At 60.0% G+C, this 57,671-nt stretch carries 41 protein-coding genes and 1 pseudogene (1 of these 42 running past the window's edge); 27 read left to right on the top strand and 15 right to left on the bottom strand.

What is annotated here, in order from left to right; genetic code table 11:
• Positions 1 to 1,356, bottom strand: the 5' portion of a protein-coding gene (locus Q0K07_RS01920) for an FAD-dependent oxidoreductase (RefSeq protein ID WP_294555668.1). It extends 636 nt beyond the left edge of the window; only the first 1,356 of its 1,992 coding nucleotides appear in the window; its start codon is at positions 1,354 to 1,356; its stop codon lies beyond the left edge, outside the window.
• Positions 1,357 to 1,534: 178 nt separating this feature from the next.
• On the opposite strand from Q0K07_RS01920, the gene Q0K07_RS01915 reads away from it, so the two are divergent.
• Positions 1,535 to 3,142 carry a sigma-54-dependent Fis family transcriptional regulator gene (locus Q0K07_RS01915; protein WP_294555665.1) on the top strand — a complete coding sequence of 536 codons (1,608 nt, stop codon included), beginning with the start codon at positions 1,535 to 1,537 and terminating at the stop codon, positions 3,140 to 3,142.
• An 80-nt stretch (positions 3,143 to 3,222) separates the two neighbouring features.
• On the opposite strand, the gene folD is transcribed toward Q0K07_RS01915, so the two are convergent.
• The 3 genes from folD to efp all read right to left on the bottom strand — a co-directional run bounded on the left by folD (position 3,223) and on the right by efp (position 7,622).
• Entirely contained in the window at positions 3,223 to 4,080 is an 858-nt protein-coding gene (gene folD, locus Q0K07_RS01910) for a bifunctional methylenetetrahydrofolate dehydrogenase/methenyltetrahydrofolate cyclohydrolase FolD (RefSeq protein WP_294555663.1), read from the bottom strand.
• Between the two features lie 35 nt (positions 4,081 to 4,115).
• Positions 4,116 to 6,932, bottom strand: a complete 2,817-nt coding sequence (locus Q0K07_RS01905; RefSeq protein ID WP_294555661.1) for a DNA translocase FtsK — start codon at positions 6,930 to 6,932, stop codon at positions 4,116 to 4,118.
• A gap of 132 nt (positions 6,933 to 7,064) precedes the next feature.
• Complete coding sequence (efp, locus tag Q0K07_RS01900; protein WP_294555659.1) at positions 7,065 to 7,622, bottom strand: elongation factor P; 558 nt, start codon at positions 7,620 to 7,622, stop codon at positions 7,065 to 7,067.
• A gap of 220 nt (positions 7,623 to 7,842) precedes the next feature.
• On the opposite strand from efp, the gene yihA reads away from it, so the two are divergent.
• From yihA to Q0K07_RS01880, 4 genes are all read left to right on the top strand, one after another.
• Entirely contained in the window at positions 7,843 to 8,508 is a 666-nt protein-coding gene (gene yihA, locus Q0K07_RS01895) for a ribosome biogenesis GTP-binding protein YihA/YsxC (protein WP_294555657.1), read from the top strand.
• 6 nt (positions 8,509 to 8,514) lie between these two features.
• Positions 8,515 to 10,821, top strand: coding sequence for an ATP-dependent helicase (locus tag Q0K07_RS01890; protein WP_294555655.1), 2,307 nt, complete (start codon positions 8,515 to 8,517; stop codon positions 10,819 to 10,821).
• Entirely contained in the window at positions 10,818 to 11,834 is a 1,017-nt protein-coding gene (gene thiL, locus Q0K07_RS01885) for a thiamine-phosphate kinase (protein ID WP_294555653.1), read from the top strand. Before Q0K07_RS01890 ends, thiL begins: the two co-directional genes overlap by 4 nt.
• Positions 11,835 to 11,958: 124 nt before the next feature.
• Complete coding sequence (locus Q0K07_RS01880; RefSeq protein ID WP_294555650.1) at positions 11,959 to 12,399, top strand: methylglyoxal synthase; 441 nt, start codon at positions 11,959 to 11,961, stop codon at positions 12,397 to 12,399.
• A gap of 104 nt (positions 12,400 to 12,503) precedes the next feature.
• Here the strand turns inward: Q0K07_RS01880 and Q0K07_RS01875 are convergent, their stop codons facing one another.
• Positions 12,504 to 13,952 carry an aryl-sulfate sulfotransferase gene (locus Q0K07_RS01875; RefSeq protein ID WP_294555647.1) on the bottom strand — a complete coding sequence of 483 codons (1,449 nt, stop codon included), beginning with the start codon at positions 13,950 to 13,952 and terminating at the stop codon, positions 12,504 to 12,506.
• Between the two features lie 577 nt (positions 13,953 to 14,529).
• Here Q0K07_RS01875 and Q0K07_RS01870 point away from each other — a divergent pair.
• Together Q0K07_RS01870 and Q0K07_RS01865 are read left to right on the top strand one after the other, a co-directional pair.
• A complete protein-coding gene (locus Q0K07_RS01870) occupies positions 14,530 to 15,933 on the top strand; it encodes an SLC13 family permease (protein ID WP_294555644.1) in 1,404 nt (467 codons plus the stop codon).
• A gap of 111 nt (positions 15,934 to 16,044) precedes the next feature.
• Positions 16,045 to 16,755 (top strand): Crp/Fnr family transcriptional regulator, encoded by a 711-nt coding sequence (locus Q0K07_RS01865; protein WP_294555641.1) that lies wholly within the window; start codon positions 16,045 to 16,047, stop codon positions 16,753 to 16,755.
• A 91-nt stretch (positions 16,756 to 16,846) separates the two neighbouring features.
• Here Q0K07_RS01865 and rdgB read toward each other — a convergent pair whose 3' ends face one another.
• Positions 16,847 to 17,479 carry an RdgB/HAM1 family non-canonical purine NTP pyrophosphatase gene (rdgB, locus tag Q0K07_RS01860; RefSeq protein WP_294555639.1) on the bottom strand — a complete coding sequence of 211 codons (633 nt, stop codon included), beginning with the start codon at positions 17,477 to 17,479 and terminating at the stop codon, positions 16,847 to 16,849.
• 91 nt (positions 17,480 to 17,570) lie between these two features.
• On the opposite strand from rdgB, the gene rimO reads away from it, so the two are divergent.
• The 8 genes from rimO (at position 17,571) to Q0K07_RS01820 (ending at position 29,096) form a co-directional block, all read left to right on the top strand.
• Positions 17,571 to 18,857, top strand: coding sequence for a 30S ribosomal protein S12 methylthiotransferase RimO (rimO, locus tag Q0K07_RS01855; RefSeq protein ID WP_294555637.1), 1,287 nt, complete (start codon positions 17,571 to 17,573; stop codon positions 18,855 to 18,857).
• A gap of 12 nt (positions 18,858 to 18,869) precedes the next feature.
• Positions 18,870 to 20,402 carry an META domain-containing protein gene (locus Q0K07_RS01850; RefSeq protein WP_294555634.1) on the top strand — a complete coding sequence of 511 codons (1,533 nt, stop codon included), beginning with the start codon at positions 18,870 to 18,872 and terminating at the stop codon, positions 20,400 to 20,402.
• Between the two features lie 325 nt (positions 20,403 to 20,727).
• Positions 20,728 to 22,167, top strand: coding sequence for a sigma 54-interacting transcriptional regulator (locus Q0K07_RS01845; protein WP_294555632.1), 1,440 nt, complete (start codon positions 20,728 to 20,730; stop codon positions 22,165 to 22,167).
• Between the two features lie 543 nt (positions 22,168 to 22,710).
• Positions 22,711 to 25,227, top strand: coding sequence for a pyruvate formate lyase family protein (locus tag Q0K07_RS01840; protein ID WP_294555629.1), 2,517 nt, complete (start codon positions 22,711 to 22,713; stop codon positions 25,225 to 25,227).
• Positions 25,224 to 26,138, top strand: a complete 915-nt coding sequence (locus Q0K07_RS01835; protein WP_294555626.1) for a glycyl-radical enzyme activating protein — start codon at positions 25,224 to 25,226, stop codon at positions 26,136 to 26,138. The genes Q0K07_RS01840 and Q0K07_RS01835 overlap by 4 nt, the downstream gene beginning before the upstream one ends.
• A gap of 20 nt (positions 26,139 to 26,158) precedes the next feature.
• Positions 26,159 to 26,764 (top strand): flavodoxin family protein, encoded by a 606-nt coding sequence (locus tag Q0K07_RS01830; RefSeq protein WP_294555623.1) that lies wholly within the window; start codon positions 26,159 to 26,161, stop codon positions 26,762 to 26,764.
• A gap of 16 nt (positions 26,765 to 26,780) precedes the next feature.
• Entirely contained in the window at positions 26,781 to 28,205 is a 1,425-nt protein-coding gene (locus Q0K07_RS01825; RefSeq protein ID WP_294555620.1) for an SLC13 family permease, read from the top strand.
• 33 nt (positions 28,206 to 28,238) lie between these two features.
• Positions 28,239 to 29,096, top strand: a complete 858-nt coding sequence (locus tag Q0K07_RS01820; protein WP_294555617.1) for an amidohydrolase family protein — start codon at positions 28,239 to 28,241, stop codon at positions 29,094 to 29,096.
• A gap of 229 nt (positions 29,097 to 29,325) precedes the next feature.
• On the opposite strand, the gene rfaD is transcribed toward Q0K07_RS01820, so the two are convergent.
• From rfaD to Q0K07_RS01800, 4 genes are all read right to left on the bottom strand, one after another.
• Positions 29,326 to 30,306, bottom strand: coding sequence for an ADP-glyceromanno-heptose 6-epimerase (gene rfaD, locus Q0K07_RS01815; protein ID WP_294555615.1), 981 nt, complete (start codon positions 30,304 to 30,306; stop codon positions 29,326 to 29,328).
• Complete coding sequence (locus Q0K07_RS01810) at positions 30,303 to 31,001, bottom strand: YkgJ family cysteine cluster protein (protein ID WP_294555613.1); 699 nt, start codon at positions 30,999 to 31,001, stop codon at positions 30,303 to 30,305. Before Q0K07_RS01810 ends, rfaD begins: the two co-directional genes overlap by 4 nt.
• A 104-nt stretch (positions 31,002 to 31,105) precedes the next feature.
• Positions 31,106 to 31,360: a hypothetical protein gene (locus Q0K07_RS01805; RefSeq protein WP_294555611.1), complete on the bottom strand. Its 255-nt coding sequence runs from the start codon at positions 31,358 to 31,360 to the stop codon at positions 31,106 to 31,108.
• On the bottom strand, positions 31,317 to 33,137 hold the full coding sequence (locus Q0K07_RS01800) for a 3-phosphoshikimate 1-carboxyvinyltransferase (RefSeq protein WP_294555609.1): 1,821 nt from the start codon (positions 33,135 to 33,137) through the stop codon (positions 31,317 to 31,319). Before Q0K07_RS01800 ends, Q0K07_RS01805 begins: the two co-directional genes overlap by 44 nt.
• Positions 33,138 to 33,522: 385 nt before the next feature.
• On the opposite strand from Q0K07_RS01800, the gene Q0K07_RS01795 reads away from it, so the two are divergent.
• Positions 33,523 to 34,170, top strand: coding sequence for a methyltransferase domain-containing protein (locus Q0K07_RS01795; protein WP_294555606.1), 648 nt, complete (start codon positions 33,523 to 33,525; stop codon positions 34,168 to 34,170).
• Positions 34,171 to 34,220: 50 nt separating this feature from the next.
• Here the strand turns inward: Q0K07_RS01795 and Q0K07_RS01790 are convergent, their stop codons facing one another.
• Positions 34,221 to 34,727 carry an AAA family ATPase gene (locus Q0K07_RS01790; RefSeq protein ID WP_294555603.1) on the bottom strand — a complete coding sequence of 169 codons (507 nt, stop codon included), beginning with the start codon at positions 34,725 to 34,727 and terminating at the stop codon, positions 34,221 to 34,223.
• A 300-nt stretch (positions 34,728 to 35,027) separates the two neighbouring features.
• On the opposite strand from Q0K07_RS01790, the pseudogene Q0K07_RS01785 reads away from it, so the two are divergent.
• A pseudogene (locus tag Q0K07_RS01785) lies at positions 35,028 to 35,555 on the top strand (peroxiredoxin); the annotation flags it as partial.
• Between the two features lie 119 nt (positions 35,556 to 35,674).
• Here the strand turns inward: Q0K07_RS01785 and queA are convergent.
• A complete protein-coding gene (gene queA / locus Q0K07_RS01780) occupies positions 35,675 to 36,778 on the bottom strand; it encodes a tRNA preQ1(34) S-adenosylmethionine ribosyltransferase-isomerase QueA (RefSeq protein WP_294555747.1) in 1,104 nt (367 codons plus the stop codon).
• Between the two features lie 102 nt (positions 36,779 to 36,880).
• Positions 36,881 to 38,392, bottom strand: coding sequence for a M23 family metallopeptidase (locus tag Q0K07_RS01775; RefSeq protein WP_294555601.1), 1,512 nt, complete (start codon positions 38,390 to 38,392; stop codon positions 36,881 to 36,883).
• A gap of 384 nt (positions 38,393 to 38,776) precedes the next feature.
• Here Q0K07_RS01775 and Q0K07_RS01770 point away from each other — a divergent pair, with 384 nt between their 5' ends.
• The 4 genes from Q0K07_RS01770 to gyrA all read left to right on the top strand — a co-directional run bounded on the left by Q0K07_RS01770 (position 38,777) and on the right by gyrA (position 45,709).
• Positions 38,777 to 39,271, top strand: coding sequence for a hypothetical protein (locus Q0K07_RS01770; RefSeq protein WP_294555598.1), 495 nt, complete (start codon positions 38,777 to 38,779; stop codon positions 39,269 to 39,271).
• Positions 39,272 to 39,348: 77 nt separating this feature from the next.
• Entirely contained in the window at positions 39,349 to 40,515 is a 1,167-nt protein-coding gene (gene dnaN, locus Q0K07_RS01765; protein WP_294555595.1) for a DNA polymerase III subunit beta, read from the top strand.
• A gap of 243 nt (positions 40,516 to 40,758) precedes the next feature.
• A complete protein-coding gene (gyrB, locus tag Q0K07_RS01760) occupies positions 40,759 to 43,167 on the top strand; it encodes a DNA topoisomerase (ATP-hydrolyzing) subunit B (protein ID WP_294555591.1) in 2,409 nt (802 codons plus the stop codon).
• A gap of 103 nt (positions 43,168 to 43,270) precedes the next feature.
• Positions 43,271 to 45,709 carry a DNA gyrase subunit A gene (gyrA, locus tag Q0K07_RS01755; protein ID WP_294555588.1) on the top strand — a complete coding sequence of 813 codons (2,439 nt, stop codon included), beginning with the start codon at positions 43,271 to 43,273 and terminating at the stop codon, positions 45,707 to 45,709.
• Positions 45,710 to 45,994: 285 nt separating this feature from the next.
• On the opposite strand, the gene Q0K07_RS01750 is transcribed toward gyrA, so the two are convergent.
• Positions 45,995 to 47,317 (bottom strand): chloride channel protein, encoded by a 1,323-nt coding sequence (locus Q0K07_RS01750; RefSeq protein ID WP_294555585.1) that lies wholly within the window; start codon positions 47,315 to 47,317, stop codon positions 45,995 to 45,997.
• 157 nt (positions 47,318 to 47,474) lie between these two features.
• On the opposite strand from Q0K07_RS01750, the gene Q0K07_RS01745 reads away from it, so the two are divergent.
• From Q0K07_RS01745 to Q0K07_RS01735, 3 genes are all read left to right on the top strand, one after another.
• On the top strand, positions 47,475 to 48,842 hold the full coding sequence (locus tag Q0K07_RS01745; protein ID WP_294555583.1) for a sodium-dependent transporter: 1,368 nt from the start codon (positions 47,475 to 47,477) through the stop codon (positions 48,840 to 48,842).
• Between the two features lie 129 nt (positions 48,843 to 48,971).
• Entirely contained in the window at positions 48,972 to 50,336 is a 1,365-nt protein-coding gene (locus Q0K07_RS01740) for a sodium-dependent transporter (protein ID WP_294555581.1), read from the top strand.
• A gap of 133 nt (positions 50,337 to 50,469) precedes the next feature.
• Positions 50,470 to 51,837, top strand: coding sequence for a sodium-dependent transporter (locus Q0K07_RS01735; RefSeq protein WP_294555579.1), 1,368 nt, complete (start codon positions 50,470 to 50,472; stop codon positions 51,835 to 51,837).
• A gap of 240 nt (positions 51,838 to 52,077) precedes the next feature.
• On the opposite strand, the gene Q0K07_RS01730 is transcribed toward Q0K07_RS01735, so the two are convergent.
• Positions 52,078 to 53,568 (bottom strand): aminoacyl-histidine dipeptidase, encoded by a 1,491-nt coding sequence (locus Q0K07_RS01730; protein WP_294555577.1) that lies wholly within the window; start codon positions 53,566 to 53,568, stop codon positions 52,078 to 52,080.
• Between the two features lie 478 nt (positions 53,569 to 54,046).
• Here Q0K07_RS01730 and Q0K07_RS01725 point away from each other — a divergent pair, with 478 nt between their 5' ends.
• The 3 genes from Q0K07_RS01725 (at position 54,047) to Q0K07_RS01715 (ending at position 57,313) form a co-directional block, all read left to right on the top strand.
• Positions 54,047 to 55,363, top strand: coding sequence for an NCS2 family permease (locus Q0K07_RS01725; RefSeq protein WP_367178861.1), 1,317 nt, complete (start codon positions 54,047 to 54,049; stop codon positions 55,361 to 55,363).
• 121 nt (positions 55,364 to 55,484) lie between these two features.
• Positions 55,485 to 56,264, top strand: coding sequence for an SDR family NAD(P)-dependent oxidoreductase (locus tag Q0K07_RS01720; protein ID WP_294555575.1), 780 nt, complete (start codon positions 55,485 to 55,487; stop codon positions 56,262 to 56,264).
• A gap of 200 nt (positions 56,265 to 56,464) precedes the next feature.
• Complete coding sequence (locus Q0K07_RS01715; protein ID WP_294555573.1) at positions 56,465 to 57,313, top strand: C-GCAxxG-C-C family protein; 849 nt, start codon at positions 56,465 to 56,467, stop codon at positions 57,311 to 57,313.
• Positions 57,314 to 57,671 lie beyond the last annotated feature (358 nt).

Genomic DNA, 57,671 nt, shown 5'->3' with positions numbered 1-57,671 from the left:
CTTGAACCACAGATGGTCGGGATACATGGCCAGCTGGCCGCCCAGTCTGTCGCCCTTCTCGAAGAGCGTCACGCTGTGGCCGCGTTCGGAAGCCTTGAGGGCCGCCTGCATGCCGGCCACGCCGCCGCCCACCACGGCCACCTTCTTGGGCGTGGTTTCGCGCAGCATGTATTCCTTGTACTGGCCCTGACGATACAGGGGGTTCACGGAGCAGTGACCGTCGAAGGTGGCGGTGTCGGAAATGTTCACTTCCGTGGTCAGGGAGCCGCGGCGGCCGCCGTCCAGGCAGTAGTCGCAACGGATGCAGGGACGGATGTCTTCTTCGCGGCCTTCGCGCACCTTATTGAACCAGTACGGGTCGGCAACGGACTGACGGCCGATGAGCACATAGTCGCACTTGCCTTCGGCAATGAGCTTTTCCGCCGTGGCGGCACTGCCGATGGCGCCCACCACGCCCACGGGCACCTTCACGCCGGCCTTCTTCAGGGTATAGGCGGCTTCGGCGTTGTGAGCTTCGGGCACGAAGCAGGTGGGATGCATCTTCGGACGGGCATGGGCGTCGAGACGGGTGCCGCAGGAGACATGGATCATGTCCACATAGTCCTGGAAGATCAGGGCCTGCTGCGCGCAGTCGTCGGGGGTGATGCCGCCTTCCTTCTTGTCGTCGCCGTTGAGGCGCACTTCGATGATCATGTCGTAGCCGATGGCGTCGCGGATGGCCTTGATGACTTCCAGAGGATAGCGGCAGCGGTTTTCCACGGAGCCGCCGTATTCATCGGTACGCTTGTTGCACAGAGGCGACAGGAAGTTGTTCATCAGCCAGCCGTGGCCGTAATGCAGCAGAATACCGTCGAAGCCGGAACGCATGGCGAGCACGGCGGCATCCACATACATTTTCTTGACATCGTCCATGTCCTTCTTGTCCATGGCCTTCGTCATGCGGCCGTTGTACATGAAGGCGCTGGAGCTGATGAGCTCATATCCCGGCCAGGGAAGCATGCAGCAGCCGGCATGGTAGATTTCGCACAGCGTCTTGGTGCCGTACATGTGCGCGGGGCGCTGCAGATTGTGCATGTAAATGAAGCCGTCCACTTCGTCATCCAGCACCAGGTCGCCGCGATGGCCGCCGTTGGCGGGGATTTCCATGGGAACGGTGATGCAGGCCGCGCCGCCGCGGGCCCAGTGCATGTAGAATTCCACACCGTCGCGGTTCAGACGATGATGAGAGTCCACGATGTCGCCCTGAGAACCGATGGGAGGAACCATGATGCGGTGTTTAAAGGTCACCTGTCCCTTCTTGCCGACGGTGAGCGGAGTAAAGACATGGGGATACTTTTCCTTGTACAGTGGTTTCATCGAATTCCTCCCGATGTTTGGCCCTCCGGCCGGAACCGGCGTTTCCCATGCGCCATGGGAACCCGCATGACCGGATTCCATAAGTATTAGAGTAAGGGCGAAAAGGCTTGCCTTTTCACCTTTCTCTATGCTAATTTCATACCATACTAGTTCTCCTTTATTATCAAGAGGTTATAAAATGAGTAAGAAATCAGGTTCCGAAATATCGGATCTCTCTTCCCATATTTCGGAATTAGCTGAAAACGACTCCGATATAATGGAACATTGCGAAACCTATCTCGGCGTCGTGGAAAGGCTCATTCAGGGGGATTCGCTGGAGGAAAGTCTGAATGCGATCTTTCTCTATCTGGCCGACATCCTGCCTCTGACCTATCTCTTCTACACGCCGCCCTACGAAAGCCAGGAGAGCAATCACATCCACATTTCCCGCGAGGGCGTACGCCTTTTCAAGAACATCAAGACCCCGACGCGCGCACAGATCAACCGCATCTTCGAACACAGAGCGAAGTTCAGTTCTGACAAGGTATTCTATATCAAGTCAAGCAAAGATATGGATGCCTTCTTCAACATCATCACCAGTCAGGTGAAAATCGAATCGCCCTGTCTGTATTTCTATTTTCTGTACGGAGGGCAGGTACAGGGCAGCATCTATTTCGGCTGCTCCAGTGAAAACGAGTTCTCCGCAGAGGAAATACGCTTTCTGAAAAAGCTGTGGAAGCCGCTCTACTTCATCATCCGCTTCCACTATCAGCAGCAGCGCATGGAAAAAGTTCTCGAACTGACACAGGAGAACAACCGCGTTCTGCGCAAGCAGATCAGCGGCTTTGCCGACATTGTGGGCGCAAACTCCGGCCTCAAGGACGTGGCCCGGGAAATACGCATGCTCGCGCCCTTCGACATTCCGGTGCTGCTCACCGGGGAGACCGGCACGGGCAAGGACCTTTTCGCCACGGAGCTGCACAGGCTCTCCCCCCGCGGAGACAAGCCCTTTGTAGCGGTAAACTGCGGCGGCATTGCGCCCACGCTTCTGGACAGCGAACTCTTCGGCTACACCAAGGGCGCGTTCACCGGGGCCTTCAAGGATTACAAGGGCCGTTTCGAACGCGCACAGGGCGGCACGCTCTTTCTTGATGAAATAGGGGAACTGCCCCTCGACGCGCAGACAAGGCTGCTGCGCGTCATTCAGAATCACACCGTGGAACGGCTGGGCGGCAGTGCGCCCATTCCCGTGGATTTCCGCATCGTCTGCGCCACCAACAAGGACCTTCAGCAGATGGTGCAGCAGGGCACCTTCCGCGAGGATCTCTACTTCCGCCTCGCCGGGGTGACGGTGCACATTCCGCCCCTCAGAAACCGCCCGGGCGACATTCCCCTGCTCGTGCAGCGCATCCTGCACAAGGAGGCGGCCCGGTACGGGGTGCCCGTACCCGTGCTTGCGGCGGGAGAAATGCATAAGCTTCTGAACTACGCCTGGCCGGGCAACGTGCGGGAGCTCATCAACGTGGTGACGGAAGGCTTCGTGCGCGGCCTGCAGACAGGCGCGGTCATTTTCCGTACCGGCAAGGAAAGCGGGCCTCAGGACTGGCAGGACAGAAAAACCGTGCCTTCCTTCGACGACCTTCAGCGCAAATACTTCTCAAGGCTTCTGCAGCTGTGCAACGGCTGCATTTCCGGCCCCCACGGCGCGGCCATGCTTGCCGGAATCAAGCCCAACACCATGCGCGCAAGGCTCGACAAGCTCCATATTCCCTACGGTCAGGCCAGAAAGGAACCGGAAATCTCCTGAGAAAAGGCGCCTCGCGCAGAAAATCCGTTTAAAAAACATCGCCCGGGGCAAAGACCCCGGGCGAAAACAGCATGCACGGCTTACTTTTCCAGCAGCTTCTTTCTCCATGCCTTTTCGGTATTGACCAGAAGCTGGGAAATGGTCATGGGCCCTATGCCGCCGGGCACGGGCGTGATGGCCGAGGCTATGGGCGCCACGTTGTCGTAGTCCACATCGCCGCAGAGTCTGCCGTCCGCCCCGCGGTTGATGCCCACGTCGATGATGACGGCTCCGGGCCTGACCATGTCGGCCGTGACGAAGCGGGGCCTGCCGAGAGCTGCGACGATGATGTCGGCCTCACGGCATATGGCGGCAAGATCCGGCGTGCGGGAATGGCACATGGTCACGGTGGCGTTGTAGTCGCGGCTGCCCAGCATGAGGGCTATGGGGCGGCCCACCAGATTGCTCCTGCCGATGACCACGGCCCTTTTGCCGCTCACGGAAATGCCGTACCGGTCGAGAATGGCCAGTATGCCCGCAGGCGTGCAGGGACGAAGCCCGGGCACGTTCATGGCCACGCGGCCCTGATTCACGGCAGTGAGGCCGTCCACGTCCTTTTCCGGGCTGATGGCGTCGATGCAGGGGCGCGCATCCAGCCCTTCGGGCAGGGGAAGCTGAAGCAGTATGCCGTCGACGGCCGGGTCGGCATTGAGGGAGGCGATGAACGCCTCAAGTTCCTTCTGCGGAATGGAGGCGGGCTTGCGGTAGGAGGCCGTGTCTATGCCGGCATCGGCACAGGCCTTTTCCTTATTGCGCACATACACCTGGGAGGCGGGGTCTTCCCCCACCAGCACCACGGCGAGACAGGGCGCGCGCCCCGCCTTTTCCCTGTCCTTTGCTATGTTCTCACGCAGGGCGGCGCGTATGGCGGCCGCGGTGGCCTTGCCGTCAAGTATCATGGCTGCTCCTTTTCCGGCCTTGCCGGATGCATGGGTTAGCGGTGAACGACGCTGCGCGGGCGCGTGCCGTCGGCCTGACTCAGCAGGCCGTCCTTCTCCATCTGTTCCACAAAGCGCGCCGCGCGGTTGAAGCCGATGCGGAAGCGGCGCTGAAGCAGGGAAATGGACACCTTGCCGTTGTCCAGCACGAACTGTATGGCTTCGGCATAGATGGGATCATCCACAATGTCGTTGCCCCGGGAGGCGGGCTGACCGAAATCTTCAGCGTCTTCGGAGGCGTCGTTGCCGAATTCCGCAAAATCCACCTTATAGTTGGGCTGCTGCTGCCTCTTCCAGTATTCCACCACGGCCGAGACCTCGTCGTCGCTGACAAAGGCCCCGTGCAGGCGCTGTATCATGCCGCCGTTGGGCTTGAAGAGCATGTCGCCCATGCCGAGAAGCTTTTCCGCGCCCGCACCGTCGAGAATGGTGCGCGAATCCTGTCCGCTCGTCACCTTGAAGGCGATGCGGCAGGGGAAGTTCGCCTTGATGATGCCCGTGACCACGTCCACGCTGGGGCGCTGGGTGGCGATGATGAGATGTATGCCCGCCGCACGGGCAAGCTGGGCTAGGCGCACGATGCTGCCTTCCACTTCCTTGCGCTTCACCATCATGAGGTCGGAGAGTTCATCCACGATGATGACCAGGAAAGGCATGTTGGAAAGGTCTTCCGGTTCCCCGGTTTCCGGATCCAGCGGCATGGAGCCTCCGGCCTCCACCTCGGCGCGCAGGCGTGCCTGACGCTCGTTGTAGCCGGTGATGTTGCGCACCTTCACCTTGGAGAACAGAGAAAGGCGGCGGTTCATCTCGTCGATGGCCCAGAGCAGCGCGTTCTTGGTCAGATCCATATCCGTGACCACGGGGTGCACAAGGTGCGGCAGGTCGGCGTACATGGAAAGTTCCACGCGCTTGGGGTCCACCAGTATCATCTGCACTTCGTCGGGTCTGGCGCGGTAGAGCAGGCTGAGAATGATGGCGTTCAGGCACACGCTCTTGCCCGCGCCGGTGGCGCCTGCCACCAGAAGGTGGGGCATCTTGGCAAGATCGGCGGAAACGGGTCTGCCGCCGGTATCCTTGCCGAGGGCCACGGTAAGGAGCGACTTGGCCTGACGGAAATTCTCATTTTCCACGATTTCGCGAAAATGCACGGTGGCGCGCTTTTCATTGGGCACTTCCACGCCCACGGTGTCCGTGCCCGGCACGGGAGCCTGCATGCGCACGGACACGGCCTTGAGCGACATGGCGAGGTCATTGGCAAGGTTGGTGATGCGCGTGGCCTTCACGCCGGGGGCGGGACGCACCTCGAACATGGTGACCACGGGGCCGGGGGTGATGCGGGCCAGCGTGGCGTGAACGTTGAAATTCTTGAGGCAGGTGATGAGCGCACTGCCCTGCCGCGCCAGGGTGACGCTGTCGGGACGGTTGGCAAGGTCGTCTTCCGGCAGGGGAGAGAGCAGATCAAGGGGCGGCAGGGAAAGTTCCCTGCGCTTCGGCAGTACCGGCGCGGGCGCTGCGGGCACAGGCTCCTTCTGTGCGGCCATGGCACCGGCCACGGCGCTGTCCACAGAGGCGTATTCCTCATCCTTTTCCTCCGGCTCCGCCGGAGAAGATGCCGCAACGGGTTCCTTCTGCGCGGTGTTTTCCGCCGTACAGGAGGAAACGACCACGGCGGGAAAATCCTCGCCACCCAGAGAGGACTGAGCGGAAAGGGCCGCCGCCAGAACGGAAGAACCGAGTTCCTCTTCCGGCTCCTCCACGGAAGCTTCCGGCTGAGCCGCCGCTTCCGGAACAGGTTCGGGAGCAGGTTCCTCTGCGGGAGGAAGGCTTGCGGCAGGCTCCTTCTCCGCGGCGCTCTCCGCCGCGGGAGCACTCACCGGCTCTTCCAGTTCCAGAATGAAGTCCTCCTCCTTCGCAGGCGCGGCGACGGGCGGGGAAACAGGTTCTTCCTCCTCCACCGTAACGCTGAGGGGAGCCTCCTTCTGCGCTTCGGGCACATGCTTTTCCGCTGCCGGGCCTTCCACAAGATGCAGAAGGTCGCGCACGTCCTCTTCCCCCAGGCTCTGCTGCGCGCTCTTCTCCGGGGCCTCCTCATGCAGGTTCAGCTCCAGCGCAGGACGCTCCTGCGCGGGCTCCTCCTTCTTCTTTCTGCCTGCGATGATGTCCAGCACGGCACGCGGGCGGGGAGCCCTGACCTTTGCCCCGCCGAATTTTGCGGCAAGGTGCTTCAGCGAGGAGGGAACATGCGGCACGGGCAGATCATAGGTGGTGCCGAAGGAGGGGATTTTCCGCATGGTCCAGGAGATGAGGCGGGAAATGAGCGTCAGCCAGGAAATGCTGAAGGACAGTTCCATGGCGATGAGAAACACGAAAAGCCACAGAAGAAGCGAGCCTGAAGGACTGAAGAAGACCAGCGAAAGCGCGGAAAGCCACTGCCCCGTGATGCCCCCGCCGTGTATGCCGTGCAGCACGATGTCGAAGGCGGAGGAGGTGACGAGCACGCAGGCGAAAAGCAGAAGGTAGCCCAGCCAGCGGTACCACTTGAGCACCAGCCAGCGGGAGACCAGGCCCGCGCCCACGGCGAGGAAAAAGATCACCCACAGAAAAGAGCCGATGCCGAAGCTGTCCACCAGAAAACCGGCCAGATACGCACCGAACAGACCGGCCGCATTGTGTATGGACGAAGCCTGTATGCTCACGGCCTGATTGAAGGTCGGGTCACCGGCATGATAGCTCCAGAGACTGAGCAGCATGAGCAGACCGCAGAAAAGAAAAAGCAGTCCGAGCAGTTCGCGTATCAGCCTGTGTCCGTACATTCATGATCCCCTTCATGCGGTGCGCGCCGTGTGGAAAAAGCTTTCCGGGGCTCTCTCTCCGCAAAAAAATGAAAAACGCTGCCGGGAGGGCGCGAAACGTCCTGCCGGCAGCGCAAAAGGAAAAAAACCGGATTAATCGCGGCCGAGATATTCGCGGGTGCGGGTATCGACCTTGACGCGATCCCCTTCGTTCACGAAAATCGGCACCTGGATGACCACGCCGGTTTCCAGGGTGGCGGGCTTGGTCACGTTGGAAACGGTGTCGCCCTTCACGCCGGGTTCGGTCTTGGTCACGGTCATGACGAGGCTCACGGGAATTTCAATGTCGATGGGCTGGCCGTTGTAGAGCAGCACGCGGCACTGCTGGGATTCCAGCAGCCAGTCGGCCTTGCCGTCGGTGTCGGCTTCGGGCAGGGAGATCTGCTCGTAGGTGGTCATGTCCATGAAGATGAGGTCGGTGCCTTCGCGGTACAGGTACTGCATGTCGCGCTGTTCCATGTCGGGCTTGCCCACCTTTTCGCCGGAACGGAAGGTGTTGTCCACCACGCGGCCGTTCAGGATGTTGCGCAGCTTGGTGCGCACCATGGCGCCGCCCTTGCCGGGCTTGAAGTGCTGGAATTCAACGATTTCATAAGGGGTGCCGTCGATCTCGATCTTCAGGCCGCGGCGAAAGTCAGTCGTGGAATACATGATGCCTCCAGGCAGAAATACGGTATTTTTTTTATAAACATCCGAAACGGGCCTTCTGCGGCCCGTCAAGTTCCCCAGTGGGAAAACCCGCCCCCCGCCCTGCGGGGAGCCTCCGCGGAATATTTGCCTTTTCAGCCGGAGCAGGCTAATCTCAGCTCTTTCCGCAAAGCAAGATATATTGTCCGATAGAGGCTCACTTTGTCAACTCACGAGGCACGCCATGACCGACCCGTCCGCTGAAAAAAAGAAAAGACCGGAACCCTCTCTGGAACTTCTGGCCACCCTGTACACGCTGGAACAGCTGGAAGAGGCCTCGCACGACATGCCGCAGCTCGCCCTTGCCGGGCGCTCCAACGTGGGCAAATCCTCCCTCATCAACGCCCTGGCCCGCCGGAAAAAGCTGGCCAAGGTCAGTTCCGAACCGGGCAAGACCCGTTCCGTGAATCTTTTCAAGGTACTGCCCGACGGCTTCTGCCTCACCGACCTGCCCGGCTACGGCTACGCCCGGCGCGGCCATGAGGAGCGGCGCAACTGGGCGGCCCTCATCCAGACCTATCTTGAAAAAACGCGCTCGCTGCGCGCGCTCGTGCTGCTCATCGACTGCCGCATCCCCACGCAGGAATCGGACCGCGTCATGGCCGACTTTGCAAGGGCTAGGAACCTGCCCGTCATCGCCGTGCTCACCAAGGCGGACAAGTGCACCCTGAAGGAGCGCTCCGCCCAGCAGAAGGCCTGGGAAAAAATCCTCGGCGGGCAGAAGCCCCTCGTGGTTTCCGCCGTGACGCGCCTCGGCCTCGACGAACTCTGGGAGAAACTGCGCGAAGCGGGCGCGCCGGAGCCGGAACTTCCCGCAGAACCTGAAAACGACGCTCCTTCCCTCGACTGATCCGCCATGCTCGACATATCCCTCCTCAACGAAGCGCAGAAAGCCGCCGTCACCGCGCCGGAAGGCCCCATGCTGGTCATCGCAGGCGCAGGTTCCGGCAAGACCCGCACCATCGTGTACCGCCTGGCCTGGCTTGCCGAACAGGGCGTGGACCCGCGCTCCATGCTGCTTCTCACCTTCACGCGCAAGGCCTCGCAGGAAATGCTGCACAGGGCCGCGAATCTTCTCGATCAACAGCTCTTCGGCGTGCAGGGGGGCACCTTTCACAGCTTCGCCTTCTCCATCCTGCGCCGCTGGGCCCCGGACTGGACGGGCGGCAGTCTTTCCGTCATGGACACCGCCGACAGCACCGCCGCCATACAGGCCTGCAAGGAAAGTCTGGCCGTCGGCAAGGGCGACAGGAGCTTTCCCCGCACGCAGGCCGTGCTCGGCCTGCTCAGCAAGGCGCGGAACAAGGAAATGAGCCTTGAGGAAGTGCTCTCCCGCGAGGCGCAGCATCTTCTGCCCCACGCCTCCGACCTCATGAAGCTCGGGGAAGCCTACAAGGCCTACAAGCGCGAACACGCCCTTCTGGACTACGACGATCTGCTCTTCGAGCTGGAGCAGCTCTTCATCGACAAGCCCGACATTCTTGAGGCCCAGAAGATGCGTTTCGGGCAGATCATGGTGGACGAATACCAGGACACCAACAAGGTGCAGGCACGCCTTGTCCGCATGCTGGCCGGCGAAGAGGGCAACATCATGGCCGTGGGCGACGACGCACAGTCCATCTACGCCTTCCGGGGCGCCACGGTGCACAACATCCTTGATTTTCCCAGGCTGTTCCGCAATACGCGCATCATCCGGCTGGAGGAGAACTACCGTTCCGTGCAGCCTGTGCTCGACGTGGCCAACAGCCTGCTTTCCCACAGCTCCGAAGGCTACCGCAAGCATCTTTTCTCCCGCAGGGAAAAGCCCTCCGAAGCCGCCGTCACCCTGTACCGCCCTCTGAGCGATCTGAGTCAGGCCCAGCTTGCCGCACGCCGCATCGAAGAACTGCTCGCCACCGTGCCCGCGCGGGAAATCGCCGTGCTCTTCCGTTCCGGCTACCAGTCCTATCATCTGGAACTGGAGCTCAACAAACGCGGCATAGGCTTCCGCAAATACGGCGGCCTGCGCTACGCCGAGGCCGCCCATGTGAAGGATGTCATGGCCTTCGCCCGACTGGTGAGCAATCCGCTGGATCTGCCCTCCTTCGACCGCATCGCCGCGCTGTCCCGGGGCATAGGCCCCAAGACCTCGCGCAAGCTGTTCGCCCTGGCCTCGGGCAGCGACGAGGCCGCCCTGAAAAAAGCCTCCTCGCGCTGGCCGGACTTTCAGGACAACATGGCGCTCATCGCCTCCCTGCGCATGGAGCACCCCGCGCCAGAAACGGTCATAGGCCGCATTCTGGAACATTACCGCCCGAAGATGGAGGAACTTTTCCCCGACGACTGGCCCCGCCGCCTTCAGGGCCTTGAGGAAATGTCCACCATCGCCGCCACCTACGACGATCTTCAGCTCTTCATCGCCGATCTTTCGCTGGATACCCCGGAAGAGGCTCCCGTGGAGGAAGAGGAGGACGAGCGCATCACCCTCTCCACCGTGCATTCCTCCAAGGGACTGGAATGGTCGGCCGTGCTCATCATCGACCTTGTGGAAGACCGCTTCCCCTCCCGTCACGCCCTGGTGCGGCCGGAAGACTTTGAAGAGGAACGCCGCCTCATGTATGTGGCCTGCACCCGCGCCAAGGACACGCTGGATCTCTTCTCGCCCCTCAGCATCTACAGCCGCTCCTCCGGGGACAGGGAACCCGCCTCCCCCAGCCCCTTCATACGCGAACTGCCCCCGGACCTGATGGAGGAAATCTACGAGAACTACGGCGGCGTGCTGGCGAAGCGGAAGATGCAGAGCGCGCCTTCCGTCGCGGATTTCGGCGCTTCCCTGAAGCGGCGCCGGCATACCGGCGATGACGAGGACGCGCAGACGATGCGCCGGCGCCGGAACGACGACTGGCCTCTCGTGGAAAGGGAGGACGGCTTCACGCCCCGTTCCCGCGAGGATGCGGACGACGCCTATATGGCGGCCGTGCGCGAGGCGGCGCGGAGCGGAAGCACGCTGGAGGAATCCCCCGAGGCAAAAACCGAAAAAAGGAAACTCGGCTTCTGCTGGCACCGCCTCTTCGGCCGGGGCAAGATCGTGGAGGAAATTCCGCCGGACAAGTACCGCGTCCATTTCCCGGGATTCGGGCTGAAAATCATTCTTGCCGACTATCTTACCCTGGAGCAGTCATGAAACCGGCCAGTGAAGACGACATCCTTGCCCTGGTGAACCGTTTCTTCCCCGTGGACCATCCCTCCCTCATGCTGGGCAGGGGAGACGACTGCGCCGTGCTGCGCCGGGGCGGCCCCCTTGCCGTGAGCACGGACATCTTTGCGGAGGACACGCACTTCCGCAGGCGCTATTTCACCCCCTTCGACACGGGCTTCAAGGCCCTTGCCGTGAACATAAGCGACATAGGCGCAAGCGGCGCCACGCCTGCGGGCCTTTCCATAGGGCTGACCCTCACGGGAAAGGAAGACGAAGCGTGGCTTTCGGAATTCTGCCGCGGCATGAAGGAGCTGTGCGACCGCTTCTCCCTCGCCCTTTCCGGAGGCGATCTTGCGCGCTCCAGCCTCCTCAACATCTGCGTCACGGCATGGGGAAACCTGCCGGAAGAGCTGCCCCTCGGGCTCCGGCGCGGCATGGCGCAGGAAGGGGACATCATCTTCCTTGTGGGCACCGTGGGCATGGCGCGCCTCGGCCTGACTCTGCTGGAAGCGTGCAGCGATGACGCCGCCTGCGAACAGGTGAAGGCGGACTGGCCGGAAGCCTGCGCCGCGCACCTGCGCCCCGTGCCTCTGGCGGAAGAAGGCATGGCCCTTGCCCGCTTCGCCCTGCAGCATCATCTTGAGCAGCGCCTCGGACTCATGGATGTTTCCGACGGACTCGCCCGCGATCTGCCGCGCCTTCTCGCAGGCGGAAGAACGGGACTCGGCGCGGACATCGTCCTTTCCCCGGACGACCTTGCCCCGGAACTTCTGCGCCATGCCGCGCAAAACGGCATCTCCGCCCCGGACTTTGCCTTTGAGGGCGGAGAGGATTATGCTCTTGTCGGGACCTGCCCCGCGCCGTTCTGGCCGGAGCTGGCCCGTGTTCTTTCAGGCTTTGCCACGCCCTCCCTCATGCTGGGAACGGTGCGGAAAGGCCCCCTCACGCTCAACGGGCACGGCCCGCAGTCGGCGGGATTCGACCATTTTTCCTGTTGAAAAGCGTAAGGAAACATGTTTGCCTTCATGAAGGGTTCACACAATCTGCCTATGCTGGCCGCAATGCAGAAAAGAACATAACGCGAGCCGGAAGGTCCGGCCGGACAACAAAGTGAGGAAAAGCATGGAAAAGACCATGAGCGCCACCAAGCACATCGCCCTTATCGCCCACGACAATATGAAGGAAAGCCTCATAGAATGGTGCGCGGACCACAGCCAGATTCTCTCCCGCCATTTTCTCTGCGGCACCGGCACCACGGCGCGCCTCATCAACGAACGCACGAGCCTGCCCGTCACGCCCTACCTCAGCGGCCCCCTGGGCGGCGATCAGCAGATAGGCGCGCAGGTGGCGGAAGGCCATATCGACATCATCGTCTTCTTCTCCGATCCGCTCACCGCCCAGCCCCATGACCCGGACGTGAAGGCCCTGCTGCGCATCGCCCAGGTGTACGACATCCCCATCGCCAACAACCGCGCCACGGCCGATTTCATCATCACTTCCCCGCTGTTCAGCGAAAGCTACACCTACACGCCCCACATCCATTTCCCCGTGAAGAACAAGTAAGCTCCGCCTCCGGAAACGAAAAGGCCCCTCTTCTGAAGACAGGAGAGGGGCTTTCTTCGTCCGGGCCGCAAAAGCGGCCCGGCAGGCAGGGGGAAGGAGGCAAACTATTCCGTGGCGGCCACGCAGGTTCCGGCATTGGCGAAACCGTCGATGGCGCCTTCGATGACCACGGTTTCCCTTATGCCCAGAGGCGCGGCTCCGGGCACGCGGAAGGATGCGTTGTCCAGGGGAAGAACAGGCGTTTCCACGGGCTTTTCCAGCTGAGGCACCCATTCATAGGGAGCGCGGTAGGCGCGATACACGAAGTTCATTTTGCCGTTTTCCGCCGTGCGGTAGGGGCAGATGTATTCCCACACGATTTCATGCTCGCGCGTGACTTCAAACACTCTGCCGTCCGAACCTTCGGTGATGAGCGTGTTGCCGTTGGGCAGGCGCTGGGCGGAGCTGATGAAGGGGCTGTAGAAGCGGCAGGCGTCCAGGGGAACCACGAAACCGGCTTCGTGGGGCGTGTACTGCCACACGATTTCCAGCGTCACGGGGTTGAATTCCAGCACGCGCGAATAGTCGCGCAGCGCCGACTTGGTGCCGTCCTTCGCACCGGGGTTCGGCGCGCCGTATCCGGCCCAGCCGCCGTTGTCGAACACGAGAATGTTGCCTTCCCCGGGCAGGCCGCGGGGAATCATGTGCGCATGATGCTGACCGATGATCCAGCCGAGCTTCTTCAATTCCGGCGTGGCATTGTAGTCGGGGCCGACCTTCCAGACGATCTTTCCCGTTTCCTTGCTGATGATGAAGATGATGTTGGTCTCGCGACCGTCCATGATGATGTTGTCGGGGTGGAAACGCTCATCGCCGGCATCATACCAGCGGTTGGGGCCGAGCACGGACATGGAGTTGATGTGCATCCAGTCGCCTATGGCCGGAGAATCCTCCACCAGACTGCCGCCGCGGTAGTTGGGGTTGCGGCACATGGCGTTGCGCGCCTCTTCGGAAAAGCCCATTTCCTCCACATGCTCGCTGCAGTGCCATTCCCAGATGATGTCCCCTTCCCAGTTCACCTCGTACACCACGTCGTCCAGAAGGAGCTTGTCGGAAATGAAGGGGACATGTTCGTCCTTGTGGGCCAGCACAAGGGTGTTGCCGCCGTCGATGCGCGGTTCCATGCCGGGCACATAGTAGCCCACGGGATTGCCCTCACGCTGAAAGTCATGATGCTGACGGGCCATCCACTGGGGTTCCTCCCCCGGGTCGGTGATGAACTCGGCCTGATTCCACTGCCATTCGATATGACCGTCGAAATCCACCTGGATGAGGTCGCGCTGATCCTGAAGACCGTACTTGGGGTTGCGCATGCCGGAACTGGCCACAAGACGCCCGCCCGGGAAGAGCTTCACGGGAAAACCGTGCAGATTCTTCCACTTGCGGATCTCGTTGCCGTTCATGTCGATGAGCAGAGAGCCGTCGTTTTCCAGAGGAAACACGGTATAGCCGCTCCATGCCTTCTCAGGCTTGTACACGGTGACGCCGGTAGGATAAATGGTAGGATAACCCATGGTTTGCCTCCTGTATGCTCCGAGGGAGCGCGGGAAAAGTTGCATGAAAAAACGGCTCAGGGCCTGCGGACGTAAAACAGGGCCTCACGCCCGGGAAGAGGAACACCCTTCGGAGCGCGGCCGGAAAGCTCCGCCGGAAACGCCGGATTTGTTCCTTTCTTCCCATAGTTAAAGCATACCAGCCTGCCCTTTTTTTTATGTCTCCCATGCGACAATATCGCTTTTTTCTTTCCTTTCCGCTGATTTTTCATTATTCTGGTGATTTTATATATTTTTTTGGTGAATATTCGCAGTTTTCTCCGCTATTTTTACGGCCGTTTCTGAACCTGTGCCTCCCCCAAAAAGGATCGTACCGTCCCCTGTACGCCCCCTGTTCCGCGCTTTTTTCTGCCGGAATGCGACGCCTTGTGCCGTATATTCCGCGCGCAGGGGAATTTTTTCGCATCGCTTGTAAAAAATGTCTTTAAAAGGACAGCGCGAAAGAAAAAAGCGCGTTTATCATTCCCGGCAGTTTGAGAAAGGAAACACTGGCTGAGGATTCAGCGCACCGTCACCTCAAATAATTCAAGGAGCACCCATGCCTTCCGTCTCCGTCACCTCTTTAAAGGGAAACAAGCTGCTGAGCTGGCTCATCTGCTTCGGCGTCGCAGCTCTGGCCACCTTCCTGCTGTACGATCCTGCCAGGCCGCAGGTGAACATGTACTGGTTCGGCACCATTCTCGCCATCGCCATGTTCGCCACCAGCCTGCTGCCGAACTTCGCCACCGTCGTTCTGCTGCTCATGTATTACATCATCACGGGCGTGGCCTCGCCGGAAATGGCCTTCGTGGGCTGGACGGCGCCCATTCCGTGGCTCAGCATGTGCGGTATGCTGCTCGGCGTGCTTATGGACAAGTGCAACCTTGCAAACCGCATCGCCCTGGTGCTGCTCACCAGAATAGGCACCACTCCCGTGAGGCTGTATGCGGCCTTTCTTCTGGCCGGGCTCGTGCTTGCCGCCATCATTCCCGACGTCATCACCGTCATGATCATTTTCATGACCATAGCCCAGGGCATGTGCTCCAGCCTCAGACTGGACAAGAACTCCCGCTCCTCCGCCACCATCATTCTCGCGGCCTTCTTCGGCGCGGCCATCCCCTCGGCCATGTATCTGCCCAACAACACGGGCATCATCGGCCTGCTCATGGTCAAGGACATGGGCGTGCCCTTCACCTGGCTCAGCTTCGCCTTTGAGAACATGGGCTTCCAGGCCCTTCATGCGCTGGCGGCCTACGGCATCCTCCATGTGTTCGGCAGCCGGGAACTTGCCGTGCACATTGCCAGCTGCCGCGCCGTGGCCGCGGAGGAACTGCACAAGCTCGGCACCATGAGCCGCGACGAGAAAAAGACGCTCCTGCTCACTGTGGCCGCGCTCATAGGCTTCGTTTCCGAACCGCTGCACCACATTCCCGGCTATTATGTGTTCTGCGCCATCGTGCTGCTGGGCTTCACGCCGCTGTTCCGACTGCTCAACGGCGAAGACATCGAAAAAGTGCAGTTCTCCATCCTCTTCTTCATCGCGGGCTGCATGGCCATAGGCATCATCGCGGGCAGCCTCGGCATCCCCGCATGGCTTTCGGAACAGCTCATGCCCATTCTCCGGGAAATCCAGAATCTGCCTCTGGCCTCGTTCTTCGCCTACTGGGTGGGCGTGCTCTCCAACCTGGTGCTCACGCCTGTGGCCGCAGCCACAAGCCTCAGCATCCCCATGGCGGAAATAGCCACGAGCCTCGGCATGCCCATCAAGCCCGTGCTCTACAGCTTCCTCTACGGACTGGATCAGTTCTTCCTGCCCTATGAACTCGCTCCCGCCCTCATCATGTTCGCCACAGGCTATGTGCGCATCCGCTATGTGCTGGTGCTCATGACCATACGCATGTTCCTCGTCTCTCTGGCCGTGCTCGTTACGGCAGCCGTCATCTGGCCCATGATGGGCATATAACGGGCCTTCCCCGCAGGAGCCGCTCCCGCCAAGGCAGGAGCGGCTCTTGTTTTACGCCCCTTTCGGGAATACCATGGATGCCTCTCGCACCTTTTTCCGGCAGGACAGACCATGGAACGTTCAGGCAATACCCGCACGCCGTCCGGCACCGGCAGCGTATGGAAGGAAAACAACGTCATTTCCATGCTTGAGCAGAACAGCGTGTGGCGCAGCGTGCTCCCCATGGGAGAACGCCTTCTGCTGGACAGAGGCCGCCGCTGGACGGAATCCCCCGGCAACGACCGCTTCGCCTTTCTCGACAAGGGCCTGATACGCCTCTCCTCCCTGGGGGAAAACGGCAGTGAACGCATCTTCCTGCATATCGGGGCGGGCTGCATCTTCAGCGAACTGAGCTGCATGCACGTCGCCCCCCTCAGCACGGCCTCGTTTCTGGCCATGGAAAACTGCGAAGTCTACCTCTTCCCCAAGCATCTTCTGGAAGACCGCAACTTCACCCTGAGTCATCCCGAGCTCATGATGAACCTTGTGCAGTCGCTCATTCTGAAGGCCGGCGCCTTCTTCGGACAGATAGAGGAAAGTGTGGGACTTTCCCCGGAACACCTGGTCTGCCGTTACCTCTTCCGCCTTCAGGAAGACGCCTCCCTGCACCTCCGGCCGAAATTCTCCCAGTCCGACCTTGCTCTGGCCCTCGGGCTGCACCGAAGCACGGTATGCCGCATACTCCACGACCTGCGGGAGCGGGGCATTCTCGGCGAATTTACCCGCACCAGGCTGGAAATACTGGACAAGGAGGCCCTGCGCGCCCTGTGCCGCGCCGACTGAGCCCATCCTTGAGGCCGCGACTTCTGCAGAAAAGACAGGAAAAGCCCGCCGCAATGCGACGGGCTTTTGTACGGAAAAACATGCGGGCCTGTCAGCCCCGGCGCTTTTCCAGCTCTTCAAGAAGACGCGCAAGCGCCCTGCCCCGGTGACTGCGGGCCATCTTCTCCTCGCGGGAAAGCTCCGCCGCCGTGCGCCCGAGTTCAGGATCAAAGAAAAGCGGATCGTAGCCGAAGCCGTTCTCCCCGGAAGGCGCGCAGGCAATGCGCCCTTCCCACGCGCCTGTCGCCACAAGGTCGGCCGGAGCATCCTTCAGGGAAGAAGGATAGACCAGGGCCATACAGCAGCGAAAACGCGCGGTACGCTTCTCTTCCGGTACGCCTTCCAGCGAGGCAAGGAGCTTTCTGTTGTTGCGCGCATCCGTGCTCTCTCCTTCCAGAAGAGGCCAGTCCCGGCTGTAGCGGGCGGAGTACACGCCCGGCGCGCCGCCCAGCGCATCCACCTCCAGGCCGGAATCGTCGGCCACGGCGGGCAGATGCAGCCTTTCGGCCACGGCACGGGCCTTGATGAGGGCGTTTTCCTCAAAGGTGGTGCCGGTTTCCGCAATATCGGGGAAATCTTCCGGCAGGCTTTCCACATGGAAGCCGAAACGGGCCAGAGGTTCGCGCAGTTCCTTGACCTTGCCCTGATTATGGGTGGCGAGTATGAGCGTTCGGGAAGCTTCCATGGGGTCTCCTTGCCGAAAGGCGGTTTTCATGGCAGAAAGGGATATCGCAGGCCAGTCCTGTTGACAAGTCCAGGCCTGTTCCGAAGGTAGTATGCTCCGTATCTATTCCCAAAGCCTTGGCTGCCCCAAGACCCGCGTCGATACCGAACGGCTGCTGGGTTCCCTCGGGCCCGTCGTTACCGTGAATCTGCCCGAACAGGCCGACCTTGTGTTCATCAATACCTGTGCCTTCATCGCTCCCGCCGTGCAGGAATCCGTGCAGGCCGTCGTGGAGATGATAGAAGACATAGGTTCCCTTCCCCGGGGAAAAAGACCCTTCCTTGCCGTGGCGGGATGCCTGCCCGGACGTTACGGCATTGCCGACCTTACGGCGGAACTGCCGGAAGTGGATCTGTGGCTGCACACCGACGATATCGACACCTGGGCGGCGCAGCTTTCCCATGCCCTCGGGCTGAACGCTCCCGCTCCCGGCCGCCTGCTCAGCACCGGCCCCTCCTACGCCTGGCTGAAAATAGGCGAAGGGTGCCGCCACAACTGCTCCTTCTGCGCCATCCCCTCCATACGCGGCAAGTACGCCTCCGAAGAGGCGGACAAGCTCGTCACGGAGGCTTCCGCCCTGGTGGCGGACGGGGTGAAGGAACTCATCCTTGTGGCCCAGGACGTGACGGCCTACGGCACGGACTTCGGCAAGGACCCGCGTTTTCTGCTGGAAAAGCTCCTTTCCCTGGACGGACTCCGGCGCCTGCGCCTGCTCTACCTGTACCCGGCCGGGCTCACCCGCGACCTTCTGCGCTTTCTGAAGGAGGCGGGCGAACCCTTTGTCCCCTATTTCGACATGCCGCTGCAGCACGCCCACCCGGACGTGCTCAGGCGCATGGGACGACCCTTCTCCGGCAACCCGCAGGAAGCGGTGGACCGCATACGCGACGTGTTCCCCGAAGCGGCCCTGCGCACCACCATGATGGTGGGCTTCCCCGGAGAAAGCGACGAACATTTCCGCACGCTCATGGATTTTGTGGAAAAGAACCGCTTCCACCACATGGGGGTGTTCGCCTTCCAGCCTGAAGAAGGAACGGAAGCCGCCTCCATGCCGGATCAGATCGACGACGACGTCAAGGAAAGCCGCAAGGATGCGCTCATGGAACTGCAGAGCTCCATCAGCGAAGATATTCTTTCCTCCTACGCCGGACAGCGCATGGAAGTGCTGGTCGATGAAAGCTCCGACGAATGGCCCGGCCTCTACACCGGCCGCACATGGTTCCAGGCCCCGGATGTGGACGGCCTGACCTATGTCAGCGGCCCGGGTGTGGAACGGGGCGCCATGGTGGAAGCCGACATCCTGGAAACCAGGGAGTACGATCTCATCGCCCTGGCCTGACAAGGAAACTTTATGCGAAAATCTCTGCTTTTTCTTTTCTGTTCGCTTCTTCTCGCCGCATGCGTCGCCACTTCGGGCACCACACGCGACCTCAGCGGCGCATGGGTGGATGAGCAGGAACACCTCTATTTTCTCGATGAGGACGGCACCCTCGGCCTTCCCGGCCAGACGGCCATGTCCGGCGTGAGCTGGAAGCTGGAAAACGGCGTGCTCACCCTCGCCTCCATGGATTCCCCCGGCGGGGAAGTTCTTGAAAAGAAGCTTGTTCTCAAGGAATCCCGCGCAGGGAACCTGACCTTCACCGATGCCGACGGCACGACCGTGACGTGGAAAAAAAGCCGCGCCAGAGTGGGCAGACTGAAGGGTACCCTCTTCTACCGCGAACGCATGGCCCTGCCCCCGCAGGTGGTGGTGCACGTTCAGCTCTACCCCCAGCACTCCTCAACGCCCGTGGCCGTATCCATCATGCCCGCCTCAGGGAGCGGAGAAATCGGCTTCTGCGTCTATTATCTGGAACAGACCACGCCAGCCAGTCTGCGCCTTGCCGCCGCCGTGCTCTGCAGCGGGGAAACGCTCTTTGCCACGCAGACCGATGAAAACATCACGTCTTCCGGTGAACCCCGCGTTCTGCTCTACCGCACCATGCCGGGCGAAAATCAGCTTCCGCCGCTGGAAGCGCCGGTCAGCTACAAGGGCACGCTGCACGTTTCCGGCAAGGAAAGCACCGTACACCTTTATCTGGAAAAAGGGGGCCTCGCCCTGCTCACCCAGGACGGCGACCGTAATCAGTACATGGGCACCTGGATGGAAAAGGACAGGAACCGCACCATAGAAATCACGCGGGGGGCGCTCAAGCCCGTGACCGCCACGCGCGAGGCCGGGGGCGGACTTCTTCTGAGCGGTCTCTCCTCCCAGAGGGTGCAGCTTCAGCCCGCGGATCTTCCCTGGCCCTCCAGGGGCTTTCTCATTGAAGGGGAAATCAGAAATCAGGGCGGCAGGCCCGTGTTCTCCGAATGCAATTCCCAGAGAGACATCCCCATTCTGCCTTCCGGCAAGGGGTACAGCCAGCTCAGCCACATCATGCAGGAGAACGGCAACGCCTCCGTGGTACTGGAAGGCCGCATTCAGGAAGGCGCGCTGGAAGCCTCCAACGTGTTCCTCGTCAAGAAAGGCGGCGTATGTTCCACGGAAAACTACGCTTCCGCCCCTCTTCTCGGAACATACTGGCGCATGCGTAAAATCGACGGAAAGGCCGTGGAACAGTTCCCCGATCAGCCCGAACCCCACCTTATCCTGCGCGACAACGGACAGGCCAGCGGCTCCGACGGCTGCAACAACTTCTTCATGGAATGGAAAAGAAAGGATCAGGGCATGAGCTTCTCCAACGGAGGCTCCACCCTGCGCCTCTGCCCCCAGGGGGAGGAACAGGCCCGCGCCATCCATGCCATGTTCGCCAGAGTGAACGAATGGAACATCAACGGCTCCATGCTGGAACTTCGCTCGAAAAACAGCATCGTGGCCGTGTTTGAAGCCGTGGAAATGTAAACGTTCCACGCCTGACGGATCAAGCGGCGGGCCTCTTCCCCGGATGCGGGGAGGAGACCCGCTTTCCACATTGCGTGGCGGCAGAAAAACGGGCGGAAGGACGGACTCTTCTTCCGCCTTCTCTTCCCGGCATGCAGGCTGCGCAGCGCCCGGATCGCACGCCTTCTTTGCCGAAGCGGGTGAGGCATGCGCGGCCTTCATGCCGGATACGGCCGGACAGAATCACAGCTTCACAGCATGAGGGCATATTCTGAAGCTGCACGGCCCGGACTATGAAAAATTCCATCCATACGGTATGTTCCCGATAAACAGGGGCAGGGACGGCATGAGCAAAAAAGAAACGCCCATCGACAGTTTCCACGAAAAGATACAGGCGATCCCCAGGGCTCTTTCCAGCATAGAGCTTCCCGATTTCTTTCACTTCATCGACAAGGCACGTTTTGCCATCAATTTCGTCGACAAAAACGGGGTCATCGTCTATGCCAATCAGGAAGCCCAGCAGTCCAGGATCATTCCCCCTGAATTTATAGGGCGCAGCCTTTATGACCTGAAAAAGTACGGCATGATATTGAATCCGGCGGCCATAAAGGTCATTGAATCCGGCAAAGGGCATATCGGAGAAGTCACCCAGTACAGCGGCCGGACCTTCATGTCCATCACTTTTCCCGTGATAAACGACGACGAGCAGCTTGAAGGCGTCATCGCCCTGACCTGCGATATTGCCGACGTGTATCACTTCATCATCACTTCCTCATCCCGGACAAGCCATATCCAGACGCCGCAAAGCTCCACTTCGGAGCTTTTTCCCGACTCCAACGTCGTTATTGCCGAATCCCCGGAGATGCGGCAGCTCCTCGGGCTGGTGGACAAGATCGCACCGACCGGAGCCCCGGTCCTCATTCTCGGCGAATCAGGAACAGGCAAGGAAGTGCTTGCCAAGCTGATTCACAGCAAAAGCAGCCGCAGCAAGAAAAGACTGCTGGCGCTCAACTGCGGAGCCATTCCGCCCGCACTCATGGAATCGGAGCTTTTCGGCTATGAGAAAGGCGCCTTTACGGGAGCATGGCGAAGCACTCCGGGGCTGTTTGAGGAAGCCGACGGAGGAACGCTGTTTCTGGATGAAATAGGTGATCTTGACCTCCAGCTTCAGGTGAAACTGCTCCGGGTTCTCCAGGAAGGAAAATTCCGAAGAGTGGGCGGGCGCAGGGATATCGACTGCCATGTCCGCATCATCGCGGCCACCAACAAGAATCTGCCGCTTCTTGTACGGCAGGGACTGTTCCGTTCCGACCTTTTCTACCGGCTGGACGTCTTTTCGCTGTCGCTCCATCCCCTGCGGGACAGACAGCAGGATCTGATGAAGTTCATTCCGTTCTTTCTGGAAAAGTACAACAAGGCCTACGGATTCTCCCGGTATCTGACCAGCGGCGCATGGACGCGTCTTCTTTCCTATTCCTGGCCGGGAAATGTGCGGGAGCTGAGCAATGTTCTGGAAAGGCTGGTGGTTCTTGCCGACAGGAACGAAATCACCCCGGAAGATCTCGACAGATACCTCCAGCGCGAACAGAAAAAGCCTGCCGCTGAAGCAGAACCGGCACTTGCGGAAACCAGAGAAATGACGCTCCCCGAGGCCATGGAGATTCTGGAAAGAAAAATGCTTGCCGACGCCAGGGCCAGATATGGAACGTGCCGGGCCATGGCCGAGCATCTGGGGGTGGACTTCTCCACCATCGCAAGAAAAATGCGCAAGTACAGCATACAATGACGCCTGCCGCAGGGCCGCGGACGGCCGCTGCCCCGGGAGGAACCCTTCTCCCTTTTTCTGCGGCAGCGACGCGGACGCTGCGGCTCTTCTCTTGCGCCATAAAGCACATGCCGTGCGTCACGGCGGGCAGAAATGCGTTCTTTCCCCTGTACACAAAGAAAAAACTCCGTATTTCCATCCTTCTCAAAAGTGTGTTGCTTTTGCACCACCACGAGTCCTCAGGCTTTGCGCTTCAAGGAACAACAAATCTATCTCATTGTTTTTTTATTTATAAAAAATAATCATCCTTCTTTTTCACAAAGTCGCCGGCAAGCTCCGGGACGGCTTTTCTCCGAAGAACCGTTCTGAAACGGCTGCTTTGCCCGTCCGTATGCACCAGATTTCACGTTTTGTGGCATTTTATCCACAAATAATTGGAAATTTTACCACAAAAACTCATACCTGAAAAAAAACTCCCATTATTATGCGCCGTTACCCACATGGCACACTTATTGCTTCTTCTGAAAGGCATTCCACAACATGTATCCCTTTCAGGAGAAGACCATGGACGCATCATCGTCGGCCGTAAGCTACAGCCCGCAGGAAAAAGCCATTGCATCGGGAAGTTATATAGGAAACAGCGAAGAGAGCGCATGTCACGCCCGTTTCCAGAACATGTTCAGACGCTGCTTTAAAAACATGGTGCCCTATGTGGACGTGAAGAGGGCGAAATACTTCACCGAATCCATGAAGGAAACGGAAGGACAGCCCCTTGTTCTGCGCTACGCCCTCGCCATGAAGCACCTTGCGGAAAAACTGCCCGTGTACATTGAGGAAGGGCAGCTGCTGGTGGGTCGCGTGGGAACGGATAAAGGCCGCTACGGGCTGCTGTACCCCGAGATCATAGGCGACATCATGGGGGAAGGACTGGATGCCGCAAAAAACAATCTGAGCGCTCCGCTTCATATCGACGACGATGATCTGCGCTTCGTCAAGGAAAACATCGTTCCGTACTGGCAGGACAAGGCCTTCCATAAAAAGCTCATCCAGTCCGTTCCCGTGGAAATGAGGAAGTTCACCTACGCCACGGCCGACGGCAGCGTGCCCCGTCCCTATGTGGGCGAACAGGCTTCCATGAACGGCTGCCTTCAGTGGGTGCCCGATTATGAAAAGATCATCCGCAAGGGCGCTGCGGCCATCCGTGCGGAAGCCGAAGTGCGCATTGCCGCTCTGGACAGGAACAACGCCAGAGACATGTGGGAGAAGCAGTTCTTCCTCAAGGCGATGATGACCATCTGCGATGCCATCATCCTGTGGGCCCGGCGTCATGCCGAACAGGCCCGGCGTCTGGCCGCTGTGGAAAAGGATCCCGTGCGCCGTGCCGAACTGGAGACCATTGCGGAAAACTGTTCCCGCGTGCCGGAACTGCCGGCCGGGACCTTCCATCAGGCCATGCAGTCCATGTGGTTCGTTCAGAGCTTCGTCAGGCTGGAACGCTGTGTGGGCTTCATGCTCGGCAACGGGCGGCTGGATCAGTACCTCTACCCCTATTACAAGGCTGACAGGGAAGCCGGACGGCTGACCGACGATCAGGTGATGGAGCTGCTGGACTGCCTGTGGCTTCAGGAAGCCCAGTTCGTCAACCTGCCCATTTCCGCCCAGTCCGCCACTCAGCATGAAGGTTATGCCCACTGGGAAGCCGTGACCGTAGGCGGGCAGACCAGAGACGGACAGGATGCCACCAACGAGCTGAGCTATCTCATCCTGCGCTCCCGCAGGGAATGTCCGCTTCAGCAGCCCGACCTCGCCGCCCGCATCCACGCCCGTTCGCCCGAGGCTTTTCTGTGGGCCGTGGCGGAAACCGTCAAGGTGGGTCAGGGCTTCCCCAAGATCTACAACGATGAGGAAATCATTCCTCTGCACCTTGCCAAGGGCGCTCCGCTTCTGGACATCATGGATTACTGCGCGTCGGGCTGCACGGAAATCCGCATGCCCAATGTGGATTCCTATACCAGCCCCTGCACGCAGACCAACTGCACGGCCGCCGTGGAAACCACGCTTTTCAACGGCCGCCTGAAGAGCTTCGGCGAAGAGCTCTTCTCCGTGGAAACGGGAGATCCCTGCTCCTTCCGCACATGGGAGGAATTCTGGGGGGCCTTCAGGACGCAGCTGCAGTTCATGATGCGCTATGCCCTGTTCCTCCAGTACCAGATCCAGCAGATGCGCGGTCAGACCTATGCCGCGCCGCTGGAGGACGCACTTCACGACAAGGCCTTTGCCGCCTGCATGGACCTCGACACACCGCTTTCCATTCCCGGCACCCTCGACCTCGGCTTTGTGGAATGCATAGGCTTTGCCACGGCGGTGGACTCCCTGGCCGCCGTCAAACAGTTCGTGTTCGACGAGAAGGTCCTCATCATGCGCGAACTGCTTGACGCTCTGGAATGCAACTTCGAGGGAAAGGAACATATCCGCCGCATGCTGCGTTCCGGTCACTGTTACGGCAACAACGATCCCTACGCCGATTCCATAGGACGCGACATCGAAGCGACCTGTCAGGAAATCCTTTCCCGGAACTTCGAGCATACCGGCGTTCATCTGGACCTGCGCATGGTCAGCATTACGGCCAACATTCCCTTCGGCCGCGTTCTGGCCGCCAGCCCCAACGGGCGCCTTGCAGGCATGCCGGTCTCCGACGGATCCTCTGCCTCCCAGGGCATGGACGTGAACGGTCCCACGGCCGTTCTGCTCTCCAACTTCCACACCAAGAACTGGGCCTCGACGGCACGCGCGGCACGTCTTCTCAACATCAAGTTCACCCCGGGCGCCGTGGAAGGCGATGAAGGTACCCGCCGCCTGGTGAGCTTCTTCCGCGCCTTCTGCGATCTGAAGCTCTGGCATGTGCAGTTCAACGTCATCAATCAGAAAACGCTGCTGGCCGCCCAGAAGGACCCGCAGAAATACCGCAACCTCATGGTGCGCGTGGCCGGTTACAGCGCCTACTTCGTGGAACTTTCCACCGCGCTGCAGAATGACATCATTTCCCGCAATGCCCACAACGAATTCGGAGCCGCACGATGACTGATGAAAAGACGAGCGGACTTATCTTCAATGTGCAGAAGTTTTCCGTCCATGACGGTGAGGGGATAAGAACGCTCGTCTTTTTCAAAGGGTGCCCTCTCCGCTGTCGCTGGTGCAGCAATCCCGAATCACAGAATGCCGTCCCGGAGCTTTCCTACTCCGTACAGGACTGCCTGCACTGCGGAACATGCGCAAAGGTATGCACCAGAGGGGCCATCCGCTTCACCGACGGCACGCCTGTCGTGCAGAGGCAGCTCTGCCGCCCAGAACCGGGCTGCCTCTGCACACGGACCTGCCCCGGCGGAGCCCTCGGCATCTACGGAAAAACCGTGACCGCGGGGGAACTTCTCCGACAGCTTCTGGAAGATCAGGTCTTCTATGTGCGCTCCGGCGGAGGCGTGACCCTCGGCGGCGGGGAACCGCTGCATCAGCCCGACTTTGCGCTTGCCGTGCTGCGGCTGGCCCGCAGGGCAAGACTGATGACCAACATCGAAACCTGCGGACAGACCTCCGTTGAAACCATGCTCTCCGCAGCCGCGCTGCTGGATACCATGTTCATGGACATCAAGTGCATGGACCCGGACAAGCACAGAGCCTGGACCGGCGTGAGCAACGAACGCATTCTGGAGAATTTCGTCCGTGTCCGTGAAGCGTTTCCCCGGCTTCCCATCACCATCCGTACCCCGGTCATCCCCGGTTTCAACGACAACGCCGGAGACATCGAGGCCATCGCCAGGTTCGTCAGGCGCTTCAGCGGCGTGCGCCATGAACTTCTGCCCTATCACCGGTACGGAGAACAGAAATACCTGAGAATAGGACGCCGCCCCGGCATGGGGGAAGCCTCCCTGCCGGAAGAAACCTTCGCAACACTTCGTGAAGTCGCGGAAAAACTTCACGACGACCAACTGTAAGAACATACAAAGGAGAACCCATGTACGTAGCAGCATTCAACGGAAGTCCGCGGAAAAACGGCAATACTTTCATGCTCCTGCGCCGCTGTCTCGATATTCTGGAAGAAGAAGGCATCGAAACGAAACTTTTTCAGGTAGGCGGAAGCGGCATACGTCCCTGCCGAGCCTGTCAGGCCTGCCGCAGAAACAATCTGGAACGGTGCGTCTTCACCGACGACCCGCTCAACGAATGGCTTGAGGAAATGAAGAAGGCCGACGGCATACTTCTCGGTTCCCCGACCTATTTCTGGTCCGTCACGCCGGAAATGAAGGCCCTCATCGACCGTGCGGGCTTCATTGCCCGCGGCTCGCTCCGCAGCGGAAAGACGCGCTGCCTGTTCAGCAACAAGGTGGGGGCCGCGCTTTCCGCCTACTACCGTTCCGGCTCCATCCATGCCATTCAGGCCATGCAGGCCTTCTTTCTCACCACGCAGATGATCGTGCCCGGCAACGTGTACTGGCCCCAGGCTCAGGATGCCTCCAACGGCGCGCTGCCTCACGGCTCCGATCAGGACGGCGACGGCCTGCATTATGTGGATGAACTCGGCAGATCCATGGCCTGGCTTCTGAAAAAACTTCATGCCTAGACAGGAGAAGGCTGCGATGACAAAGAATCTTTCCTACTGCCTTCACAGCGCCGTAGTTCTGGCCTTCATGTTTCTGTTCCAGTTCCTGCCTCCCGTCGAGCCTCTGACCCATGTCAGCATGCAGGTCATCGGCGTATTCGTCGGCGTCATCTACGGGTGGGTGAACGTCGGTCTGGCCTGGCCTTCGCTGGTGGGCGTGGTCGCTCTGGGATGCACGGACTACATGCCCATGAATACCGTGCTCCAGACGGCCTTCGGCACGCAGACGCTGGTCATGATTCTCTCGCTGCTTCTGCTGGCGGCCTTTGTGCAGCAGGCCGACCTCACGGGTGTCATCCTCGACTGGCTGCTGGGCATGGAAAGTGCGCGCGGCAAACCCTTCCTCATCCTGTTCTATTTCCTGATCGCAGGATTTCTCGCCGCCCTCCTCTCGCAGAGCATCGCCGTTTTCGTCATCTTCCTTGAGCTTTTCAGGGATCTCATGAAGAAAACAGGCATAAAACCCTACTCCTCTGCCGTTCCCGCATTCTTCGTCGGCATGGGCTTCGCCCTGAGCTTCGGCGACTCCGCCCTTCCCTTCAAGGGCAGCGGCATCGTGGCCATGGGCGCCTATCAGGCCATCACCGGCACGGAAATGAACCTGGTGCACTTCGTCCTGTTCTGCATGCCGCTCAGCGTGCTCTGCATCGGAGCCTATGTGCTCTTCTGCAAATACTGCATGAAGGTCGACCTCTCTCCTCTCAGAAACTACGTCCACGTCAAGGAAAACGTCACGCTTTCCCTGCGGAAGAAAGTCGCCCTCACAGGCGTGGTGGGCACACTGCTCTTTCTTCTGCTGCCGGGAGTGGTGCCTCAGTCCTGGGGCGTGTACAGAATCTTCGCCATGCTGGGCCTCGGCGGACTCTCCCTGCTTCTGCTCGGCATCCTCTTCATGCTGCGCGTGGAAGGGGAACCGCTCATCGACGTCGGCAAGATAGCTCCCTATTTCCCGTGGAACGTGTTCTTCATCCTTGTGGTGCTGTTCCCGCTCGCCAACGCCATTTCTTCCGATACCGTCGGGCTGAACGCCGTCATTTCCTCCGCCGTATCCGCCCTGCTGAACAATATGCCCACGGCCCTCATCATGGCCACGGTCATATTCCTTGCCGCCTACATCACCAATTTCGCCAACAACATGGTGATCTGCGCGCTCTTTGTCACCATCGTCTGCTTCATACGCGACAGCCTGCCCATCCATCCCGAAATCCTTTCCTACCTCGTGGTGCTGAGCAGCAGCCTTTCCATGTTCTTCCCCGCCGCCAACCCCATCAACGCCATCATCTTCGGTCAGAGAGACTGCGTCTCCTTCCGGCAGGAATTTCTGCACGGCTTCATCTGCTGCTCATTTCTGTGCATCGTCCTTCTGGTTTCCGGCTACCTCTGGAGCAAGGTCATCTTCTGATCCGACATTTCCCTTCAATAAAGGACAACAACCATGTATATCTTCGATTTTCGCCTGAGGCCGCCCTACAGAAGCTTTACCCGTCTGGGAATCTATGCTCCCGTCTGCAATGAAACCGCGCCTCAGAAGCATCACGGCATCCCCAGCAGGGCCGCCCGGGAAAAATCCATGGACCTGTTCTGGCAGGAGGCGGAAGCCGCCGGCATCCGGAAGGGCGTGGCCATCGGCCGACAGGTTCCCGACGATATGGCCTCCGTCTCCAACGACGACGTTCACGCCCTCGCCACGGAGTACCCCGACAGAATCATTCCCTTCGGAAGTCTGGACGTGTCCCGGGGCATATCGGCGACCATGGATGAGCTGGAACGCTGCATCGAACTGGGCTTCCGGGGTTTCGCCATGGAACCGGCCTACTGCATGCCGCCCCGGTATGCCGACGCCAATGCTCTCTATCCTGTCTACGCCCGCTGCGAAAAGGCAAAACTGCCCGTGGTGCTCACCATGAGCTTCTTTCAGGGCAATCTGGACTACTCCGATCCCACGGCCGTGCAGCATGTGGCCAACGACTTCCCCGGACTGCAGATAGTGCTTGCGCACGGCTGCTATCCCTGGATTCCCCACGTCTTCAACATCTGCCTGGTGTGCCCCAACGTGTGGCTGCTGCCTGATCTGTACATGCTGAACCCCGACGCGCCCGGCAACGCCATGTACGGCGAAGCCATGCGCTGGCTGGACGGGGAAAGAATCCTGTTCGGTTCCGCATACCCCTGCTACAACATGGAACAGGCTGTCCGCGACGTGGAACGCTTCGGCTTTTCCGAAGAGCACAAGGAAAAATTCTTCCACGGCAATGCGGAAAAGCTGCTGGGGACGGACCTTGTACGCGGCTAGGCGGCAACGTCACCCCGCAGCGCTCTGATTCTGCCTCATCTGCGCTCCGGAAGACGCCCGCCGCTCCATGTCCCCGTGCGGCGGGTCTGCCCACTGCCGTACGGAACGCCACGAAGGTTCCCTGCCACCCTTTCCGCGTTCTGAAAGACGGCACGCCGCCAGGGCCGTAAAAAAGCGGGCCTCCTCCCGATTCCGGGAAGAGGCCCGCCTCTGTATTCCGCACAGAAAACTACAGGGTGCAGAGATAGGGATCATCCTGCATGAGATAGTTGCGGACGTAGTCGTCCACACCTTCTTCCAGAGAATGGAACTTCACGGGGCAGCCCTCGCGTTCAAGCCAGGACATGTCGGCCTCGGTGAAATACTGGTACTTGCCCTTGAGGTGTTCGGGCATGTCGAAGTATTCGATATTCTCTTCCCTGTCCATGGAGGAGAACACGGCGCGCGCAAGGTCGTTCCAGCTGCGGGCATGGCCCGTGCCCACGTTGAAGATGCCGTTGCAGGAAGGCGTTTCCATGAACCAGCGCATGAGGGCCGCGCAGTCCTTGGAGTACACGAAGTCGCGCACGGATTCGCCGTCGCCGTACTGGGGATTGTCGGACTTGAAGAGGCGGATCTTCCCGGTTTCCTTCACCTGCGGCACGGCACGGCAGACCATGCTCATCATGCTGCCCTTGTGGTATTCATCCGGCCCGTACACGTTGAAGAACTTGAGGTTCACCACTTCGCCGAGAAGCTTGTGACGCAGGCACCACAAATCGAACAGCTTCTTGGAGTAGCCGTACATGTTCAGCGGGCGGAGCTTCGGCATGATGTCCAGAGCATCGGAAAAGCCGAGTTCCCCGTCGCCGTAGGTGGCGGCGCTGCTTGCGGTGATGAAGCGCGCACCGGCCTCCAGGGAGGCAAGGCACAGTTCCACCGTGTAGTGGAAGTTGTTCTCCATGAGAAAATCGGCGTTGCGTTCCGTGGTGGAGGAGCAGGCCCCCATGTGGATCACGCAGTCCACGCCTTCCAGCTTCTTGCCGGAACGAAGTTCCTCAAGGAATTTGTCGCGGTGCATGTAGTTGCTGTAGCGCAGGTGGGAGAGGTTCTTCCACTTTTCCGTGGAGGCGAGATTGTCCACCACAAGGATGTCGTCCTCGCCCTGCCTGTTCAGTTCCCATATCATGTTCGCGCCGATGAGGCCGGCGCCGCCGGTAACGATGATCATGCTTGCCTCTTCAGTGTGGCTTTTGTGGTCTGCACAAGGGTAATGCCGCCGTCGGCGTTGTGCCTGGCGTCGATGCCGAACATGATGACCGTGTGCATGAGCGGACGGCCGAACAGAAAGTCCAGCATTTCCCTGCGCACGTTGCCCTTTTCCATCATAAGTTCCCGGAAGGCCCTGTCGTATTCCACCACCTGCACAAGAGCGCGGCGCGCCTCTTCCTCCGTTTCCAGGCGGGAGGCGATATCCGTGAGGTCGGCATAGTTGCAGCGTTCCTCATGCGCCTTCACGGAATCGGCCAGCCACTGAGGGGCATGAAGCAGCTCAAGAATGGCCGCGCGGTCCAGCCTGTCTTCTCCCTGCATGGAAAGAAGCGCCGCCGGATCTTCGCAGAAAAGCGCCCGGCATTCGGCAGGGTGCCTGCCGTGGATGAAACAGCGGTTGTCCTCCATGAGAAAACGGCAGGTCCAGTCGTCGGGACGGGAACCGAAGGGCGCGGCGATCTTCACGATTTCTTCAGGAAGGGGAACCACATGGTCGTTGGAGGTGTCGCGCACGAGCTCGCCTGCGCGGAACGTGCACAGATCCTGGAGCTGAAGCACGCCCTCCTCCAGAAGGGGGGCGTCTTCCTTGTGCAGTGCGGGGCCGCCCTTGCGGCAGCAGGTTCCGCACTGGCGGCAGTTTGTTTGTTCGCTCATGATATCCTCACTGGAGCGTTTATGCCGAAGCCCGCATGAACGCGGGAAGGCGGAACCTTCCCGCGTTGCAACGGGCTCTCAGATGAAACGGATGGGCGGAGGAACTACTTTATCCCCTTCCACATCTTCAGGCGGTTGATGCGCACACGGCGGTACTGCATGTGGGTTTCCAGCATGTTCTTGCGCTGATGCAGCTCATGAATCTCCTGCGGAAACACAATGCCCTTTTCCACGTCTTCGGCGTCCATGAGCCGCCGTATCGCCTCAAAGCAGCGCTTCTGTTCCGACGAGATGAGGTCCATCTGGGCCTCAAGCTCAGAAATCGTCTCCGGCAGAGGCTTCAGGAGGAAGCTCTCCATAGACTCCCTGGGCGATGACTCTCCTTCTTGCGGGCTTGGCATCTTCTACCTCCTGATCGGATTTGCGCTTGAGTTCGGGGCGGGGAAGGGTGTTGTACAGGTTCCAGAACAGGGGGAAGAGGCTCGTCATCACACCGGGGTTGGAAAGGTGCAGGTTGGGCTTCAGAAAAGCGCCGAGGGCATAGGCCATGGCCCAGTGCGCGGAAGGAGCCACCCAGGAGCCGGGAACGGTGTCTTCCACGGCCGCAAGGACGCCGTCCTTTTCCACCACGCCGCAGCGGGCAAGGAAGGCCGTGACAAGATGCCTGTCTTCTTCCGAAAGCGCGGGCAGGGAAACACTCGCACCCTCATGCACCGCAGCGGCCATGATCACCGTGCACAGAGGCAGAAGAGAGGGGCAGAGGGCAAGCACGTCGGCCATGACTTCGGGAGCGGGAGCGGAGGTTTCGCGCTCCTTGCCGGTGCACGTCACCTTCTGCGCGCCGTACTTCACGTTGAGTCCGGCGCCGCGCAGAATCTTTTCCACCAGAGAGCAGGCGGTACCGCCGCCCCACACGCCTTCCAGCTCCGCCGTGCCGCCGTTGAAGCCGGGCAGCATGAGAATGGTGGCCGCCACGGCGGCGTCCATGGGCACCACGGGCTGCGCGGGCACGGAAACTGCGCCGCGTTCCACGGTGAGTTCACGCCCGTTGCGGGTGAACTTCACGCCGCAGCCGGAAAGCACATCCAGCACGAGGGGCAGAAGACGGGGTTCCTTCTCGGGCAGCACCAGTCTGCAGTCCCCTTCCCAGAAGGGAGCGGCAAGCACCAGCGCGGCCACGAAATCTTCGGGCAGATCGTCCGCAATGCGGACTTCGCGGGGCATGAGGCCGGAGCATTCCATGCGCACGGGCAGGCCGTCCTGCGAAGGAATGACGTTGGTCAGGCGCACGCCGAGCTGCGGCAGGAAATGACGCAGGGGCGCAATGTCGATGAAGCGCAGGGAGCTGTCGCCCGTAAGCTTGAGCCTTGCGGGCATGCCCACGCAGAGCGCGATGACGAGCCAGAGGTTGAAGGCGTCGTCGCCCACATGGATGACCTTGTCCAGGTTGCGGACAAGTCCCTTGCCCGCACGGCTCTGCACCTCGCCGTTTTCCTCCCAGCGCAGCAGACCGCCCAGCTGATTGAGCACCTTGACGGAGCTCACCACGGCGTCGGTGAGGGGCACGCGGGAAAGGGTGGTTTCCTGACCGGAGGCGGCGGCCACGGCCAGCCAGCAGCGGGCGGCCACGGTATCGGAAGGAGCAGGGATGTGGATGTCCACGGCTTCGCCGTTGGGAGAAAGATTGTAGTAGCCCTGCTCTTCCTCCATGCGCGTCATGGGTTCGATGGCCTGCAGAAGCACGAACAGATCGCGGGAAAGACGGTTGTCGCGGGCAAGACGCGCGGCCTTGCTTTCCCATGCGGTACGCAGAGTCTTTTCCGTTTCGGGAGCGAGGCGGCCGCCGCTGCGCAGGCGGGCAAGCATCTGGGCGCGGCGCACCACAAGATGCAGAATGTCGTTGTCCAGATCCATGAGCGCGCCGAGATCGCGCCCGCGCGAAGCCGCGCGGTCCGTGCGCGGACGATCGTTCCGAAATTCCCTGCGGCCTTCCCGCTTCTCGTCGTCTCCGCGCTCAAAACGGCGCGGACGTCCGCCGTCCGCATATTCTCTGCGGCGGTTCTCGCCGCGTTCACCCTCGTTTTTTCTGAAGGGACGCCTGGCGAAATCCTTTCTGTCCTCACCCCTATTATCCATGTCAAACCTGCTTTGCTCTGTGCGTGGCGCGTCGGCAGCGCACACGGCGTTTCAAAAGGGGCAACAAAGAAAACCGACGCCCCGGACGGACACCATGAACACGGCCTCCCCTTCGGGAAAAGCCAAGGTGAAGGGGCATGATACCCTTATTGCAGACGACCGGCAAGCCCTTTGCCGCCCCCCTTCCCGGCTCTTCCCCGCAGACGAAGAGCAGCATATACTGCCGAAGCGGCGAAGATGCGGGCCGCAGGGCAGCCCCGCCGCATTGCTCCGGACGCCTTTCCAAGGCAAAGGCATGGAGCCTTTCTTCCCGGTAATGCCGGAGAGAAAACTCCGTCCGGAAAAGACGCCCCCTTCACCCTCACCCCTCTCTCAAGGAACATACATGGAACGCTTCACCCCCTTCGACCGCCTCTTCCAGTCCTGCGGACGTATCTGGCACATACGCCGCGCCGATATGGACAAGCTCTGGGCCGCCATGGACGAAAAGGAAGGACAGGAGGCCCCCTACTGGAACGAAATATGGCCCTCTTCCCTGGCTCTGGCCGGATGGCTGGCGGAAATGCAGGACGACATCAAAGGCAGATCGTGCCTCGACATGGGCTGCGGTCTGGGCTTCACCGCCCTTCTCGGCCAGTGGCTCGGAGCCGAGGTCACGGCCATGGATTATGAAAAGGAGGCCCTGGAATACGCAAAAATCAATGCCGTGCTCAACGGCATCGAAGGCGTGAACTTCACGGTCATGGACTGGCGCAACCCCACGTTCCCGCCCGAAAGCTTCTCCCGCATCTGGGCCGGAGACATCATGTATGAAAAAGACTTCGCCGGACCCATCGCGGCCTTTCTCGCCTCCATGCTGCCCAGGGGCGGCCGCGCCTGGATATCGGAACCCGGCAGGGACGTGTTCCATCACCTGCTCGACATTCTGCCCGACCACGGCCTGCGCCACAAACGCCTGTGCACGCTTCCCGTCTCCCCGCTCACGGAGCAGGATGTACCTGTGCCCGTCTCCATCTGGGAAATTGCCAGATAGTCCGGTATCTGCCCGGCTTATGTATGACCAGTCTAACTTTATAAGACTGGTCACACTTTTATGAACATCCGTGCGATGCGCCGGGCGGCCTCCTCTGCCGTGACGGCGCTCGTATCCACCACGACGCCTCCCATGTCCGCATACAGGGGCAGGCGCTCCAGACTCCGGGAAAGCACTCCCGGGCTTCGTTTCTTCCGGGCGATGTCGGACTGAAGGCGGGCCTCAAGGGCCTGCCTCGAACAGGTCAGCGTGACAAGGGTGAAGCGCACCCCGGCAAGGTCGAGCCTGCCCAGCACCTCATCCACAATATCGCGGGAGTGCATCACCCAGCAGAAAAGCACAAAACGGTACACGGAACAGTGCAGGAAACTGTTCAGAACATGGGCGGCATTGTCCAGCACCATGGCGCGCGTTTCCTCATTCACCACAAAAGGCGACATGTTCCAGCACCAGTCGCCGTCGAGAAACACGGCCGGAGCAAGCAGGGAAAGAAGCTCCGCACATACGGTGCTTTTCCCCACCCCCATGGTACCGTTGACGAAAACAAGTTCCTTCATCGTTCCCCCTTCCGCGGCGCTGCAGCGCCGGCATACACGGCTCCTTCCACATGCCGGGCCGCCTTCCTGACCGTGACATGCGTTTCCTGACCGACCCATGATGACAGCATAACCATGCCTGTTGACAAGAAAAAGTTTTTAAATAAAAAATGAAAATCATTTTCAATAAAAGGAGCATGTATGGAAACAACCTGCACCATGCTCCTGCTGGGGCATCCCTTCCCGAACATCAAGGCCCAAAGCACCTCCGGTCCCATCAGCCTGCCGGAGGACAGCCGGGGAAAATGACTTGTCTTCTTCAGTCATCCTGCGGATTTCACCCCCGTATGCACCACGGAATTCGTGGCCTTTCAGAACAGACTTCAGAAATTTGCCGCGCTGAACGCCATGCTGGTGGGGCTTTCCGTCGATCAGGTCTTCTCCCACATCAAGTGGCTGGACTGGATACAGGAAAAGCTCGGCGTGAACATCGAATTTCCCGTCATTGCCGACGACCGGGGCGAAATAGCCATGAAGCTCGGCATGATCCATCCCGGCAAGGGCAACAACACGGTGCGCGCGGTCTTTCTGGTGGACCTGCAGGGCATGGTGCGGCTCATGCTCTATTATCCGCAGGAAGTGGGCAGGAACATGGATGAAATACTCCGCGCCCTGGAAGCCTTGCAGATTTCCGACAGCCGCGGCTGCGCCATGCCCGCAGGCTGGCCGCACAACGAGCTCATCGACGACCGCGTCATCGTGCCTCCGGCCGGAGACCGGAAAAGTGCCGGAACAAGGCTGAAGGAATACGAAGGCTTCGACTGGTGGTTCTGTCACAAGGAACTCTGATCTGCGGACATCCCCGAAAGACGGCCTGTCCGGGACATTTCCGGCAAAAGCCGCACATGAAAAGAGAGGGCCATGCGCGGAAAAAGCGCATGGCCCTCATACATGTCCGTCAGAACGCCCTAGCGTATGAACATGGCGTCGCCGTAGGAGAAGAAGCGGTACTTTTCCTGCACGGCCTCGGCATAGGCGGAAAGGATGCGTTCCCTGCCGCACAGGGCCGCCACCAGCATGATGAGGGACGACTGCGGCAGATGGAAGTTGGTGATGAGCTTGTCCACCACATGGAATTTGTAGCCGGGGTAAATGAAGATATTGGTCCAGCCGTGCCAGCCCTCCGCGGGAATGACGCCGCCGTTCTGGGAAGCGCAGCCTTCCAGCGTGCGGCAGGAGGTGGTGCCCACGGCAATGACGGGGCGGCCCTCGGCGCGGGCATCGCGCACCATTTTTGCGCTCTCCGGGGAAATTTCCACATATTCGCTGTGCATGGGGTGCTCGCGGATATCGCTTTCCCGCACGGGGCTGAAGGTGCCGTAGCCCACATGGAGCGTCACCTCGGCCCAGCCTATGCCCTGCCGGGCAAGCCGTTCACGCATGTCCTCGGTGAAATGCAGCCCTGCCGTGGGCGCGGCCACGCTCCCGGACTTCTCCCTGTCGGCATACACGGTCTGGTAACGGGCGATGTCCTCGCCGCTCTGCTCGCGCTTGATGTAGGGCGGCAGAGGCAGGCGGCCGATGCGCTTCATGCACTCCACCAGATCGCCCTTCCAGAACAGCACCACGTCGTGCCTGCCGAAGTCCTTCTTCTCCACGACCTCCGCTTCGATGCAGTCGTCAAAATGCAGGCGGTCGCCCGTTCTGATGTTGCGGGAGGGACGGAGCAGCACTTCCGCCGGGGCCTTTTTCCAGCCGTTCTCCTCCGTGGCGCAGGCCTTGAGAAGGGGCGGCGGCGTCAGCAGCAGAAGTTCCACCTTGCCTCCGGAAGGCCGGTGTCCGAAAAGGCGGGCAGGCACCACGCAGGAATTGTTGGCCACCAGCAGCGCCCCTTCCGGCAGAAAGTCGGGCAGATGGGAAAAGGTGGAATGGATGTTCCTGCCGCTTTCCCTGTCCAGCACCATGAGGCGGGAGGCACCGCGCTCCTTCGGCGGATACTGCGCAATGCGCTCTTCCGGCAGTTCGTAATCGTAGCTCGACAGCTGAAAATCTGATTCGTTCATCATGGTCATCATCTTCCGCCCCTGCGGGCATAAGAGGGAAACATCAAGAGAAGGGCTGGTTTCTCCGGCACAGGGAGGAACCAGCCCTTGCTTTACGATACGCGATGAGCGCTACTTCTCCGCTACGGCGATGTCGCCGTCGAGCAGAGAACGGGCCTGCGCCACGGTCACGTTGAATTTGTCGCGGCTCTTCTTCGTCACCGGAGCGGAACGCGAGCCGGAAAGGGTGTCGGGGTTGACGAATTTACCGTTTTTCCTGACACGGAAATCAAGATGCGGCCCCGTGGCGATGCCGGTGGCGCCCACAAAGGCCACCACCTCGCCCTGATCGACCTTCTGCCCCACCTTCAGGGAGGAGGCGAAGCGGGAAAGGTGGGCATACTGCGTTTCAATGCCGCCGCTGTGCCGGATGATGAGGGTGTTGCCGTACCCGTTCTTCCAGCCGCGGAACGTCACCGTGCCCGCGCCGAGCGCCTTGACGGGCGTGCCCTTGGGAGCGGCGTAATCCACACCCTGATGGGGGCGCACCTTGCCGAACACGGGGTGCCTGCGGTGCATGGTGTACCCGGAGCTCACGCGCGTGAAGTTGAGCGGAGCCTTGAGAAACTGCGTTTCCAGCGAACTGCCGTCGGCGGCGAAATACCGGGCTCTGCCGCTTCCGTCCACAAAGCGGAAGGCCTCGAAGGCCGTTCCGTCGTTGGTAAAGCGCGCGGCGATGATATCGCCGTAGCGGCGGAATTCATCGCCGAGATACTTCTTTTCCACCACCAGCTCGAAGGTGTCGCCTTCCTGCACGTCCTTCACGAAGTTGACCTGATGGGTGAACACCTCGGCCAGACGCACGGCCAGATTGGCGGATTCCCCGGCGTCGGCCATGGCCTCGAACAGCGAGGAACGGATGACGCCGCTCACCTTGACCAGCTTCGTATCAAATTCCAGAACATCCACACGGGCGGTAAAGCCCTCTTCCGCGCGTTCCACCACAAGGCGGCTTGCCTCGTCGATGTCGTACATGAGGCGCATCACCTTCTCATCCTGCGTGTTGCGTTCCACGCTGAAAAGGTGCCCGGGCATGAGTCTTGTCAGAGGATAGACGGCGGATGCGGCCCGGACGGCCTGATCCGTTTCATTGTTGTCCAGCCAGGGGAAGAGAAGCGCCCCCGCATTGTCGCCGCTGCGCACGGCGCTGCGGAAGATCTGCGTGCCGCAGCCCGAATCCTCCACCATGTAGCGCCTGTCCTTTTCCCACGGCACGGCTTCGGAATAGTTCGGAATGCACATGCCCTCGCGCGCGTCGAGGAAGGCCTGAAGGGAATCGTCGTACCGGGGAGCAGGGCTTTCGCCTTCACTTCCGGCAAGGCCGCTCTCGTTCCAGAGATCCTTCATCAGGGAAAGACCGCTGCCCAGAGAGGCAAGCTGCATGGTGCCCTGTTCCGGCACATCCATGCCCAGGGAAAAATCGTGAGGCTGAACGGCCTGGGAGAACAGCGCCGCATCGGCAGGAAACAGTGCGGGAACCTCATCGTCCCGTGTAAGGAAAAAGCCCGCCGCAACGGCGCCCAGGAGCACAAAACAGAGAGCACGCGCCGGCAGCGCGCGGAATATTTGATATTTTTTTATCATAACAACCGCCGTGTCATGAGCGAAAAGCAAAAAAATGTAAGGAAGGGAAGCATCGCCCAGCGGGTATATAACCAAGAAACCACTTGTTTATGCAAGCGTTTTCTGGTAAAAAATTTTATGCCCGGCCCCCTGTCCCACCTTGTACACCCCCTTGCCCTGTGATGTATTTTTCTATGAGATTTCCCCATGTTACGCACAGCTTTCCGGGCAACGCACGCAAGGAATTTTTTTTCTCCGCCCCTGTTTTTCCCTCTCCGTTCTTCCTGCCTGTCTCCGGCCGGAAAAACGGGCCGCTCTGCGGCGGAAGGCCTCCTCTCCATGGATGACGCACATCGTTTTCCCTGTTCTCTCCGGCCTGCATTCCCGCCTTCCCCGGTGCCGCCCATGCTGCCCCGTTCCGCCGGTGAAGGAACAAAAGCATCCGGCCGCCTCCCCCGTTCCCTGCCGGGAACATGCCCGGCAGAGTTACGAACAATGCCCCGTTCCTTTCTTCTTCCGCAGCGAATGTCGGCGGAAAAAGGCGCGGCGCACGGCTTGTTTCTCCGCCCTGCCCCATCGTTGTTCCGTAATGTTCCTAACTTATGTAATCTGTGGGAAACATTGATAAATCAGTGTATGTTCACATCTCTTCCGGGCAAAAGCCTCCGGAAAGCCCCCTCTGTGCAATGCGCAGCCTCCGCCGCGGAACATACCCTGCCGAAAGGCGCTGAAATTACCATGTATCCCGTGAAAAATATTGACCAATTCAAAGTTACGAACAAAAATGCGCACATCGTGTTCACAAAGCCGACAGAAACGAACAAAAAGCGTCCTTTTCCCCTGCGCACAGGCTTTCCGCTGTGCGTCATGTCTTTTCCGTTCCTGTTTTTGTTCCTATAAAAAGGAATAAAAACGGCATGTTATCATAGATAGGAACAAAGTGACCGACTTTTAACCATCTACTACAAGGAAAAACCATGTATTTGACCGTCAAAAAGGAACAGATCATCGAAGGCCTTCAGAAAGCCGCATCCATCATTCCCAGCAAGGCCGGTGCGGCCTATCTGCGTTCCATCTGGCTTCAGGCCGTGCGTTCTCCCGAAGGGGACAGACTCACCATCATGTCCACGGATGTGAACATCGAATTCACCGGCACCTATCCTGCGGAGATTCAGGAAGAAGGCACGGCAGGTGTGAACGGTCGCGCCTTTGTGGAACTTCTGCGCCGTCTGCCCGGAGGAGACATCAGCCTGAAGCTCGATGAGTCCACCCACATTCTTTCCGTGGAGCAGGGACGCCGTTCCTACAAACTGCCCACCGTGGATCCGGTCTGGTTCCAGCCTCTGCCTCCCTTCCCCGAGGAAGGTGCGGTGCTCTGGTCCGGCGACTTCTTCCAGGATGTCATCGACAGGGTGACCTTCTGCATCAGCGACGACGACAGTGCCGAAGGTCTGGCCTGTCTGTACCTCAAGGCCGGAGAAAACGGGAAGGTGGATGTATGCGGTCTGAACGGGCATCAGTTCGCCATGGTGCGCTTCATCAACGACGATCTGGCGCATCTTCTTCCTGAGAACGGCCTGCTCATCCAGAAGAAGTATGTCAACGAACTGCGCAAGTGGCTGGGCAGCGACGAGGTCATGCTGAACATCAGCGAACGGCGTTTCCACATCCGCACCGGTTCGGGCAGTGAAACCCTGAGCGTGCCGAGAAGCGCCAACTTCAGCTATCCCGATCATCTGAGCTTCCTTGCACGACTCGACGGCGACAATACCTCGCAGCTCGACGTGGACCGGCGCGAAACCCTGAACGCGCTGGATCGTCTGCTCATCTTCAACAACGACAGCGACCGCTGCACCTATTTCCGTTTCTCTCCGCAGGAAGTGGAACTTTCCGCCCAGGGGCAGGAAACCGGTTCCGCCACCGAACATCTGGAAGGTTCCTTCTCGGGCGACCTTGAGCTCATCGCCTTCCCCACCCGCAGCCTCATGGACATCCTCGGACATTTCCAGTCCCAGAGCCTGCATTATGTGTTCACCGGCGCGGAAGGGCCCTGCGGCATCACCGGTTCGGAAGATGCGCAGTACACCGTCATTCTCATGCCCATGAAGATCGCCGAATCCTCCTATTATACGGAAGAGGAATAGCCTTCCCTGCGGGAAGAGGGCGGATGCGCTTTTCCCGCTTTTTTTCCGTGTTCACCATGCGCGCAAAGGCCCCGTCACGGGGCCTTGCCTTTTCTGAAGGCTGCAGCAGCCATTTTGCGCGCCGGAAAGGTATAAGCCCACCCCCTGCACAGGGATTTGAAGTTTTCTTCGTTTTCGTATATACTGAGACATTCTCTGACGCCCCGGGTTCTCCGGGGCCAAACAAATCATTCAGGACATCCCATGACCCAGGAAAATCTCCGGTCCGGCAAGACCGCATACGACGCTTCCGCCATTACGGTGCTCGAAGGTCTGGCGGCGGTCCGCAAACGCCCGGCCATGTATATAGGCAGCACGGACAGTCGCGGCCTTCATCACCTTGTCTATGAAGTGGTGGACAACTCCATCGACGAAGCCATGGCGGGCTTCTGCAACAAGATAGAAGTCATCCTGCACATGGACAACAGCGTCACCGTACGCGACAACGGCCGCGGCATCCCTGTGGACATACATCCCAAGCTCCGCATTCCCGCCGTGCAGGTGGTCATGACCAAGCTCCATGCGGGCGGCAAGTTCGACAACAACGCCTACAAGGTTTCCGGCGGTCTGCACGGTGTGGGCGTGTCCTGCGTGAACGCGCTGTCCTCCTGGCTGGAAGTGACGGTACGGCGCGACGGCAAGAGATGGCGTCAGCGCTATGAGCGCGGCGTGCCGGTGACCAAGGTGGAACCTCTGGGCGATGCGGAAGGACACGGCACCACGGTGCATTTTCTGCCCGACGAGGAAATTTTCGAAACCACGGTGTACTCCTTTGAAATCCTCAAGAAGCGTTTCGAGGAACTGGCCTACCTCAACAAGGGCCTGACCATCATCTGCAACGACGAGCGCACCAACGAAACGCACACCTATCACGCCGAAGGCGGCCTAGAGCAGTTCGTGAAGGATCTGAACAGCAACGAGGCCGGGCTTCATCCCATCATCAGCGGGGAGGGCGTCCAGGACAACGTCACCGTGGATTTCGCGCTGCAGTACAATTCCGGCTTCAATGAAAAGACGCTGACCTTTGCCAACAACATCCGCACCCACGAGGGCGGCACGCACCTTGCCGGCTTCAAGACGGCGCTCACCCGCGCCATCAACAACTATGTGAAGAGCCAGCCCGACCTGCAGAAGAAGTTGAAGGGCGACAGCCTTTCCGGCGACGACGTGCGCGAAGGTCTCACCGCCATCATCAGCGTGAAGCTCCCCCAGCCGCAGTTCGAGGGGCAGACCAAGACCAAGCTCGGCAACAGCGAGGTGGTGGGCATCGTCAACGGCGTCGTGTACAACGCGCTGGACGTGTACTTTCAGGAGCATCCCAAGGATATCCGCGTCATCATCGAAAAGGCGGCCGAAGCCTCCCGCGCCCGGGAAGCCGCGCGCCGTGCCAGGGAACTGGTGCGCCGCAAGGGCGCCCTTTCCGACAATTCCCTGCCCGGCAAGCTGGCCGACTGCCAGAGCAAGGACCCGACGGAATGCGAAGTCTTCATCGTGGAAGGCGATTCCGCAGGCGGTTCCGCCAAGCAGGGCCGCAACCCCATGACGCAGGCCATCCTGCCCCTTCGCGGCAAGATTCTGAACGTGGAGCGCGCCAGGTTCGACCGCATGCTCGCCAGCGAAGAAATCAAGAACATGATCACGGCCATGGGTGTGGGCATCGGCGAGAACATGGATTATTCCAAGCTGCGCTACCACAAGATCATCATCATGACCGATGCCGACGTGGACGGCGCGCACATCTGCACGCTCATGCTCACCTTCTTCTTCCGCTATTATCCGAAGCTCATCGAGGAAGGGCACATCTTCATTGCCCAGCCCCCGCTTTACGGCATCAAGAAGGGCAGCAACACCATCAAGTTCCTGAAGGACGACAACGAGCTTGACGAATTCCTGCTCCAGCGTCTTTCCGACGGCGTCTCCGTGGTCACCCGGGATGAAAGGACCTACCGCGGCGGCGAACTCATCGCGCTGCTCAAGAGCATCGACGAGCTGGAAAAATCCATGACCGAAGCGGAAAACTCCGCCATTTCCCGCGAGCTTTTCCTCGCGCTTCTGCGCTTCGACGGGGAACTGACCACGGCCGTTGCGGAATCCGGGCTTCCCGAAAGTTTCTGTTCCTGGATGAAGGAGCAGGGCTATACCGCGACGCTGGAAGTGGAAAAGCAGGAGGACGACGAACGCGCCTTCCTCGTGTTCGAGAACAAGAGCGGCCACCGCACCCGCCTTGCCGTGGAATTCTTCCACTCCCGCATGTACCGTCATGCCCGCCAGGTGTGGAAGTCGCTCGGCCAGTCCTGCGGCTCCTTCCCGGTGAAGCTTTCAAGCTCCGAATCGACCCGCGAGGTGAAGGATTACTTCGAGCTCAGAGAATCCGCCTATGCCGAGGCGCGCAAGGGCTTCAACATCCAGCGCTACAAGGGTCTCGGTGAAATGAACCCGGAACAGCTGGAAATGACCACCATGAATCCCGAGAAGAGAGCGCTTCTGCAGGTGAGCATAGAAGACGCCCAAGCCGCTTCCGACACCATCGAGGAACTCATGGGCGACCGGGCCGATCTGCGCCGCGACTTCATCATCCGCAACGCCCTTTCCATGGAAGATCTCGACATCTGAATGAGGAGAAGCCTCACCTGTTCCTGCACGGCGAAGAGATACGCTCTGCCGTGCAGGGGGCTTCCCCTTCACGGAAAATCAAACTGCACGCAAGGATTCCAAAGTGGCAGAATTTAAAGTCGACATAGAAAAAGAGCTGCGCCAGTCCTATCTGGCCTATTCGCTCAGCGTCATCATAGGTCGCGCCATTCCCGACGCGCGCGACGGCCTGAAGCCCGTGCACCGCCGCATCCTCTTCGCGCAGTCGCAGATGGCCAACACCTACAACAGGCCCACCAAGAAGAGCGCCCGCGTGGTGGGCGACGTCATAGGCAAGTATCACCCCCACGGTGATTCCGCCGTGTACGACGCCCTTGTGCGCATGGCGCAGGATTTCAACATGCGCGATCCGCTGGAAGACGGGCAGGGCAACTTCGGTTCCATCGACGGCGACTCCGCCGCCGCCATGCGTTACACCGAAGTGCGCATGTCTCGCCTTGCGTCGGAATTTCTGGACGACATTGAAAAGAAGACCGTGGACTTCCGCCCGAACTACGACGGTTCGGAACAGGAACCCGAGGTGCTGCCCACCAAGGTGCCGAATCTTCTTCTCAACGGTTCTTCCGGCATCGCCGTGGGCATGGCCACCAACATTCCTCCCCACAACCTGGGAGAACTGTGCGACGCGCTTCTGCGCCTCATCGACGAACCCGACTGTACGGTGGATGACCTCATCGACCTCGTGCACGGGCCGGACTTCCCCACGGCGGGCTTCGTGTATGCCGGGCAGGGTCTGCTCGACGCCTACCGCACCGGCCGCGGCGTGGTGAAGGTGCGCGGCAGAGTGGAGGTGGAGGAGCGCAAGAAGGGCCAGCAGTCCGTGGTCATCCGCGAAATTCCCTATGCGCTCAACAAGTCCGTGCTGGTCACCAAGATTGCGGCGCTGGTCAACGAGCGCAAGCTCGACGGCGTCACCGACCTGCGCGACCTTTCGGACAAGAAGGGCATACGCATCATTCTTGACCTGCGCCGGGGCACCATACCGGAACTGGTCATCAACGCCCTGTACAAGTACACGCCCCTCGAAACGTCCTTCGGCATCAACATGCTGGCCGTGGTGGACAACAAGCCCCAGCAGCTCAACCTGCGCACGGCGCTTACCTGCTTCCTCGACCATCGCCGCGAAGTGGTCATCCGCCGCACCCGCTTCGATCTGGAAAAGGCGCAGGCCCGCGCCCACATCGTGGAAGGTCTGCTCAAGGCGCTGGACATCATCGACGAGATAGTGACCCTTATCCGCGCCTCGGAAACGCCGCAGGAAGCCAAGGCCGGCCTTGTGGAGCGCTTCGGCTTCACCGAAATACAGGCCCAGAGCATTCTGGACATGCGCCTCCAGCGCCTCACCGGTCTGGAACGCGACAAGCTTCTGGAAGAATATCATGAGCTGCAGAAGCTCATCGCCTACCTGACCTCCATTCTGGAAGATTCCGAAGTGCTGCGCGGCGTGCTGCGCGAGGAAACGCAGTACATCAAGAACACCTATGCCACGCCCCGCCGTACCGAAGTGGTCATGGACGAGCTGAACGGCATCGACATCGAAGACCTCATTCCCGACGAAGACGTGGTCATCACCCTGTCGCGCCGCGGCTACATCAAGCGCACCACCCTCGGCAACTATCAGCAGCAGAAGAGGGGCGGCAAGGGCATAGCCGGCCTGCACACTTCGGAAGATGACTTCGTGCAGGAATTTCTTACCACCACCAATCATCAGTACCTTCTGCTCTTCACCAACAAGGGCCGCATGCATCAGCTCAAGGTGCATCAGGTGCCTGAGGGAAGCCGCACCGCCAAGGGCATGCACATTGCCAATCTCCTGCCCCTGGAAAAGGATGAATGGGTGGCCAACGCCCTTACCGTGCGTGAGTTCGCCGAGGAAAGCTATTTCCTGTTCACCACCAAGCAGGGCATGGTCAAGCGCTCCAGCGCCTCGCTGTACGCGCGCTGCCGCAAGAGCGGCATGATCGCCCTGGGCCTCAAGGAAGGCGACGAGCTCATCGCCGTGCGCGAAGTGACCGATTCCGACCATGTGGTGCTGGCCACGGCCCACGGCATGGCCATACGCTTCGCCATGCCCGACGTGCGTCCCATGGGCAGAAGCGCCTCGGGCGTGAAGGGCATAGGGCTCCGCCGTGGCGATGAAGTGGTGGCCTGCGTCACCGTCAAGGACGGCGACAATTCCACCATGATCATGACGGTTTCGGCCCTGGGCTACGGCAAGCGCACCAAGATCGACCTTTACCGCATGCAGAGCCGCGGCGGTATAGGGCTCATCAACTTCAAGGTCTCCCCCAAGACGGGCAGCGTCATCGGCGCCATGCCTGTTTCCGATACCGATTCGCTCATCCTGCTCACCTCCACCAACAAGATCATCCGCCTCAGCGTGGAAGAGGTCCGTTCCGTGGGCCGCGCCACCATGGGCGTGCGCCTTGTGCGCCTCGACGACGGCGCAAGCGTGGTCGGCTTCGATACCGTGGCCGACAACGGAGACAATGCGGAAGAATAGAGTATGCAGCGGGGAGGAAGGGGAACTTTCTGAAGAAAGTTCCCCTCCCTCCCCGCACCCCTCCCTTCCTTCAAAGACTTTTGTTTTTACAGGAAAGGCCGTAAAAAACGCCGACTCAGAGAGCCGGCGTTTTTTTGTGCCTTCCATGCCGGATTCCGGGAGGACCGACAGGGGAGGGGTCTTTTTCTGTCTTGTCTGCCTGCTGTCGGCAGGGAAATGGCTAAGAAAGCGGGAGAGGAGGGGAAAGCCTTTTTTAAAGTTTTCCCCTTACGCTGTCTTTTTTTCTTATTTCTTTCTGGAAACCACGATGGCGGCGCGCAGGGAATCGTACACCGGCGGGCAGCGGAGCGCATCCGCCGTCCATGAGGCGATGAAGGCCACCACGAAGGCGCCGGGCAGGCAGCAGAGCGCGCCGGACATTTCCGTGACCAGGGCAATACCCGTCAGAGGAACGCGCACCATGGAAACGAAGAAGCCCGCCATGCCGTAGATGATGAAGCTCTGCCACGACGTTTCGTCCACAAGGCCCGCACCGAGAGCGGCCTGCCCGCACAGAGCGCCGAGAAGGGCGCCTATGCAGAGCATGGGCATGAGAATGCCGCCGGGCACGTTGCCGGTATAGCTCAGCAGGGAAAAGGCGATTTTCAGAGCGGCGAGAAGCAGCAGGGAGAGAAGTACGGCAGAAGGATCGGCGGCGAAACGGATGAGGCTTCCGGCAAGGTCTTCTCCTCCGCCGAGTACGGCCGGGCAGGTGAGGGCCAGCACGAAGGCAACCAGCATGGGGGGCAGGATGCGCCAGTTCTGGGACAGGGGCGTATGCGCGGCCTCGAAGTTCTTGGTGCCGAGCAGGGCCTTGTTGTAGAAAACGCCCGCCGCACCCATGGCCACGCCCATGACGGGCAGCAGCCAGCATTCCGCAAGAGAGGGCGCCTGAACATGGCTGAAGGGGAAGACAAGGCCGAAGCCGAACACGAAGCGGGTGATCACTTCGGCGGAGGCGACGGCAAAGCCCACCGCGATGAAGCCGCCCCAGGTGAAGCGGCTTTTCATTTCCTCAAAGACGAAAAGCAGACCGGCCACGGGGGAACCGAAGGCCGCCGTCATGCCCGCCGCCGCACCGGCGGCGATGTGGATGTGGCCGGAAAACCAGAACCGGTCCCAGAGTCCCGTGAGAAGTGCGGCCGTGGCCGCGCCCATCTGTATGCAGGGGCCTTCCCTGCCGAGAGACAGGCCGCCCAGCGTGGAGATGAGGCAGCCTGCGAATTTCGCAGGCAGGATCCTGAGCCATTCCCTGCGCGAAATGTGGAGTCTGCCCCGTACGATGAGTTCCGTCTGCGGGATGCCGCTGCCGGAAATGAGCGGAACCCTGCCCACCAGCCAGCCCAGAAAGCGCGCCGCCGCCACGAGAACGAAGAGCCAGAGCGGGGCCGTGTACCAGTGTTCCTTCCATGAGGAAAGCCACGTTGCAATGACGGGGGCGGCGCTGTCGCGGGAAAGACGGAAAAGGCAGATGACAAAGGCGCAGGCAACGCCCGTGAGCGTTCCCTCCAGCGCAAGCAGGCTCCGGTTCGCCCAGCGCGTCCAGCGTTTGTTGTGTCGTTCGTCCATGTTGTGCCCTGCGGGAAAAGGTGTGCGCTCAAAAGGTGTAGTACAGCCTTTCCTTCGGCGCAAGCGGCGTTCAACAGGCCGGAGAGAGACTTTTGTTGTTGCCGTTTCCGGCTTTTTTTGCCTATACCTAAAGAAATCATTTGCAGGAGAATGGATTATGCTTCAAAGAGAACAGCTCGCCAGCCGTCTGGGCTTTGTGCTTCTTTCCGCCGGCTGTGCCATCGGTCTCGGCAACGTGTGGCGTTTCCCATACATTACCGGCAAGTACGGCGGTGCCGTATTTCTTGTAGTCTATCTTCTTTTCCTGCTTTTTGTGGGGCTTCCCGTGCTCATCATGGAATTTTCCGTGGGCCGCGCGTCGAAGCGCAACATGGCCCATGCCTTGGAAAAGCTGGAACCGAAGGGGACATGGTGGCATAAGTTCGGCATCATGAGCCCCATCGGCAACTATCTTCTCATGATGTTCTATATTCCCATCGCAGGGTGGATGCTCTGTTACTGCTGGTTCATGCTGAACGGCACTCTGGAGGTTCCCACGGAGCAGGTGCCCGCCGTGTTCAGCGGCATGCTGGGCAGCCCGTGGACCATGCTGTTCTGGACGGTGGTGGTTTCCGCCTCCTGCTTCGCCATCTGCGGTCAGGGCCTGCAGAAGGGCGTGGAACGTGTGGTCAAGCTCATGATGCTGGGCCTTCTGTTCATCATGGTGGGGCTGGCCATCCATTCCTGCTTCCTTGAAGGCGGCGGCCGGGGCATGGAATTCTACCTCAGGCCGGATTTCGGCCGCGCCGTGGAATCGGGCTTCATGGCCCTTGTCAACGACGCCATGAACCAGGCCTTCTTCACCCTGAGCGTGGGCATGGGCAGCATGTGCATTTTCGGCAGCTACCTGAAGAAGGATCGTTCGCTGACGCAGGAATCCGTCATCATCGTCGCGCTGGATACCTTTGTGGCCCTTACCGCGGGTCTCATCATCTTTCCGGCCTGCTTCGCCTTCAACGTCACGCCCGACGCAGGCCCCGGGCTCATCTTCGTCACCCTGCCCAACATCTTCAACAACATGGCGTGGGGCCGCTTCTGGGGCTTCCTGTTCTTCGTGTTCATGAGCGCGGCTGCGCTCACCACCGTCATTGCCGTGCTGGAAAACATCATCGCCTTTTTCATGGACGGTTACGGCTGGTCGCGCAGAAAGGCCACCATCATCAACTTCGTCGTGCTCACCATCCTTACGCTTCCCTGCATTCTGGGCTTCAATGTGTGGTCCGGTTTCGAGCCCTTCGGCAAGGGAAGCAGCGTGCTGGATCTTGAGGACTTCATCATCAGCAACAATATTCTGCCTCTCGGTTCCTTCCTGTTCATGCTGTTCTGCTGCCACCGCTACGGCTGGGGCTGGGACAACTTCGTGGCCGAGGCCGACGAGGGCAGGGGAATGAAGTTTCCGAAGTTCCTGCGCTTCTACCTTACCTGGATACTGCCGGTGATCTTCCTGTTCATCTTTGCCCAGGGCTATATTCAGAAGTTCTTTTAATAAATGATGCGGAAGGGCGAGACCCTTCCCTTGCAGGGACGGCGGACTGACAGAGGGGATTTCAGGTTGCCGTCCCGCAAGGTTTCGGCATATACGAAAAAAAATATTCCCGCCAAGGAGAAACAAGGTATGGCTCAACGCGAACAGCTCGCCAGCCGGCTGGGATTTCTGTTCCTTTCCGCCGGTTGCGCCATAGGGCTCGGTAATGTATGGCGTTTTCCTTTTATTACAGGTAAATATGGGGGCGCGGTCTTTCTTGTCGCCTACCTTGTGTTTCTTCTCGGCATGGGGCTGCCCATTCTCATCATGGAATTTTCCGTGGGACGCGCCTCAAGGCGCAACATGTCCCGGGCCTTCCAGGAACTCACTCCCGGATCGAAGTGGCGTTATTTCGGCTGCTTCAGCATCATAGGCTCCTATGCGCTCATGATGTTCTACATCCCCGTGGCAGGATGGATGATGTATTACTGCTGGGCCACCATCACGGGCGGCCTTGCCCTGCCCGTGGATCAGGTACCCGGCGTGTTCACCGGGCTGCTTTCCAGCCCCGGTACCATGCTTTTCTGGACGCTGGTTGCCTCACTCGGCTGTTTCGGCGTCTGCGCCATGGGCCTTCAGAAGGGTGTGGAACGCGTGGTCAAGATCATGATGGCCGGGCTTCTGCTCATCGTCATCGGCCTTGCCATACACTCCATCACGCTGCCCGGCAGCCTTGAGGGCGTGGCCTTCTACCTGGTGCCCGATCTGCAGCGCGCCATGGACGCGGGCATCATGTCCCTCATCAACGACGCCATGAACCAGGCCTTCTTCACCCTGAGCATCGGCATCGGCGCCATGTGCATTTTCGGCAGCTATCTCAACAAGGACAACACCCTGACCAAGGAATCGGTGTTCATCGTTTCCCTGGATACCTTTGTGGCCTTCATGTCCGGCCTCATCATCTTCCCGGCCTGCTTCGCCTTCGGCGTGGAACCGGATTCCGGACCCGGGCTCATCTTCATCACGCTGCCCAACATCTTCAACAACATGGCCCTGGGCCGCTTCTGGGGCTTCCTGTTCTTCGTGTTCATGAGCGCGGCCGCGCTCACCACCGTCATCGCCGTGCTGGAGAACATCATCTCCCATTTCATGGATACCTATGAATGGACGCGCAAGAAGGCCGTGAAGGTGAATTGCGTGGTGCTCACCCTCTGCACCCTTCCCTGCATCCTGGGCTTCAATGTGTGGTCGGAAGTACAGCCTCTGGGCGCAGGTTCCACCATCATGGATCTTGAAGACTTCATCATCAGCAACAACCTTCTGCCCATCGGCTCGCTCATTTTCTGCCTGTTCTGCTGCCAGCGCTACGGCTGGGGCTGGAACAAGTTCATTGCCGAAGCCGATGCCGGCGAGGGCATGAAGTTCCCCAGGTTCCTCCGCTTCTATCTGACCTGGATTCTTCCCGTGGTGCTTCTGTTCATCTTCGTGGAAGGCTATATCCAGAAGTTCTTCTGATGACTGCGGGCCTGCTCCCTTCGGGGCAGGCCCTTTCCGCCGCCTGCCGCCTCCGGCGCATGCGGCGTTTTTCATGCCCCGGAGGGCGCCGTATAAAGGCGCCCCGGGCGTGCTTCCTTTTCTGGAGTGAATCATGCAACGAGAAAAGATGGCCAGCCGCATCGGCTTTCTGTTTGTTTCCGCCGGATGCGCCATCGGGCTCGGCAATGTGTGGCGTTTTCCCTACATCACGGGGAAGTACGGCGGGGCCGTTTTTGTGGCCGCCTACCTGTTCTTTCTGTTCATGCTGGCGCTGCCTCTGCTCATCATGGAATTTTCCGTGGGCCGCGCCTCGCAGCAGAACCTCGGCAACGCCCTGAGGGTGCTGGAACCTGCGGGCTCATCCTGGCACCGCATGGGCTGGATCAGCATGGTGGGCAGTTACCTGCTCATGATGTTCTATATCCCCGTGGCGGGCTGGATGCTCTTTTATGTGTGGAGAACGGCCGCAGGCGCGCTTGATCTTCCCCCCGATCAGATGCCCGCCGCCTTTACGTCCATGCTGGCCGACCCGGCGGGCATGACCTTCTGGGCCTTTCTCACTTCCATTCTCTGCTTTCTGGTGTGCAGCTTCGGCCTTCGCCGGGGCATAGAGCGCGTGGTCAAGATCATGATGACCGGCCTTCTCGTCATCATGCTGGGCCTTGCCCTGCGCGCCGTCACCCTGCCGGGCGCTCTGGACGGCCTTGCCTTCTACCTTGCTCCCGACTGGGAACGCGCGGTGAACGCGGGCATATGGAGCCTTCTGAACGACGCCATGAATCAGGCCTTCTTCACCCTGGGCCTCGGCATAGGCTCCATGTGCATTTTCGGCAGCTACCTCGGGCGTGAATACACCATCACCCAGGAATCGCTGTGGATCGTGGGGCTGGATACCTTTGTGGCCATGATGTCGGGCTTCATTATTTTCCCGGCCTGCTTCGCCTTCGGCGTGGAACCGGATTCCGGACCCGGGCTCATCTTCATCACCCTGCCCAACGTGTTCAACTCCATGTCCGGCGGCCGTTTCTGGGGGACGCTCTTCTTCGTGTTCATGAGCGCAGCCGCGCTCACCACGGTGATCACCGTGATCGAGAACATCATTTCCTACAGCATGGACGTGTGGAAGTGGTCGCGCAGAAAGTCCACCATCGTCAACGGCGTTGCGCTTACCCTGCTTACCCTGCCCTGCGTGCTCGGCTTCAACGAACTTTCCTTCGTGCAGCCTCTGGGAGAGGGCAGTACGCTCATGGATCTGGAGGATTTCATTCTCAGCAACAACCTTCTGTCCATAGGCGCCATCACCTTCATGCTGTTCTGCTGCCATAAGTTCGGCTGGGGCTGGGACAGGTTCATTGCGGAAACCGATGCGGGGCGCGGCGTGAAGTTCCCCCGTGCTCTGCGCTTCTACCTCACCTGGATTCTGCCCCTGGTGGTGGCGCTCGTGTTCGTGCAGGGCTATGTGCAGAAATTCTTCTCCTGAAGCGCCTGCATGAATGTTTTTTGCGGATGCTCTCCCTCCGGGGCGGGCATCCGCTTTTTTATGGCCGTATGCTTTTTTCGTATGCGGCGCAGAAGGCGGAACATGGCGCAGGCCGCCGGAGCGGGGAGAGCGCCGGGGATACATTCCGCGGGAGAAAAGCCCCTTCCGCGTCATTGTTCCGCAGAGCGCGGAAGGGGGCAGAGAAAAAGCCGCGCCTGAAGCGCGGCTTTTTCATGAACGTTATTTTGTCTCACCTATGCGCTGCAGCACGTCCAGAAGGAGCTTCCAGGCGTTTTCCGCAGAGGCGAGGTGGAGCCTCTCCCTGGTGGAATGCGCTCCGGTCACCGTCGGCCCGAAGGAAATGAAGTCCACCCTGCGGCCGAGCTTCCGGAACTTGTCGGCAAAGAGTCCGCATTCCAGGCCGGCATGAATGCCTTCCACGCGCGCCTTCTTTCCGAACAGCGTTTCATAGGACGTTGTGAAGATGCTCTGAAGACGGGAATCGGGGTTGTATTCCCATGCGGGGTAATCTCCCGAATGTTCGACGCTGCCCCCCACCATGTCGCCGAGAATTTCGATCCTGCGGCAGAGTTCATCCTTTCTGCTGGCAACGGAACTTCTGGTCTGGCACTGGAAGACGACGCGACCTTCTTCCATGCAGATCATGGCGAAGTTGTTGGAGCTTTCCACAAGATTCTGGGAGGTGATGTTCTTGTCCATGGAGGCTATGCCGTCGGGCACGAGCAGCGCTGCCGAAAGAACGCGCTTTTCGCTTTCCGGGGAGAACACGCGTTCTTCGCCGTCGGCCCTGTCCAGAGTGATGAACAGGCCTGCGCCGTCGGAACCGCGCAGTTCGTGGCGGAACAGGGCTTCCCAGCGCTTCACTTCCTTCAGAACAGCCTCATCCTCCGCCTGAATGAACAGCACGGCCGAGCTTTCCTTGGGAATGGCGTTTGCCGCCGTTCCCCCCTGAAGGGAGACAAGACGGCAGGGGAAGGTTTTTTTCAGTCCGTCCAGCATTCTGGCCAGCAGTCTGTTGCTGTTGCCGCGCTCACGGATGATTTCCAGCCCGGAATGTCCGCCGGCAAGTCCGCCGAGGGTGATGCGCCGGAGTGCCCAGCCCTGTGCGGGGGAAAGCGCCGAGGCATCCTCGAATTCCACGGGAATGCTCAGTCTGCTTCTTCTGCCTCCGGCGCAGCTCACGCAGAAGATGCCTTCCTCTTCCGAATCCATGTTGATGAACAGGGAGGCGTTGAGCGGGGAAACGTCGAAGGCCGTTGCTCCGCCCATGCCCACTTCCTCATCCACGGTGATCACGGCTTCCAGCGGAGGATGCGGGATATGGTCGGCGTCGAACACGGCCAGAATATAGGCAACGGCAACGCCGTTGTCTGCGCCGAGGGTGGTGCCCTGGGCAAACAGGTTCTCTCCGTCGGTCATGAGTTTCAGGGGATCTCTGGCAAAGTCGAAGTCCAGCCCTTCATCCTTGACGCAGACCATGTCCATGTGCCCCTGCAGAATGACGGCCGGGGCCTGTTCCATGCCGGCGGTGCCGGGCTTTTTCATGTGCACGTTGCCGGTGGCGTCCTTCATGACGAAGAGGCCGCGTTCCTTTGCAAAGGCAACGAGAAACTCGCCGAGCGCACGCTCGTTCCCGGATTCATGGGGAATGGCGCTCAGCGCGGCAAACCATTTGAGATATTCCTTATCAGGGGAAAAGGCACTGTTCACGGAGCAACTCCTGTGTGTTTCCTGTTGTTGAACTTTCCGGGCGGGGCCGGAGCGTCCGGCTCTCCCGCAGGTGCACGCATGGTACATGGGAAAGGCTTCGTGTGTACAGTCCGTATGTTCCTTTCGGGCCGTACCTCGGAGAAATATTTTTTTTCGCTGTATCCTGCAGGGCGCGGGAGAAATTTCCCCGGCCGAGGTGGTAATTTTAACATTGGTTTACGGAAAAGTTCATGCTATTTTTCTGCGCAAGAAGAAACCTGCCCTTTCCATGCCGTGCGGCACAGCCCTTCTGCATGGAAAGGGAGAAAGGCGTATCTGTCCCTCCGTCCGGTTCCGCACCGGACGACAGACACATGGCGGAGTACAGAGAAAAAGAGGACTTTTCCTTTCGCGGGAAAAGCCGTTCTGTGTTTTTAAGCCGTCCTGATGCAGGGGAGATGCGCGGAAAGCAACATGACGACGGAGTACGGGGGAAAGCGTGGAAGGAAATGTTCTCGACAGGGTGTTCAGACTGAAAGAGCACGGCAGCAGCGTCAAAGTGGAGCTTATGGCGGGCGTGACCACGTTCGTGTCCATGGCCTATATCATATTTGTCAACCCTTCCATGCTTGCGGATGTGGGCATGGACCGCGAGGCGGCCGTTGCAGCCACCATCTGGGGGGCCGCCCTGACCACGCTTTTCATGGGACTCTGGGCAAATCTCCCCATAGCGCTTGCCCCGGGCATGGGCATCAACGCCTTCTTTGCCTATACCGTGGTGCTGGGCATGGGGCTGCCGTGGCAGACGGCCCTGGGCGCCGTGTTCATTTCCGGCGTGGTGTTCTTTCTGCTTTCCGTGACAAGGCTGCGCGAACAGATCATCCGCGCCGTGCCGCTCAACCTCAAGCTGGCCACCTCCGTGGGCATAGGCATGTTCATTGCCTTCATCGGGCTCAAGAGCGCGGGCGTCGTGGTGCCGGATCAGGCCACCTTTGTGGGCATGGGGCATCTCGGCAGGCCCACCACGCTTCTTTCCCTCTTCGGCCTGCTGATCACCACGGTTTTCATGATCCTCAACGTGCGCGGTGCCATTCTGCTGGGCATCGTGATCACCTCCGTGGCGGGCATGATCACCGGAGTGGGGCCTGTGCCTCACGGCATAGGCGGCGTCATGAGCCTGGATGTGCCGAGCTTCATGCCCACCTTCCTGCAGCTCGATATCGTCGCCGCGCTGAAGTACGGCCTTTTCTCCGTGCTCTTCACCATGACCATGGTGGATCTTTTCGACACCATGGGAACCATCATCGGTCTTTCCCGCAAGGCGGGACTGATGAAGGCGGACGGAAGCATCGAAGGGCTGAACAGGGCGCTGGTGGTGGATTCCTGCGGCACCATGCTCTCCGGCCTGCTGGGCACTCCTGCCGTGACGAGCTATCTGGAAAGCTCCACCGGCATGGCCGAAGGTGGCCGCACCGGCCTGACCTCCGTCACCGTGGGCGTTCTTTTCCTCATCAGCCTTATCTTCGCTCCCCTGGTGGGCATTGTTCAGAGCTATGCCACGGCTCCCGCGCTTATTGTGGTGGGTGCGCTCATGGTGCAGGAAACGCGCAACATCGACTTCAGCAACATGGCCGATGCTCTGCCCGCCTTCCTTACCATCATCACCATGCCTCTCACGAGCAGCATTGCCACAGGCTTCGGCATGGGCTTCATCAGCTATGTGGTGCTCAGGCTTTTTACCGGACGGGCCAGGGAAGTGAACCTCATCATGTGGGTGGTCTCGGTGTGCTTCGTCATTAATTTTGCCTTGCGTTAGACCTGTTCCGGAGCGCGGAGGCGGAGAATCCGGCGGGAAAACGTTTCCGCCCGGCAGAAGACTCCTGCAGAAGGGATTTTTCCGCAAAGGGCGCCTTGAGGGACAAAAAAGGAGAACGGTGATGGATCTGGGACTTCGTGACAAGGTCGTGGTCGTTACAGGGGGTACTGCGGGCATAGGCAGATCCTGTGTGGACGCTTTTCTGGAAGAAGGCAGCCGCGTGGTGGTGTGCGGCCGTTCCGAGGGCAGGCTGGAAGAGTTCCGCAAGGAATATGAGGGCAGGCCCGTGCTTGCCGTGCGCGCGGACGTATCGTCTCCCGAGGATATGGAGGCCCTGGCCCGGGCTGCGGCGGAGCATTTCGGCGGCATCGACGTATGGGTGAACAATGCGGGCATCTATCCCAAGGGGAATCTGGAAGACATGCCCCTTGATATGTGGCGGGAAACCTTTGCCGTGAACGTGGACGGTGTGCTTTACGGTTCGCGCGCCGCCATTCCCTATTTGAGAAAGGCAGGCGGCGGCGTCATCGTCAACGCTTCCTCCTATGCCTCCATCATGCCCACGGGGGGAAGGGGCGCGTACGGCGTGACCAAGGCGGCCGTAAGCCAGATGACCAGGGTCATGGCTGCAGAACTTGCTCCCGACCATATCCGCGTGGTGGCCTATATGCCGGGCTTCGTGCTCACCGGCATCAACGCAGCCGTCATCGGAGAGTACGACGACGGTGCGGTGAAGCGGCAGGCCGTGCAGAACAGGTACGGCCGTACGGAGGAAATCGCACGCCTTGTGGTGTTCCTTGCCTCCGATGCGGCAAGTTTCATCACCGGCTGCGGCGTGGAGGCGAGCGGCGGCAAGTACTGCGTGCAGAATCCCTTTGCCGCATGGGAGAAGGGGAACTGACGGTCAGGCGCATGAGCGCGGAAGACGCCGGGCAGGCACAGGATGAGACATGACGGTTTTATCCTGCGGGATGCTTCAACATTGCGTCTGTGTCGGTGTCTGTTATTGACATAATGTTCCATTAATCACATAGTACGAGCGTGTATCTTTCCCCAGACAGGGAAGGTATGTGTAAGTCATTTTCTACCTCGGAGAATAGTATGGATTACAGCAGAAGAGCCATGCTGGGCGCCATGGGCGGTCTGGTTGTCGGCGGTTCCCTGGCCGCCATGTCTGGCAATGTTATCGCGGCGCCTGCCGCCCCGGCCATGTCCGCCGGCAAGGACGGGCATTTCGGTCAGATGGGTGGGGAATTCGGCTGGACCCCGAAGAAGATCGACGACATCGCGGCCGCCAGCGCCGTGGCATACAAGGGGTACTGGTACAAGGGCTACGGCTGCGGCTACGGCGTGTTCTACAGCATCATCGGCACCATGGCCGAAAAATACGGTGCTCCGTACAACTGCTTCCCCTTTACCATGATGGAAGGCTTCAAGGGCGGCATGTCCGACTGGGGCACTATCTGCGGCGCTCTGGCCGGTGCGGCCATGGCCTTTGCGGTGTTCTATCCGCGTAGCGAAGCCACGCCCATGGTGAACGAACTGTTCCGCTGGTATGAAAAGACGGCCTTCCCCGTCTACAATCCCGGCGATGCGGCCCAGGGCGTGAAGGGTGACCTGCCCACCAGCGTGGCCCATTCCGTACTCTGCCATGTTTCCGTGTCCCGCTGGTCCTATGCCACCAAGCTTGCTGCCAACAGCACCGAACGCAGTGAACGCTGCGGCCGCATCACCGCCGACGTGAGCCGCAAGGCCATTGAAATCCTCAACGCCAAGATCGAGGCCGGCAAGGACTGGAAGGGCGCTCTCGGCAAGCAGGAATCCGTGACCGGCTGCACCACCTGCCACGGCAAGGGCAAGATGTCCGACATCCAGAAGGGCAATATGGACTGCACTCCCTGCCACAGCGGTTCCGAGGCCGTGGCCGACAAGTTCCACAATCATCCGTAAGCCTCACGGGCAGGGGACGTATATTTCAGAAATATTCGCTTCTTCCGGGAAAAAGCTCCGGCATAAGGTGTGCCCGTGAAGGGGCCGGAGCTGTAACACCGGTTCCGTGAAGGGACTCTGTCTCCGGGAAGAAAGCATATCATCCGCACAATACGTTCCTGCGTCGTGCATCATAAACAGGGGGAAGGCCGGGCCTTCCCCCTGTTTTTTCATGCCTGAAAAGGGGCGTTCCGCCCGCAGGAGGGCCTTTTCGGGCTGGAAAAGGGCTTTTCAGGCACAGGGAATCGAAAATTTTTTCTATAAAATAATAAATGTTATCAAATGATTGATGAAGGTGTACGAAAAAAGTTCCGCAGAA

The organism is uncultured Mailhella sp. (assembly GCF_944324615.1).
Lineage (GTDB): Bacteria > Desulfobacterota > Desulfovibrionia > Desulfovibrionales > Desulfovibrionaceae > Mailhella.
The sequence above is the reverse complement of the archived record's forward strand: the minus strand, read 5'-3'. Positions and strand labels throughout refer to the sequence as shown.

Coding starts and splice junctions, on each gene's coding strand:
- Q0K07_RS01915 (WP_294555665.1), top strand. CDS start 1,535: ATGAGTAAGAAATCAGGTTCCGAAATATCGGATCTCTCTTCCCATATT.
- folD (WP_294555663.1), bottom strand. CDS start 4,080: ATGATACTTGACGGCAAGGCCACCGCGGCCGCCATACGCGCCGCCCTG.
- Q0K07_RS01905 (WP_294555661.1), bottom strand. CDS start 6,932: ATGTACGGACACAGGCTGATACGCGAACTGCTCGGACTGCTTTTTCTT.
- efp (WP_294555659.1), bottom strand. CDS start 7,622: ATGTATTCCACGACTGACTTTCGCCGCGGCCTGAAGATCGAGATCGAC.
- yihA (WP_294555657.1), top strand. CDS start 7,843: ATGACCGACCCGTCCGCTGAAAAAAAGAAAAGACCGGAACCCTCTCTG.
- Q0K07_RS01890 (WP_294555655.1), top strand. CDS start 8,515: ATGCTCGACATATCCCTCCTCAACGAAGCGCAGAAAGCCGCCGTCACC.
- thiL (WP_294555653.1), top strand. CDS start 10,818: ATGAAACCGGCCAGTGAAGACGACATCCTTGCCCTGGTGAACCGTTTC.
- Q0K07_RS01880 (WP_294555650.1), top strand. CDS start 11,959: ATGGAAAAGACCATGAGCGCCACCAAGCACATCGCCCTTATCGCCCAC.
- Q0K07_RS01875 (WP_294555647.1), bottom strand. CDS start 13,952: ATGGGTTATCCTACCATTTATCCTACCGGCGTCACCGTGTACAAGCCT.
- Q0K07_RS01870 (WP_294555644.1), top strand. CDS start 14,530: ATGCCTTCCGTCTCCGTCACCTCTTTAAAGGGAAACAAGCTGCTGAGC.
- Q0K07_RS01865 (WP_294555641.1), top strand. CDS start 16,045: ATGGAACGTTCAGGCAATACCCGCACGCCGTCCGGCACCGGCAGCGTA.
- rdgB (WP_294555639.1), bottom strand. CDS start 17,479: ATGGAAGCTTCCCGAACGCTCATACTCGCCACCCATAATCAGGGCAAG.
- rimO (WP_294555637.1), top strand. CDS start 17,571: ATGCTCCGTATCTATTCCCAAAGCCTTGGCTGCCCCAAGACCCGCGTC.
- Q0K07_RS01850 (WP_294555634.1), top strand. CDS start 18,870: ATGCGAAAATCTCTGCTTTTTCTTTTCTGTTCGCTTCTTCTCGCCGCA.
- Q0K07_RS01845 (WP_294555632.1), top strand. CDS start 20,728: ATGAGCAAAAAAGAAACGCCCATCGACAGTTTCCACGAAAAGATACAG.
- Q0K07_RS01840 (WP_294555629.1), top strand. CDS start 22,711: ATGGACGCATCATCGTCGGCCGTAAGCTACAGCCCGCAGGAAAAAGCC.
- Q0K07_RS01835 (WP_294555626.1), top strand. CDS start 25,224: ATGACTGATGAAAAGACGAGCGGACTTATCTTCAATGTGCAGAAGTTT.
- Q0K07_RS01830 (WP_294555623.1), top strand. CDS start 26,159: ATGTACGTAGCAGCATTCAACGGAAGTCCGCGGAAAAACGGCAATACT.
- Q0K07_RS01825 (WP_294555620.1), top strand. CDS start 26,781: ATGACAAAGAATCTTTCCTACTGCCTTCACAGCGCCGTAGTTCTGGCC.
- Q0K07_RS01820 (WP_294555617.1), top strand. CDS start 28,239: ATGTATATCTTCGATTTTCGCCTGAGGCCGCCCTACAGAAGCTTTACC.
- rfaD (WP_294555615.1), bottom strand. CDS start 30,306: ATGATCATCGTTACCGGCGGCGCCGGCCTCATCGGCGCGAACATGATA.
- Q0K07_RS01810 (WP_294555613.1), bottom strand. CDS start 31,001: ATGAGCGAACAAACAAACTGCCGCCAGTGCGGAACCTGCTGCCGCAAG.
- Q0K07_RS01805 (WP_294555611.1), bottom strand. CDS start 31,360: ATGGAGAGCTTCCTCCTGAAGCCTCTGCCGGAGACGATTTCTGAGCTT.
- Q0K07_RS01800 (WP_294555609.1), bottom strand. CDS start 33,137: ATGGATAATAGGGGTGAGGACAGAAAGGATTTCGCCAGGCGTCCCTTC.
- Q0K07_RS01795 (WP_294555606.1), top strand. CDS start 33,523: ATGGAACGCTTCACCCCCTTCGACCGCCTCTTCCAGTCCTGCGGACGT.
- Q0K07_RS01790 (WP_294555603.1), bottom strand. CDS start 34,727: ATGAAGGAACTTGTTTTCGTCAACGGTACCATGGGGGTGGGGAAAAGC.
- queA (WP_294555747.1), bottom strand. CDS start 36,778: ATGACCATGATGAACGAATCAGATTTTCAGCTGTCGAGCTACGATTAC.
- Q0K07_RS01775 (WP_294555601.1), bottom strand. CDS start 38,392: ATGATAAAAAAATATCAAATATTCCGCGCGCTGCCGGCGCGTGCTCTC.
- Q0K07_RS01770 (WP_294555598.1), top strand. CDS start 38,777: ATGCTGCCCCGTTCCGCCGGTGAAGGAACAAAAGCATCCGGCCGCCTC.
- dnaN (WP_294555595.1), top strand. CDS start 39,349: ATGTATTTGACCGTCAAAAAGGAACAGATCATCGAAGGCCTTCAGAAA.
- gyrB (WP_294555591.1), top strand. CDS start 40,759: ATGACCCAGGAAAATCTCCGGTCCGGCAAGACCGCATACGACGCTTCC.
- Q0K07_RS01750 (WP_294555585.1), bottom strand. CDS start 47,317: ATGGACGAACGACACAACAAACGCTGGACGCGCTGGGCGAACCGGAGC.
- Q0K07_RS01745 (WP_294555583.1), top strand. CDS start 47,475: ATGCTTCAAAGAGAACAGCTCGCCAGCCGTCTGGGCTTTGTGCTTCTT.
- Q0K07_RS01740 (WP_294555581.1), top strand. CDS start 48,972: ATGGCTCAACGCGAACAGCTCGCCAGCCGGCTGGGATTTCTGTTCCTT.
- Q0K07_RS01735 (WP_294555579.1), top strand. CDS start 50,470: ATGCAACGAGAAAAGATGGCCAGCCGCATCGGCTTTCTGTTTGTTTCC.
- Q0K07_RS01720 (WP_294555575.1), top strand. CDS start 55,485: ATGGATCTGGGACTTCGTGACAAGGTCGTGGTCGTTACAGGGGGTACT.
- Q0K07_RS01715 (WP_294555573.1), top strand. CDS start 56,465: ATGGATTACAGCAGAAGAGCCATGCTGGGCGCCATGGGCGGTCTGGTT.